The sequence below is a fragment of the Bacillus sp. BC05(2025) genome (assembly GCF_056725905.1).
Map to the genome: position 1 here is coordinate 173,015 of NZ_JBWYRA010000008.1, position 41,890 is coordinate 214,904.

The following is a 41,890-nucleotide window of genomic DNA, read 5'->3' on the forward strand; positions in this document are numbered from 1 at the left end:
GAAAACGTATTCGACTATGAAGATATTCAATTAATTCCTGCAAAATGTATTGTGAACAGCCGCTCTGAATGTGATACAACTGTCACTTTAGGTAAACATAAATTTAAATTACCTGTCGTACCTGCAAATATGCAAACGATTATTGATGAAAGAATCGCAACTTATTTAGCTGAAAACAATTATTTCTATATCATGCATCGTTTCCAACCAGAGAAACGAATCTCATTCATTAGAGATATGCAATCACGTGGTTTAATCGCTTCTATTAGCGTTGGTGTAAAAGAGGACGAATACGAATTCGTACAGCAATTAGCTACTGAACAACTTACACCTGAATACATCACGATTGATATTGCACATGGACATTCTAATGCTGTGATCAACATGATTCAACATATTAAAAAGCATTTACCAGAAAGCTTCGTTATCGCTGGAAACGTTGGAACTCCAGAAGCGGTAAGAGAATTAGAAAACGCTGGTGCTGACGCAACAAAAGTTGGTATTGGACCTGGTAAAGTTTGTATTACTAAAATTAAAACAGGCTTTGGAACTGGCGGTTGGCAACTAGCTGCACTTCGCTGGTGTGCAAAAGCTGCAAGTAAGCCAATTATCGCTGACGGTGGTATTCGTACACACGGTGACGTAGCTAAATCTATTCGATTTGGGGCGACTATGGTTATGATCGGTTCTCTATTCGCTGGTCATGAAGAGTCTCCAGGGGAAACAATCGAAAAAGAAGGCAAACTTTATAAAGAGTATTTTGGTTCAGCTTCTGAATTCCAAAAAGGCGAGAAGAAAAACGTTGAAGGTAAGAAAATGTTCGTTGAGCATAAAGGTTCTTTAGAAGACACTTTAATCGAAATGGAACAAGATCTTCAATCTTCCATCTCTTACGCTGGCGGAACAAAATTAGACTCAATTCGTACTGTAGATTATGTAGTCGTGAAAAACTCTATTTTCAACGGTGATAAAGTATATTAATTTTTAAATGTAACTCGAAGGACAAGCAGTTTTATGCTTGTCCTTCTTTTTCATATATAGAAATGTAAAATATTTTCATTTTACTGAATTTTCTAGTATCATGTTTTTATATACTTATAATAAGGGGGATATAAAATATGAAAGATGTAATTGAGAAACGCCATATTCGCGCAGAAGTTCCTACTGAATTAACATGGGACCTCTCTGATTTATACGAATCTGATAAAGAGTGGGAAACTGCATTACGTGTATTAACAGACGATATAAAAAAACTTGATGTGTTTAAAGGGCAATTACACACTAGCCCCACTACTTTATTACATTGCCTACTTTTAGAAGAAGAGCTTCTAATGAAGTTAACAAAATTATACTCCTACGCAAATTTAAAAGAATCTACTGACCGTACAAATCCAGTTGTTCAAGCGAACTCTTCCAAAATTGCTGCTTTATGGACAAAAGTACATACTGCACTATCCTTTATCCGTAATGAAATCCTCTTATTTGACGAAGGAACGATTGAAAAATATTTAACAGAAGAAATCAAACTGGAACCTTTCCGTAACTCATTACTAGACATATTACAAAAAAGGCAGCACACGCTCTCTCCTGAAACAGAAGAAGCTCTTGCTTCACTTGGCGAAGTACATAGTTCTCCATACAAAATTTACGGTATGACTAAATTAGCCGATATGGATTTTAACTCCATACAAGATGAACAAGGAAACGAACTCCCTGTATCGTTTGCATTATTTGAAAGCAAATATGAGTTTTCTCCAAGCGCAGACATACGTAGGAAAGCATACTCATCATTTGTTTCCACCTTGAAACGATATAAGAATACAGTGGCAACAACATATGCGACTGAAGTAAAAAAACAAGTGACACTTTCTCGCTTACGCAAATTTGAATCTGTTACTCATATGCTTTTAGAACCTCAAAAAGTTCCTCTTGAAATGTATAATAATCAACTTGATATTATTTATAAAGAATTAGCGCCTCATATGCGCCGTTTTGCAGATTTAAAAAAGAAAGTATTAGGACTCGATGAAATGCTGTTCTGCGACTTACATGCACCTTTAGATCCCGAATTTAATCCGACAATTACTTACGAAGAAGCTGGAAAACTTATTCAAGACTCTTTACAAGTACTCGGGGATGAATATAGTTCCATTATCGAAAAAGGATTCAAAGAAAGATGGGTCGACCTTGCAGATAACGTAGGGAAATCAACAGGGGCATTTTGTTCAAGTCCGTATGGTTCTCATCCATACATTTTAATTACATGGCAAAATACGATGCGTGGCTGCTTCACATTAGCTCATGAATTTGGGCATGCTGGTCATTTTTATTTAGCAAATAAAAACCAACGTATTATGAATGTACGTCCATCTATGTACTTCGTTGAAGCACCATCTACAATGAATGAATTACTATTAGCCCAGCATTTATTAGCGACGAATGACGATAAGAGAATGCGCAGATGGGTAATCCTGCAACTACTTGGCACATATTATCACAACTTTGTTACTCACTTACTTGAGGGAGAATATCAAAGAAGAGTATACAGCCTAGCAGAAGAAGGAGAAGCACTTACAGCTACAGCTTTAACTGCAATAAAAACAAATGTACTTTCCACATTCTGGGGGGATTCTGTAGAAATTGACGAAGGTGCTGGCTTAACTTGGATGCGCCAACCTCATTATTATATGGGCTTATATTCTTACACGTATTCCGCAGGCCTCACTGCATCTACTGCAGTAGCTCAAATGATTAAAGAAGAAGGACAACCTGCCGTTGATCGCTGGTTAGATGTACTTCGCGCTGGTGGTACGATGAAACCACTTGAATTAATGAAACATGCCGGAGTCGATATGTCAAAACCAAACGCAATCCGCAGAGCTGTTTCTTACGTTGGTTCCTTAATCGATGAATTAGAGCGCTCTTATCAAGAATAAAGTGAAACTTTAATCAGTGGGGAGTGTCCATCCCCCACTGATTATTAGCCCTCACCAATCGGGCTTTTACGGGCAGTTGATTCCCTACCTAACTTCTTTGCTTCCGCTGAATTTTGAGGTGGGGATCTTACTGCCCGTTAATGCGGGATAAAAAATAAGCCCTCGCTTTATGAGGGCTTATTTCATGTTTACTTTCCAAATCTTTTACGGTATCCACATTTTCTACATAGCTCTTCAACTGCAACTCTTCTAGAAAAACCATCGACAATGTTTGTTGCTCTTTCGCCTTCTATAATGTTAGAAAATGAATCATTATTAATATTTCCAAGGTTAATAATCCCTTCACCATCTAAACAACAAGGAATAACCGTTCCGTTCGCTAAAATACCAGCTTGATTTCGAAGACCATGACAGAATCCTTTTCCATCATCCTCTTCTTCATGTAATGCTGGCCACTGGAATTCATAGTCTTGATTAATAAAGACACGTTCCGCAATTTTTATACCTTTTCCTGGTGTAAGCTTCTCTTCGATTTGATAAGATAAACCAAACTCATTTTCAATGATGGATAATAACTCTCTATTTTTCTGGATTTCAGCATTTGTTTTATTATCCTGCGTTAAATTCCATAATCTAAGTGAAACAATCAAATCCGATTGACTCGTTGCCTCTCTAATAAAGGAAAGTATACTTCTTACATACCCCTCTTTATCTTGTGAACCTGGGTGTCCATCAAAACTATGCAGCGAAAAATTCATTTGTCTTAAAGCAGGCTTATTTAACAATCTATGCCGTCTCTTATTAATTAACGTTCCGTTCGTTGTAATATTAACTTTAAACCCTTTTTCATGGCTTAAATCTAACAATTGATCTATTTTTGGATGCAGCAACGGCTCACCCTTCACGTGCAAATAAATGTAGTCTGTGTGTGGTTTAATTTGGTCTAACCTTTTTGCAAAATCCTCCACAGAAATGAATTGCTTCTGTCTTTCCGTCGGCGGACAAAAGCTGCACGCAAGATTACATACACTCGTAATCTCCAAGTAAAATTTCTTAAACTTCTTCACCTTTAACTCCTCACTTCTATGACTACTTATACTTTTTCCTCTTCATATTACAGCATACTTTTTTAGAAATAGAAACATACTTATTTTAGGAAATATAGAAAACGGCCACATCTGTAGCCGTTTGAATGTACTATTACTATTTATGATACGGTTCCCCGCGATTAATACGAAATGCTCTATACACTTGCTCAAGCAATACTAATCGCATTAATTGGTGTGGTAATGTCATCTTTGAAAAAGAAAGTGATTCGTTTGAACGCTTCATTACTTCTGAACTTAGTCCAAGTGATCCTCCAATTACAAAGGCAACTTTACTCTTTCCATATGTAGCAAGACGATCTAAGCTTACTGCAAATTCTTCTGATGATTTTTGTTTTCCTTCTATTGCTAACGCAATGACATGCGTATCATCAGAAATTTTATCCAGTATACGTATACCCTCTTTTTCTTTTACAATTAACATTTCTGCTTCACTTAAATTTTCTGGCGCCTTTTCATCTGGTAATTCAATTACTTCCACTTTTGCGTATGCAGATAATCGTTTTAAGTATTCTGCTATACCTTGTTTTAAATATTTTTCTTTTAATTTCCCAATTGAAATAATCGAGATATTCACACGTATTCCCCACCTTACAAACATGTTATCCACATAACTTATCCACATATCCACAAATGTTACCCACATATTGTGTGAGAATCTGTGTTCGATACAACATATGTCGCCTCATTTTGACAAAATTCACATGTTTTTTTCTCTTTTTCTGAGTTATCCACATTGTTGATAACCGGTGCAACTTCACACTCATCCACAATAATATCTAAAGCTAATTCAACATGTTCTAAACAACAAGGTAAATTCATATTCTTCACCTCACTTTTCTACAATAGAAAACAGGAGGTAGGCCCTCCTGTTTTTAATACTTTTGAATGCCTAGTTTAACCGTTGTTGTTGCTCGTTTTGTACCACGATAAAATGTAAGGGTCATTTTATCATTAATTTTTTTATCATATAGGGCCGTACGGAATCCGATAATATCCCGAACCGGTTTTCCATCTACTGCTACAATCACATCATGTTCTCGTAAACCAGCATCTGCACCTGGTGAAGGACTTTTCACATCTAAAATGCAAACTCCCTCTGTTACATTGCCCGGTAAATGCAATGTTTTTGACCAATAATAATTCGGAATCTCATTTAACGATCTAAGTTCAATTCCAACATATGGTCTTCTTACTTTTCCGTACTTCTCTAATTCATTCATAATAGGAACAGCTCTATTAACAGGAATGGCTAGTCCAATTCCTTCTACTTCTTTTGCAGCGATTTTCATTGAATTAATACCAATTAATTGACCTGCTGCGTTTACAAGCGCACCACCACTATTACCTGGGTTAATTGCTGCGTCTGTTTGCAATACTTCTACTTGCCAATCATAATGTCCATCTTGATCTAAATCCACAGGGACAATACGTTCATTAGCCGAAATAATACCTTGTGTGACAGTTCCAGAAAATTGTAGCCCGAGCGGGTTTCCAATCGCAATGACCGGTTCTCCTCTACGAACAGCATTAGAATCGCCAATTTCAATTACTTTTTTCACATGCTTTGCATCTATTTCTAGTACAGCCAAATCTGTGACTACATCCGTTCCTAATACTTTTCCTGGAACTTTCTTACCGTCACTTAAACTTACTTCAATACGATTCGCCCCAGCAACAACATGATTATTCGTTACAATGTAAGCTTGACCATCTGTCTTTTTATAAATTACGCCTGATCCTGTACCAGCTTCTGAATCTGCCTCTGAAAAATTATCTCGCTGAATATTAATAACGCCAACAACAGCTTCAGACGCACGATCAACAGCATCGACAAAGCTAATTTGTTTAATTCCTTGCGCTTGGGCCATATTACTTCCACTTGCTTCTGCTTGTGGAAACGTGCCTGCATCATTTGAAAACAAAGGAGCTCCAAATGCAAATAACGAAGCTCCTACAATTGTTCCTGCTATACTAGAAATAACAATACCTTTATGCTTCTTTTTTCTTGCACGTTTCATACGATAATTTTCTTCATCAATAAAGGACATATTTGTTCACCTATCTTCCTGAAAACAACTATATTCACCTTTATTGTTTACTAAAATGAAGAATTATACGTATTGAATTTTTGTCGGCATTTTTGGATCTGTATCGTGGATTTCAAAGGCTTCTCCCACTCCAAATCCCTTTTCCTCTAATACTTGTGATACTGACATACGTGCTAGTTCTTTCATGTTATTATCTAAACTTAAATGGGCTAAATAAATATGTTTTGTCTCATCTGTAATTACATCTGCCATCGCTAATGCAGCGTCCTCATTACAAACGTGACCCACATCACTTAAAATACGTCGCTTAATACTCCATGGATAACGCCCCATACGAAGCATTTCTACGTCATGATTACTTTCAAATACAAAAGCATTAGCTCCCTTAATAACACCTTTCATACGGTCACTCACGTATCCCGTATCTGTAATAAGGGCTAATTTTCTATTATTGTTATGAAAAGCATAGAACATCGGCTCTGCCGCATCATGAGACACCCCAAATGACTCGACCTCAATATCACCAAATGTTTTCACATCCCCAACTGAGAAAATAAACTTTTGCTCAGTCGGGATATTTCCTATTAAGTGTTCCATTGCGTTCCATGTTTTCTCATTTGCATAAATAGGCAAATCATATTTACGTGCCAATACACCTAATCCTTTAATATGATCACTATGTTCATGTGTTACAAGAATACCTGATATATCATTTATATTTAGTTCTGCCTGTTTAAATAAAGCCTCTGTTGCTTTACCACTTAAACCTGCATCGACGAGTAATTTCTTTTCATCTGTTCCTACATATAGCATATTCCCTGTACTTCCACTTGCAAGTACGCTAAAATGCAACCCCATTCTTTCTCACTCCAGTATGTTCATCAACCACTTGATTTTCCTTTTCACCTAATTCCATAACTTGTCCTTCAATTGCATTTACAAAGAAGTCCTGCTTCTGCTCCGTTTTTAAATTCCATGTTGGAGCGAGTACTTGGTTATTAGAAGTAGATGCGGTAAGGTTGGCATAACCAATTTGTGCTTCTTTTACATGTGTATTCCCATGAATTTTATTTTTTAAATATAGGTTTTCTAAAGCCGTTTGGGCAGTAATAATTTCTTGCTGTTTCGTTTTTTCACTTTCGCCCATTTCTTTTAAATCAGTTAGCATCGTTTGCGTGTACGACACAAGTTCATTTTTTTCATTTAATTCCACAACAATCATCGCCTGATCGTTATAAAAAATAGGCTTATCTTTATATTTTTGGAAGAAGTAAATTTTAGAGTCTTTCATCGCACCAAACTCATACTTTTGCCCATCCAATACATAGTTCTTCAAAAAATCACTATACTTATCTTTAGATAATGATTTTGTATTCAAAAAGGGCTCTTTTAGCTTACTTTCTATTTTGTACATATTTTGTATATGGGCTGTTTGATTTTTTAAAGACTGTACATCTTCTTCTTTAAATGCCTTGTTTTCCGCCCTAATAAATGACTCTTTTTTTGGTTCTTTAGGGAAATTACCCATCGTAATTTTGTTCGCTTTTAATTCTTGATCTATCTTTGTTTCTGCAATAAGCTCCAATTGATTACTATCTTGCTTTTGAATGAATTGAAAGATGAGAAAGAGGTCCAAAACAAAAAAGGTCACAATAAATATGGTTTTAATCCGATCCCAATCCATTTAGTCCTCCCTCACTCCACTCATATATTTTTTGTTTGCCAGCTTCATCTTCAACAAACTTTACATACCAAATTGGCTGTAGTCGAGCTACTTGCCCATCTAGTGATAATTTGTATCCAATACCAATGTCTTTAATGAATCGTTTATCTACTGCGGGATTATTTTCTAAGGATGCTATTACAACGTGACCTGATGGAAGAGTGACCTTTTGCTCTATACCTTTCGTATTTAAAGACAACAACGGTCTTTCATATTCCATTACTTCTTCTGATCCCCACACTTGTCTCAATTCAGCTAATCCATCTGTATTGAATACGGAATATCCATCTTCATGTAGACGAAATACCGTCTGTCCTTTATTCATATAGTCCAAACGATATGAATCCAAGCTCCCACTGTGACCATTTACAAAATCAAAGCTTTTTTGTAAAAGCATTAAATTATCTGTCGTTTTCTCACTTGAAACAGAAGAATTTTTATACTTTAGCATATGATGATCGTTTTCAATCTCCATAGACCTAATACCGTCTGTAAATGTTTCTTTCGATTTCTCGGTAATAGGACTTAAATAACGCGGGTCACTAAAAAGAGCATTCTTAAATGTATCAACCGCTAAATTAGATGAAATATATGTTATATTACTTAATTCTGTCGTTCCATCTGGTAAAAATAACTTTTTCATATCATTAATTTGATAGTCAAAATAAGGTTTTGCCGATACTATAAATTGATTTTGTGCATTTACAATATCTTTTAAATACAAACCACTTAATTTTGCTTCATATATTCTAGAGTTATCACCATCAGAAACAAAATTAATTTTAATTTCTTGATCCCTACTTCTAGAAGGATCAAGAATAATTCGATTAAAATATTTAGGCTTATTTATACTTTTTTCTTTCATATTAAACATAGATTTAACTGCGTCAAATGGGATGTTGGTAGGAAAAACAAGTTCAATTTTCCCTTCACCATGCACATAAGAAAGGAAATCAGCTTTAGCAATCGATATCTCTTTGAAATCATATAATTCCCCTGCTTCCAAAGGTTTATAGATTGATTCTATATCTCCCTCTCTTTTGCTCCCGTAATGATTTTTATCTTTGTGGACAATGATAGAAGTAGGGCGGACAACATCACCGATTTTAGTTTGAGTAGTTCCTTCATTACCCTGCACAAATTTTGCGTTTTGCATAGACGTGGAATCTGGCACATATGTCCATAAGTTAAAAGTAAGAAATAGGCTAATTACAACTAAGTTAATTAAAACTATTGTTTTAACATTTTCCATACTCATTCCCATTCGTCCTCTTCATCCGCTGCCATTGGCAATGTGAAATAAATCGTTGTCCCTTTTCCTTCCTCACTCTTCGCCCAAATTGAGCCACCATGTGCCTCAATCATTTCTTTCGCAATTGCTAATCCAAGTCCTGTACCACCCATTTGTCTTGAACGTGCTTTATCTACACGATAAAAACGTTCAAAGATTTTATCAACATTCTCTTTCGGAATACCCATTCCTTGGTCACTTACACTAATCTCTAATAATTCTCCGCGATCACGTAAACGATATGTTACTGTTCCACCTTCTGGTGAATACTTTAATGCATTCGAAATAATGTTATACAATACTTGCGTAATTTTATCCGTATCCATATCAATAAATCGAGATTTTTTAGAGAAAGATCGTTTGAAACTTACGTTTTGCTCTTTAGACATTTCAAAACGATCAATAATGTTATTAAAGAAGTCAGTAAAGTCGACCCATTCTTTCATTAAACGATGTTCTGTACTATCGAGTTTAGATAGTTGCAATAACGCATTTACAAGTCTAATCATTCTTTCTGTTTCTTCTTGTGTAACTGTTAAAAATTGCGGTGCAATATTCGGATCTTGCCACGCGCCGTCCGTAAGAGCCTCTAAGTAACTGCGCATCGTCGTTAATGGCGTTCTTAATTCATGGGAAACGTTTGCCACAAACTCGCGGCGTTCCCTCTCTATACGCTCTTGTTCAGTTACGTCATATAATACGGCTATTAAACCATTTGCTTTCCCTGTCTCTTTTTGAATAACAGAGAAACTAGCACGTAAAATATATGGCTCATTTCTCGTACTAAAATCTAATAAAACGGAATCAGGCTCTTCGTATAAATGATCGAGCGTAAATTCTTCCTGTATCCCTAATACTTCTAAAACAGATTGATCGAGTGCCGTTTCACGAGAAACATTTAGCATCTTTTCCGCAGGATCATTTAATAAAATAATGTCTCCTTTTCGGTCGGTAGCAATTACCCCATCTGTCATATGTGATAAAACGGATGATAATTTACGTCTTTCACTTTCCGTTGAAGAACGAGCTTGTTGTAATTTTTTTGATAAATTATTGAAAGATAATGCTAATTGTCCAATTTCATCATGGCTATGCACTTTTACTTTTCTTGAGTAGTTTCCTTTTGCCATTTCAATCGCTTGTCTTCGCATATCTGAGATTGGTCTCGTAATCGTTTGAGCTAACAAAATTCCAAGTACAGCTGTTACGAGTAATGCAATAACGGTTCCAGTCGCAAAAATTTGATTAATATCCTTCATCTGTTTATAGACATCTTCCATAGATGCAACAATGTAAATAACACCAAGTGCATCCTTGCCGTTATCATCTAGAATAGGAGTAATCATAACTTGTACACGGTGACCTGTACGACCATCCTTCTCAATTTTCACTTCTGGTTTTTTTTGTACCAATACCCGCTGAACAGCTATATCAGTTGATGTTCTATTTACCTTGTTTTGCTTTGACTCATCTGAAATAGCAAGTAACTTTCTATTCGAATCAAATACACTTACCTCTTGAATATCTTTCTTACGATCAGAGGCAAATTTTCGAATTGAAGTTTTAATCGTTTCATCTGTTGATTCTGTTTCTGCTTTTGTATGACTTTTTTTAAACTCTTGTTTCAAGTTATATGATAATAAATTCGTTTGCTGCGTTAAAGAATCTCTAAATCCTTGTACAAGACTCTTTTCTAATTCTCTAACGAAATATACCCCAATAACCTGCATAGCTATCAATATTAATAGCATATATATGAGTACAAATTTTAAATGAATAGATTGAAAAAAACCGACTTTCTTCATATACTATTCCTGCTCTGGGTCACGCAAGTAATACCCTACTCCACGTCTAGTGACTATTAATGTAGGATGACTTGGATTATCTTCAATTTTTTCACGTAAACGACGAACTGTTACATCCACTGTACGTACATCTCCAAAGTAGTCATAACCCCAAACTGTTTGCAATAAATGTTCGCGCGTCATAACTTGTCCTAAATGTTTTGCTAAATAATGTAGTAGCTCAAATTCACGATGTGTAAGTTCAATATTTTCTTCACGCTTCGTTACACTATATGCATTCGGATTGATAACAATTGGTCCAATAACCATTTCCGTATTTTCTTCTTTTTCTGCAGCACCACCTTGTTGATGGCGACGTAAATTCGCCTTCACGCGAGCAAGTAATTCCCTCGTACTAAATGGCTTTGTTACATAATCATCTGCTCCAAGCTCAAGTCCTAATACTTTATCGATTTCAGAGTCCTTCGCTGTAAGCATAATAATCGGCATTTCTGAGCTTTTACGTATTTCACGGCAAACCTCTAAGCCATCCTTACCTGGTAGCATAATATCTAATAAAACCATATCTGGCTGTTCTTCAGTCGCTTTTTCAATCGCTTCATCACCATCATGCGCCATTACAATTTCAAAACCTTCTTTTTCTAGGTTGAACTTCAAAATATCCGCAATCGGCTTTTCATCATCAACTACTAAAATTTTCTTTCCCATCATCGTCTATTTCCTCCTTATAAAGTGAAACTTTAATTGGTGGGTGTTTTCTTCATCACCCACTGATTATTAGCCCTCACCAATTGGGCTTTTACGGGCAGCCCGCTCCCCACCTAACTTCTTTGCTTTCGCTGAATTTTAAGGCGGGGGCTTACTGCCCAGTAAATAGTGGGGTAAAAATATGGTCAATATCCTTAAACACATTGATGTCTACATAGTATGTCCCTATATGACCGCATCTTTTGCTTAAGTACTTTTCCTCTATTCTCACAGACTCATGTATGATCCACATTTACACGGAATCCTATACGATCTATAGAAAAACCTCTAGCTTCAACTGCTAGAGGCTCCTCATTCTATTTTAAAATAACTACTCAATTTTGTAAAATTACACAAATAAAAAGGATATTAAGTGGGCCCACTTAATATCCTGAGAGTGGCTCGGGACGGAATCGAACCGCCGACACGAGGATTTTCAGTCCTCTGCTCTACCGACTGAGCTACCGAGCCAAAACTATATATAAAACCACTAATGGTGGTATAAACAAAAGTGGCGGTCCCGACCGGGGTCGAACCGGCGATCTCCTGCGTGACAGGCAGGCATGTTAACCACTACACCACGGGACCAAAAATGAACATAAAAAAACATGACCCGTACGGGATTCGAACCCGTGTTACCGCCGTGAAAGGGCGGTGTCTTAACCACTTGACCAACGGGCCACGAAAAATAAAATGGTGAGCCATGAAGGACTCGAACCTTCGACCCTCTGATTAAAAGTCAGATGCTCTACCAACTGAGCTAATGGCTCATACTCACCAACGTCATATTTTCGTGACGACAAGATGTATCATAACATGTTTTCTTTATCTTTTGCAATACCTTTTTTTATTTTTTTATAAAAGATGAGAAAAAACTCATGCGGACATGAGTTTTTTCTCAAAAATATCAATTAAGCTTCGTATACGTTACGAACGATATTTGTTTGGTTACGATCTGGTCCAACTGAGAACATAGATAATTGAATTCCTGTTAATTCAGAAACACGTTCTACGTATTTTCGTGCATTTTCAGGAAGCTCGTCTAATGATCTTACACCAGTAATATCTTCTGTCCAACCTGGAAGCTCTTCGTATACAGGCTCACATTTCGCTAAAATGTTTAAGTTTGCTGGAACTTCATCGATAACTTCGCCATCGCATTTGTAAGCGACACAAATTTTAAGAGTTGGAATACCAGTTAGAACGTCGATAGAGTTTAATGATAAATCTGTTAAACCACTAACACGACGTGCATGTCTTACAACAACGCTATCGAACCAACCTACGCGGCGTGGACGACCAGTTGTCGTTCCATACTCACGACCAACTTCACGAATTTGATGACCAATTTCATCATGAAGCTCAGTAGGGAATGGACCATCACCAACACGGCTTGTATATGCTTTACATACACCTACAACGCGAGTAACTTTTGCAGGGCCAACTCCAGTTCCAACTGTTACACCACCAGCAATCGGGTTAGAAGATGTAACGAATGGGTACGTACCATGGTCGATATCAAGCATAACACCTTGTGCACCTTCAAATAATACACGGTGATTGTTATCTAATGCATCATTTAATACAACAGACGTATCACACACATATTGTGCGATTTGTTGTCCATACTCGAAGTACTCTTCGAAAATTTCTTCTACACTGAAACCTTCTGTATCGTACATTTTTTCAAACAAACGATTTTTTTGTGCTAAATTGCGCTCAAGCTTCTCTTTAAATGCTTCACGGTCTAAAAGATCAGCCATACGGATACCGATACGAGCAGCTTTGTCCATATATGCAGGACCGATACCTTTTTTCGTTGTACCGATTTTGTCATCACCTTTACTTGCTTCTTCTAACTCATCTTGTTTTAAGTGATAAGGTAAAATAACGTGCGCACGGTTACTTACGCGTAAATTATCAGTACTTACACCACGATCGTGTAAGTATTTTAACTCTTCAAGTAACGCTTTCGGATCTACTACTAAGCCGTTTCCGATTACACAAATTTTTTCTTTATAGAAAATACCAGATGGAATTAAGTGTAATTTATATTTAACCCCGCCGAATACAATTGTATGTCCTGCGTTATTTCCACCTTGATATCTTGCAACTACTTCCGCATGCTCAGAAAGAAAATCAGTGATTTTACCTTTTCCTTCGTCGCCCCATTGTGTTCCTACAACTACTACTGAAGACATTATTAAAGCACCTCCGCAATTTTCAAACGATCTATTCAAACAATATAATTGTACCAAAACGGAAAAAGAAGTCAACCAAAAAACGAACATTTTTTTATAAAAAAACTTTTTCGTTCGTAAGAATTATATTTTTACATTATGAAAGCCTTATCTTTTATATAAAAAAAAAAGAAACACATCTTATTATAAGAAATGCGTTTCTTTTTTATACTATCTTTATGCCGGCGGCGCATGTCCATCTTCGAAGCGACGTTCTAAGTTAACGAACTTATTAAACTCCTTAACGAATGCAAGCTCTACTGAGCCTACTGGACCGTTACGCTGCTTCGCAATAATAATTTCAATCGTATTTTTGTTTTCCGTTTCTCGGTCATAGTAATCTTCACGATATAAGAAGGCTACAATATCAGCATCCTGCTCAATACTTCCCGATTCACGAATATCAGACATCATCGGACGTTTATCTTGACGAGATTCTACACCACGAGATAACTGCGACAAGGCAATCACGGGCACTTGCAATTCACGTGCAATCCCTTTTAGTGTACGAGAAATCTCAGATACTTCCTGCTGACGGTTCTCTCCTGATTTCCCACTTCCTTGAATAAGCTGTAAGTAGTCAATCAAGATCATACCAAGACCCTGTTCTTGTTTTAATCTACGACATTTTGCTCGAATCTCATTCACCTTAATCCCAGGCGTATCATCAATATAAATACCGGCATTAGAAAGGCTCCCCATCGCCATCGTTAATTTCGCCCAATCATCAGAAGTTAATGATCCTGTACGAAGTCTTTGTGCATCGATATTCCCTTCTGCACAAAGCATACGCATAACTAACTGATCGGCACCCATCTCTAGACTAAAAATCGCTACATTTTCATCCGTTTTCGTCGCTACGTTTTGTGCGATATTTAATGAAAATGCCGTTTTCCCTACCGATGGACGTGCTGCTACGATGATTAAATCATTTCGTTGGAACCCTGCCGTCATCTTATCTAATTCAGTAAATCCAGTTGGTATCCCGGTAACTTCACCTTTTTGGTTATGCAAAAGTTCGATTTTATCGTAGGCATCTACAAGAACGTCTTTAATATTTTGGAATGCCTTAGCATTCGTTTGATGTGATACTTCTAATATTTTTTTCTCAGCCTCATTTAATAGGCCATCCACATCATCTTCTCTCTCATATCCATCAGACACAATATGAGTCGCTGTTCGAATTAAACGACGTAACAGCGCTTTTTCAGCGATGATTCGTGCATAATACTCTACGTTAGCAGCAGTTGGAACAACTTCTGCTAATTCTGCTAAGTAAGAAACACCACCAACTTCTTCAAGTAACCCTTGATCAGCCATCGCTGACGTCATCATTACTAGGTCGATCGGCTCCCCCTTATCAGATAAACCAAGCATGACTTCGAAAATCTTTTGGTGTTTCGTTCGATAAAATGAGTCAGGTACCAATAGTTCCGATGCTGACGTTAATGCATCCTGATCAATCAATATAGCACCTAAGACTGCCTGCTCAGCTTCTATATTATGCGGAGGGGTACGATCAGTCATTACATCACTCATACGCAATCCTCCTTGCTTAACTTAGTTTTATTGTTCACTAACATGAACTTTTACTGTTGCTGTTACTTGCGGATGCAATTTCACAGTAACATTTGTATAGCCTAATGCACGAATTGCATCATCCATTTCAAATTTACGCTTATCAAGTTTAATTTTGTGTGATTTTTGCATTGCATCTACGATTTGTTTACTTGTGATTGAACCGAATAGACGGCCACCTTCTCCAGATTTAGCCTTTAATTCTACAGTTAGTTTCTCTAACGTTTCTTTTAATTGTTTTGCATTTTCAAGCTCTGCTGCTGCATCTTTTTCTTCTTTGCGCTTTTGAGCTTCTAAAGTTTTCATACTGCTATTTGTCGCTTCAGCAGCTAATCCTTGTTTTAGTAAGAAGTTATTTGCATAACCATCTGGTACGTTTTTTACTTCTCCTTTTTTCCCTTTACCTTTTACGTCTTTTAGAAAAATTACTTTCATGATTGTGTGCCTCCCTGTAAATAGTCATCAATAACAAATCGAAGCTTCTCCTCAGCTTCATCTACTGTAACATTTTTCATTTGTGTGGCTGCATTCGTTAAATGCCCACCACCACCTAAGTTTTCCATAATTAGCTGCACATTCACTTCACCTAAAGACCTGCCGCTAATTCCAATGAAATTCTCGCCACGTTTTGCAATAACAAACGATGCAGTAATTCCTGTCATTGTTAATAATGTGTCCGCTGATTGTGCAATAAGCACTTGATCGTAGTAATCATCACTATCAACTTTTGCAATCGCAATTCCATTTGTATAAATGTACGCATTTTCAATAGCTTTTGCAACCCGTAAATACTGATCCATATCTTCTTTTAAAAGCTCTTGTACAAGTACGGTATCTGCACCATGAGAACGTAAATAAGAAGCGGCATCAAACGTACGAGCGCCCGTACGGAATGTAAAGCTTTTCGTATCAACAATAATACCTGCTAACAATGCCGTGGCTTCTAGCATTGTCATTTTTAAATTTTTCGGTTGGTATTCAAGTAATTCTGTAACAAGCTCTGCCGTGGAAGAAGCGTAAGGCTCCATGTAAACAAGCAATGGATCTTCAATAAAATCTTCTCCTCGGCGATGATGGTCAATAACAACTACATTTTCAATCTTGCGTAACAGCTTTTCTTCCATCACCATTGAAGGTTTATGCGTATCAACAACAACAAGTAATGAATCATCATTTGCAAATTCCATCGCTTGTTCTGGTGTAATAAAGTGAGACCATAACTCTTCGTTTTGTTTCACTTTATCCATTAAACGCTTAATTCCCTTATCAGAATCATTTTCATCTAGCACAATATATCCTTTGCGCTCATTTAATTGCGCTACCTTTAAAATACCAATCGCAGCGCCAATTGCGTCCATATCAGGAGCCCTATGCCCCATTATAATGACGTTACTACTTTCTAATACTAAATCTTTTAATGCGTGCGAAATAACTCTAGCACGTACACGAGTACGTTTTTCTACCGGATTTGTCTTACCACCATAAAACTTAACTTTACCTGTTGCTTGCTTAATAGCTACTTGATCTCCACCGCGGCCAAGCGCAAGGTCTAAGCCGGACTGAGCCATTGCCCCAAGCTCTGATAAAGGTAAATCACCTGAACCAACACCTACACTTAAGGTGAGTGGTATATTCCTTTTAGATGTTTCTTCACGCACTTGATCTAAAATGCTAAATTTCCCTTTCTCCATCTGTGCTAAAATACTTTCATTTAACACAACGAAGAATCTTTCTGAAGATGCACGTTTTAAATATGCACCATACTTAACGGCCCATTCATTTAGTCTTGATGTTACAAGACTTGTTATATTCGTACGTAATTGATCATCTAATCCTTGTGTAACTTCATCATAATTATCTAAATAAATGACAGCCAAAACAGTACGTTGATCCTCGTACATCTTTTCAATCTCTGTTTGTTCCGTTACATCAAAGAAATAAATTAACTTTTCTTCTTTCCTTACAAAGACACGAAACTTTCGATTATTTAAAGAGACTATATCATCGGAAGTTTCTCCCTTAATAAAAAGAAGTAACGTTTCTGATACATCATAAAGGTGCCATCCAGCTAATGCATGCTGCCCGAGACACGAAGATAAATAAGGATTCGCCCAATCAATCCCATAATCCTTATTGTATAACAAAATACCAATCGGCATCTGGTTAAATGCTTCATTACTCACTTTCTTTACCCTTGTAATCATATCTGTCGTATGTTTCTCGAAATTCTTTTGAAAGGTTAGTTCAAATCGTACAACAAGAAAAAGGACGATACAAAAAATAAAGAAGGAGACTATCCCCATTATTAAATGAAAATAACAGAGGATTGAAATGAGCACAAACACAAAAAATGCCAATACGTAAACAGGATATAAAAACCACTGTTTCTTATAAAATTCAGGCATGTATACAACTCCTATAAAGTAAAACTAACTCACCTTCCAGTTAGTAATACAGATTAAAATAGTATAAGGAATATTATTTTATCCTCCTATTTTAGAACGCAATGAAATCCCTAAATCAATTATACCTAAGATTGTCACAAGAGGAAACAGCATCGGGATAAACATGCAAGCGATAAAACTAATAATAGGGACCCCTTTCGTAAAACCTTTACTATGCGCTAGAAAAGCGATAAATGTCAGACCTTGCAGTACTAGTAGTAACGCAAATATGACATATAGGTTAGAAAATACCATATGTAAATATGATGTCGGTTCTACTTTTATAAAAGTTGATAGCAAAATAAATATAACGTAATACCAAACAATACTCTTTGGTAATTGGATATCTTTAAACTTAGGCCAATGTATAACGTCATGTTTTAACTTTCTTAAAACACTACCGGATATCATCACTGTAATCCAAGAACAACATACCGATACCATGACAAGTAAACTTGGGAATAACGTTTGTAACACATCATTAAATTGCGCTAACAAATCTTTTTGCTCTTTACTAATAGGCATGCCCGCAGCAGTAACTACCTTTTCGCTTTGCGCCATACTTTCATTAAACATATTTTGCATTTGCTTCATTAAATCTATGTTAAAAAACTTTATACTCACAACATAAATGAGCATAATACCAATTAAGTAAGCAAGCGTCCCCGCCATCAAAATTTCTACTGGCTTCTTTTGTTTTTTATACATATGTCCTAAAACGATACCTATTAATCCAAACATAGTTGTCTGTACTAGGTTCATCGGTTGACTAACAATAACAGTGATAAAAAGCGCTGCCGTAAAAATTACAAAAGCATTAGATATTTTATATCTTATCGTTACCAATATAAATGGCAACGGCAACGCAAACGTTACAACTGTGCCTAAAATTGGAACATACATAGATATAAGCAATAACATTGCATATATCGCTAACAACGCTGCACCCTCAGTAATAAATTTTGTATTCCTCATCATCTAACCTCTCTTTCAAAAAAGAAAAGCATAGCAAAATGCACAGTAGAGTCCGACTCTACTGTGCATTTCATACGCTATTATTCACCAACATATGGTAAAAGTGCCATTTGACGAGCACGTTTAATTGCAACTGTAAGTTTGCGTTGGTATTTTGCGCTTGTTCCTGTTACACGACGAGGTAAAATTTTACCACGCTCAGAAACGAAACGTTTTAATAAATCAACATCTTTATAATCGATGCGAGTGATGCCGTTAGCTGTGAAGAAACACACCTTACGACGTTTCGCACGTCCACCTTTGCGTCCTGCCATGTCTATTTCCCTCCATTCTTTGTTAAAACTAACAAATTTACTGTATTAGAACGGTAAATCGTCGTCAGAAATGTCGATCGGTTGACCTACATTTGAAAATGGATCGTCATTCTTTGTAAATCCAGAGTTTCCTTGGTTACCTTGGTTGCCCGAATTACTAGATTGACCAAATGGGTTAGAGCTTTGGTTACCGAAACCAGCTCCTGATGGTTGCTGATTAAATGAACCACGTTGCTCCCCACCGCCATTACGCGGCTCTAAAAATTGTACGCTTTCCGCAAGAACTTCTGTTACATATACACGTTTACCATCTTGTCCCTCGTAATTACGAGTTTGAAGACGCCCATCTACGCCTGCTAAGCTACCTTTTTTCAAATAATTTGCTACGTTTTCTGCTTGTTTACGCCATATTACACAATTAATAAAGTCAGCTTCACGCTCACCTTGTTGATTCGCAAATGCGCGATTCACAGCTAACGTAAAAGTAGCTACTGCAACACCATTGGGCGTGTAACGTAAGTCAGGGTCCTTAGTTAAACGACCAACGAGGATAACACGATTCATCAATCGAACCACTCTCCCTTATATATCAATTATTTTTCTTCTTCTTTAACAACGATATGACGAAGGATGTCTTCGTTGATCTTAGCTAAACGGTCGAATTCGTTAATCGCTTCTGCGTTAGATTTCACGTTTAAGATCATGTAGAAACCTTCACGTAAGTCGTTGATTTCGTAAGCTAAACGACGCTTACCCCACTCTTTCGTGTTAATGATTTCTGCACCATTGTTTGTTAAAACACCTGCAAAACGTTCAACTAAAGCTTTTTGAGCTTCTTCTTCAACGCCAGGACGAATGATGTACATAATTTCGTACTTTCTCATTACACTTTCACCTCCTTTTGGTCTAAACGGCCCATAATGGGCAAGGAGCAATTAATTTATAGTAATTACTCACGAGTTTAGATTATATCATAGTAAGTTAGATGAATCAACTCACCCATACATAAAAAACTTGGCAAACACATAATATATTTGCCAAGTTCATATCTTTATTTTTCCTAGGAAATATTAAATTAAACGTTGAAACGGAAATGCATAACGTCTCCGTCTTTTACGATATACTCTTTTCCTTCTAAACGAACCTTACCAGCTTCTTTTGCAGCTGTCATAGAACCGTTTGCCATTAAGTCTTCGTAAGATACTGTTTCCGCACGAATAAATCCACGCTCGAAGTCTGTGTGAATTACACCAGCGCATTGTGGTGCTTTCATACCTTGTTTGAACGTCCATGCACGTACTTCTTGCACACCAGCTGTGAAGTACGTAGCAAGTCCTAATAAATCATATGCAGCACGAATTAATTGATCTAAACCAGATTCTTCAATACCTAGTTCTTCAAGGAATACTTTTTTCTCTTCCTCGTCTAGCTCGGCGATTTCTGATTCAATTTTTGCACATACAACGATTACTTGAGAGTTTTCATTCGCAGCAAATTCTTTTACCATTTGTACATATTTGTTTTCAGAAGGATCGATTACATCGTCCTCGCTTACGTTTGCTACATATAACATTTCTTTCGTTGTCAGTAAATGAAGGCCTTTAACAATCTTCATTTGCTCTTCTGTAAATTCAACAGTACGAGCCGGTTTTCCCTCTTCAAAAGCCTCTTTTAAACGAACTAAAATTTCATGCTCATATACTGCTTCTTTATCTTTTTGTCTTGCTAATTTCGCAACACGTTCGATACGTTTATCAACAGATTCTAAATCTGCTAAGATTAGCTCTAAGTTGATTGTTTCAATATCATCGATTGGATCTACTTTCCCTGAAACGTGCGTAATATTTTCGTCTTCAAAACAACGAACAACTTGGCAAATTGCATCTACTTGGCGAATGTGAGATAAGAATTTATTTCCTAAACCTTCACCTTTACTAGCACCTTTTACGATACCCGCAATATCAGTAAACTCAAATACAGTCGGAACAGTTTTTTTCGGTTCTACTAATTCCGTTAATTTATTTAAACGCTCATCTGGTACTTCTACAATTCCTACGTTTGGATCAATTGTACAGAATGGATAGTTTGCAGATTCTGCTCCTGCTTGTGTAATTGCATTAAATAAAGTGGACTTCCCTACGTTAGGTAATCCAACAATCCCAGCCGTTAATCCCATATTTTTCACTCCTATGTCTCAATCTTTCATCATTATAGATAGTAACGAAAAAAATGACAAGTTTCCTCCAAACGAAAAAAAGTAACAGCTACCTACCGCAACTGTTACGTTCTCTCTATTCTTCGTGCTTCACAAGTATTTTTTTTACCTTACGATCGAACTCTCTTCGAGGAATCATTACTGAATGGTCACATCCCTCGCACTTAATGCGGATATCCATTCCCATACGAATAATCTTCCAACGATTCTCACCACATGGGTGGGCTTTCTTCATTTCCACAACATCATACAAGTTATACTGCTTTTGCTCCATTCTCCAAACCCCTCTCCATACTAAATTGCTTTTCCACTCACTAATTCTTCACGATTATATAAAACCATACGTGGATATGGAATTTCAATACCATGTAGATCTAGACGATTTTTAATTTCTTTACGAAGTGCCCTTGCAATAACTGCATGTTGCATTGGCTCTACTTCAGCAATAACACGTAGTATAACTTCTGAAGCAGCTAATGTTTGTACACCTAACAACTGAGGCGTTGTTACCATTTGTTCATACTTTGCAGGTAATTCCTCTAATAACTCTTCAATGACTTGCTCTGCTTTTGCAATGTCCGCCTCATATGAAATAGATACATCCACAAACGCTACACTATTACTTACCGAGAAGTTCGTAACTTGAATAATACTTCCGTTTGGTAAAGTATGAATTTCACCTGTCCAACTTTTCACTTTCGTTGTACGAAGTCCAATTTCTAAAACGACACCTTCGAATTGGCCAATTTTTACATAGTCACCTACTGAAAATTGATCTTCTAGCAAGATAAATAATCCTGTAATAACATCTTTCACTAAACTTTGAGCACCAAATCCGACTGCTAAACCAATTACCCCAGCACCGGCTAATAAACCTGATGCATTAATATTAAACACACCTAAAATCGCAATTAACATAATGAACATAACAACGTATGCCACAATATTTTCAAGTAACTTCGCTACTGTAACTGTACGACGTTCTGAAATTTGAATTGGAGAACGACTTCCCATACGAAACGCATTTCGTACAACCGCTCTTGCAATTCGCACTACAATTGCACCAATTGTTAAAATGATACATATTTTTAATGACGCAATTCCAATATGAGCCCAACGATCAGCATCTAATAAATACTGTTTCGTAGCATTAAACCACTTCGTTAATAAATCCATGTACCTCTACCTCTCCAGCCAAAATTTCTTTTTAATTATCCTTCTTATTGTATCAGAAGTCTCCTAATTGCTGAAAAAATTTTATGACTTTAATTCTATTTATTAACTTCCATGCAGGTATAAAATGGAACAAATATATATATACTAGTACTATTATTTCCGTCTTCATTTAAGTTTCACATCACATATGCACTTATAGTTTTCCATTTCACTCAACATATAACATATTTTGAAAATTTATTAAAAGGATGGGTGCTTCATGAATATTGGAAGTTTTCGCTTACCTTTTTTCGAAAAAGAAACTCAAAACGTTATGCACCAAGATTTAGAAGCCTCCGAGACAATTAGTAACTTCTTACTTTCCCATATCCCTATTAAAAACCATATACCAATTATTCTCGTTTGTATCGGAACAGATCGTTCTACAGGCGATGCACTCGGGCCATTAGTCGGTACGAAACTAGAACAAGTAGGAATTACAAACTTCCAAGTGTTCGGCACACTAGATGAACCAGTACATGCGCTAAATTTAGAAGAAAAAATTCAGAATATACAGAAAGATAACCCTACTTCATTTATAATTGCGGTTGATGCTTGTTTAGGAAAATCTCAAAATATCGGTTCCATCACTACCGGAATGGGGCCTAGTAAACCCGGAGCTGCGATGAATAAGAAATTACCAGCAGTTGGTGACTTACATATTCATGGCATCGTAAATCTGAACGGTTTTATGGAGTTTTTCGTCCTGCAAAATACAAGATTAAGCTTAGTCATGAGAATGGCTGATGTAATTGCACAAAGCATAAAAGAAACAGACCAAAAATTGTCTGTATTAAAAAAAGCAAACCATCTATAAATAATAAGATGGTTTGCTCTTTAGTTTTGTTGCGCTAATAATTCTAAAATACGATTTAAATCTTCTTTATTGAAAAATTCAATTTCGATTTTACCTTTTTCTTTTTTTGTTTCTTTAATTTTTACCTCTGTGCCAAACTTTTCTCTTAAGAACGTTTCGCGTTCTACGAAAAATATGTTTCTCTCTTTTTTTACTTGTTTTGTTTCACGTGAAACGCGTTGATTAATCTCCTGAACAATTTTCTCTAATTGACGAACATTTAATCCTTCTTTTTCAATTCGTTTCAGTAAAGATTTCAACTGTTCTTCATCTTTTATCGTAAGTAAAGTTCTCCCATGAGCCATTGAAAGTTGACCGTTTGCAATCATATCTTGCACAAAAGAAGGGAGGCTTAATAATCGCGTATAGTTTGCAATGTAAGGTCTGCTCTTACCAAGACGTTTTGCTAATTGTTCTTGCGTTACATTTAGCTCATTCATTAACATTTGGTATGCCATTGCTTCTTCCATTGGATTTAAATCTTCTCGTTGTAAGTTTTCAAGCAATGCAAACTCCATCATTTGCTGCTCATTTAATTGTCTTACAACGGCAGGCACCTTTTCGAGCCCAGCTTCTTTAGCAGCACGATACCTTCTTTCACCTGCGACAATTTCATATCCTTTAATACTCTTTCTAGCAATTAACGGTTGTAATATGCCATGCTCTTTAATAGAAGCCGATAATTCTTGAATCGCCTCTTTATTAAAGTGTTTACGTGGTTGATATGGATTCGGTCTTAATTCAGTTATCGCAATCTCCTGAATTGTCTCTTCTTCTTTCACATCTAAATCAGGAAAAAACACATTGATTCCTCTTCCTAATCCTTTAGCCACCTGCAATCACTTCCTCTGCTAAATCTATATATACTTCTGCCCCTCTTGATTTAGCGTCATACTGCATAATTGGTTTCCCATGACTTGGTGCTTCACTCAAACGAACATTACGAGGGATAATCGAACGGTATACTTTGTCTCTAAAATATTTTTTCACTTCATCTATAACTTGAATCCCTAAATTTGTACGGGCATCCAACATTGTTAGCAATACACCTTGGATTGCTAGATTTTTATTTAAGTGCTTTTGCACAAGTCGAACTGTATTTAATAGCTGACTTAACCCTTCTAATGCGTAATATTCGCATTGAACAGGAATAATAACAGAATCTGCTGCTGTTAATGCATTAATCGTTAATAACCCTAAGGATGGGGGACAATCGATAATAATATAATCGTATTCATCACGAACTGGCTGTAATGCCCTTTGCAAACGTACTTCCCGGGAAATAGTCGGTACCAATTCAATTTCAGCACCTGCTAATTGAATTGTAGCGGGTAGAACATCTAAGTTTTCAGTTGCGGTTTTCCGTATAACCCCTTGAACATCTGCATCTTCCACAAGAACGTTGTAAATACATTGATCTAATTCGGATTTTTCTATTCCCACACCAGTCGTTGCATTTCCTTGAGCATCAATATCTACAAGAAGGACCTTTTTACCTACTTGTGCCAATCCAGCCCCTAAATTAACAGATGTTGTTGTTTTCCCAACGCCACCTTTTTGATTGGCAATAGCAATGATTTTTCCCATGATGTCACCTACTTTCAACCTTTCTATCTTATTCTAGTAACAATTACGTTTATTGTAACATGAAATAAAAGTTTTTCTTTTACGTCCTTATTAAACTTCAAAATTTATTTGTAAACTCCTTCTTCCTCTAACAAGAAAATATAGTAAAAGAGACCTATCCAATAGGATCAGGTCTCTAACACGCCATTATTATTTTTTCTTCGGGATTTGAATTGTAATTTGATAGTATTCATCAAATTCTTCTTCCTCAGAATTAACATTCAAACCACTGTCAGCAACCATTTGTAATGATTGCCTAATTGTATTCATGGCAATTCTTGTATCTCGACTTACTGCTTTTTGCTTTGCCTTACGCTTCGGTTTTGCTTCCTCTAGTAACTTTGCAATTCGTTCCTCTGTTTGCTTTACATTCAGTTGTTTCTCCACAATTTCCTGTAAAACCTTCAGTTGCAATTCCTCATTCTTTAAAGGAATGAGCGCTCGGGCATGGCGTTCTGTAATGCTTTTTTCTAATAACGCACTTTTTATTTCTTCAGGCAACTTTAACAATCGCAACTTATTTGCGATTGTGGATTGTCCTTTTCCAAGTCGTTGTGCCAATGCTTCTTGTGTTAAATTATGTAACTCAATTAGCTTTTGATATGCCACAGCTTCCTCGATTGCTGTTAGTTCCTCACGTTGCAAGTTTTCAATTAAAGCTACAGATGCTGTTTCTGTATCATTTAAGTTCTTTATAATTGCAGGAACCTTTTCCCAACCTAACTTTGTTGCCGCACGGAAACGTCTTTCTCCAGCAATAATTTCATACTTATCATCCTCATATTGCCTCACAACAATTGGCTGAATAAGTCCGTGTGTACGAATCGTTAATGCTAGTTCCTCAATACGCGCATCATCAAAAACTGTTCGTGGTTGATAACGGTTAGGGGTAATATTTACTATCGGAATTTCTTGTATTTCTTCATATACCTTTTTATCTATTTCTTCATGGCTTTCGTCTTGTAATTCGAATTCGCTCTCTTTATCTCCAAAGCCAAATAAACGAGAAAACGTATTTTTCATACATATTCCACCACCTTTTAGGCCTATTGACTATTCTCCATAAAATGTTTCCTATGAAACATTTACGTTTTCATTTATATAATTTAATCTTACGTCTAATAAGATTTATTTTTCAATAGGTAATTTATTGGGTGTTCCCGGTTTGCGTGGATATTTCTTTGGTGTCTTGCGTTTTTTCTCGATTAATAAAATATTACGTTCACTTTCTTCAAACGGTAATTGGAACGTAGACATTTCTTTTAAATCCCCGCCTAGCACCTCTAAAGCATACTTGCCATTTTCAATTTCTTCGTTTGCTGCGGCACCTTTCATTGCAATAAATGTTCCCCCAACTTTTACAAGTGGTAAACATAGCTCGCTTAATACTGAAAGACGTGCAACTGCACGTGCCATTACAATATCATACGATTCACGTACACCTTCTTTTTTACCAAATGTTTCAGCACGATCGTGACAAAATGCAACATCGCTTAATTCCAACTTTTGGGCTAAATGATTTAAGAAATTAATACGTTTTTGCAATGAGTCTACAATTGTAACCTTTAAGTGCGGGAAACAGATTTTTAAAGGAATACTTGGGAATCCAGCTCCTGCACCAACATCACAAATTGAGAATGGTTTTGAAAAATCATAGTAAAAAGCAGCTGTAATGGAATCAAAAAAGTGTTTTAAATATACTTCCTCTTTCTCCGTAATAGCCGTTAAATTCATCTTTTCATTCCACTCTACTAATGTTTCGAAGTAGATTTCGAACTGCTCTAACTGTCTAGAAGAGAGGGGGATACCCTTCTCTTCTAGCATAGATTGAAATTGTTCTATGTTCATCTAACAATATCTCCTTACTATTTATTGGTTCGATACTCGCGCAATTTTTCCTTGTTCGATATACACAAGTAAAATGGAAATATCCGCTGGGTTTACACCAGAAATACGTGAAGCTTGCCCCATTGATAGTGGACGAACATCTTTCAATTTCTGTCTAGCTTCAGAGGCAAGACTTGAAATTGCATCATAATCAATATCCACAGGGATTTTTTTGTTTTCCATTTTCTTCATACGCTCTACTTGTTGTAAAGATTTTTCAATATATCCTTCGTACTTAATCTGAATTTCAACTTGTTCTGTAACTTCATCACTTAATTCTACTTCACTTGGTACTAAAAGATGAATATGCTCATATGTCATCTCCGGACGACGTAATAAGTCACTTGCACGTATACCATCTTTTAATTCACTTCCACCAATGCTGCGAATTAATTCTTGAACTTCAGGACGTGGTTTAATAATAATGCTGCTTAAACGTTCCTTTTCTTGTTCAATTTGTAATTTTTTATTTGTAAATCGCTCATAGCGATCTTCCTTAATTAATCCAATTTCATGACCAATTTCAGTTAAACGAAGATCTGCATTATCGTGGCGTAATAATAGGCGATATTCTGCACGAGATGTTAGTAAACGATACGGTTCATTCGTTCCTTTCGTTACAAGATCATCAATTAAAACACCGATATAAGCATCTTCACGACCTAAAATAACCTCTTTTTTACCTAAAGAACGACATGCTGCATTAATTCCGGCCATAAGCCCTTGTCCTGCCGCCTCTTCGTAACCAGAAGTTCCGTTAATTTGTCCTGCTGTATATAAGTTTTTAATTTTTTTCGTTTCAAGTGTTGGCCATAGTTGCGTTGGCACAATTGCATCATATTCAATTGCATAACCTGTGCGCATCATTTCAACATTTTCTAGACCAGGGATTGTTCTAAGCATATCACGCTGTACGTCTTCTGGTAAGCTTGTAGACAAACCTTGTACGTATACTTCTTGTGTATTACGTCCTTCTGGCTCTAAGAAAATTTGATGACGTGGTTTATCATTAAACCTTACTACCTTATCTTCAATTGACGGACAATATCTAGGCCCCGTTCCCTTAATCATACCAGAATACATAGCTGAGCGATGTAAGTTTTCGTCTATTAAACGATGTGTTTCCGTACTTGTATACGTTAACCAACATGGAATTTGATCCATAATAAATTTTGTCGTTTCAAAAGAGAAAGATCTTGGTTTATCATCACCTGGCTGAATTTCTGTTTTACTATAATCAATCGTATTACTATTTACACGCGGAGGTGTACCTGTTTTAAATCTAACAAGATCAAATCCAAGCTCCTCTAAATGTTCCGATAAAGTAATCGATGGTTGTTGATTATTCGGACCGCTCGAATATTTTAACTCTCCCATAATAATCTCGCCGCGTAAAAACGTACCAGTCGTAATTACAACTGTTTTTGCCGTATATTCAGCGCCAGCTTGCGTAATTACCCCTTTACATTCGCCATCTTCAACGATTAAACGCTCTACCATTCCTTGAAACAACGTTAAGTTTGGTGTTTCTTCAATTGTTTTCTTTAATTCATGCTGGTAAGAGAATTTATCTGCTTGCGCTCGAAGTGCGCGTACAGCTGGTCCTTTACCCGTATTTAACATACGCATTTGAATATGCGTTTTATCAATGTTACGTCCCATTTCTCCGCCTAATGCATCAATTTCACGAACAACAATCCCTTTTGCTGGTCCACCAACAGAAGGGTTACATGGCATAAACGCTACCATATCTAAATTAATCGTTAACATTAATGTTTTAGAGCCCATTCGTGCTGCCGCAAGACCAGCTTCACATCCTGCATGACCTGCACCGATTACTATGACATCGTATGAACCGGCATTGTATCCCATTGTTTATTCCTCCTAATAATCTCTATCTTTCTGAAACATCACTATATTATTTTCCTAAACAAAATTGAGAGAACAACTGGTCAATTAGGCTTTCATGAACGGTATCACCAGTAATTTCACCAAGTATTTCCCACGTTCTTGTTAAATCAATTTGCACCATATCAATTGGAACACCATTTTCTATCGCCTCAATTGCATCTCCAATTGTTTTTCCTGCTTGTGTTAATAATCCAATATGTCTCGCATTAGAAACATATGTTACATCTGCAGAATCAATTGTTCCTTCAAAGAATAAATCAGCTATTGCTTTTTCAAGCTCATCTATCCCTTGTTCTTCGATTAGCGACGTTGTGATAATACGATTTCCCGCTGCCAATTCTGTAACACGTTCCATATCAATTGCTTGCGATAAATCTGTCTTATTTACAATAACAATGAAGTCTTTTCCTTGTACCGCTCTGAATAGATCTTCATCCTCATTCGTTAAAGCTTCGCTATAATTAACGACAACTAACACTAAATCAGCTTGGCCCATCATTTCTTTTGAACGCTCTACACCAATTCGTTCAACAACATCTTCTGTTTCACGAATTCCAGCCGTATCTATAAGTTTAAGTGGTACACCACGCACATTAACGTACTCTTCAATAACATCACGAGTTGTTCCTGCAATATCAGTTACAATTGCCTTTTTCTCTTGAACGAGACTATTTAATAGCGATGATTTTCCAACGTTAGGTCTACCAATAATTGCAGTAGCAATTCCTTCACGTAAAATCTTTCCTTGCTTCGATGTTTCTAATATTTTTGCAATTTCAGCACGAACATGTGTAGCTTTCTCAATTAAAATATTATGCGTCATTTCTTCCACATCATCATATTCCGGGTAATCTATATTTACCTCAACATGAGCTAACGTTTCTAATATGTCTTGACGCAGACGGCCGATTAATTTAGATAATCGTCCTTCCATTTGATTAATTGCTACGTTCATTGCACGATCTGTTTTTGCACGAATTAAATCCATAACAGCTTCTGCTTGTGATAAATCAATACGGCCATTTAAAAAAGCACGTTTTGTAAATTCACCAGGTTCCGCTAATCGTACTCCTTGCGCTAAAATAAGCTGCAATACTTTATTTACCGAAACAAGTCCACCGTGACAGTTAATTTCTACTATATTTTCACGTGTAAAAGTCCTTGGTGCACGCATAATAGATACCATAACTTCTTCAATAACCTGATTTGTATCTAAATCAACGATATGACCATAATGAATTGTGTGAGAAGGAACCTCTGTTAAGTCCTTCCCTTTAAAAATACGATTAACTTTTTCAACCGCATCATCCCCACTTACTCGAACAATGGCAATTGCACCCTCTCCAAGCGCTGTGGAAATCGCAGCAATTGTATCAAATTCCATGTCCTTTCACCTCACTTGCTTATTTATCTCTATTTCAACATGATTATTTTCTTCACTAAATTATTAGAATACCATAACGAACCTATCTACAAAAGAATAATAACTCATTTTATTATGTCCTCATGTAAAAAACACTAAACTTATTCACAGTGGATAAGTTTAGTGTTTTTTAGTTATCCACATCTATTTTCCCCTCAAAAAAACCGGCACTCAATCGAGTAACCGGTCACTTGGAAGATATTACAACATGTCGATGTGGTTCTTTTCCCTCAGAAGTTGTAATGATATTTTGATGATTAGATAATGCTTGGTGGATAATCTTTCGTTCAAAAGATGGCATAGGCTCCAACACAACCCTTTTTTTCGTATTCACTACTTGTTTTGCTAATCGATAAGAAAGTGCTTCTAATGTAGCTTTTCTCTTACTACGATAATTTTCAGCGTCTAGTGTGATACCAATATACTGCTTCGTATTACGATTCGCCACAAGTTTTGTTAAATACTGTAAAGAATTCAAGGTGTTTCCTCTTTTACCAATCAAAACACCTACGTTTTTACCGGAAATTGTAAATTCGACTTCTCGTCCTTTTACAATTTTACTAATCTCAGCTTCCACACCCATATCGTGAATAACATTTTTTAAATATTCTTCACATTCCTGAATGGGGTCTTTCTTCAATACAACTTCTACTACTGCAGGTCGGTTCCCAAATAAACCTAAGAATCCTCTCTTACCCTCATCGATAATATTTATATCTACTCGGTCTTTTGAAGCATTTAATTGCCTTAAAGCATCCTCTACTGCCAGCTCAACTGTTTGACCCTTAGCAGTGATTACATTCACTTGCCTGATCCCCCAGCCTTACTCGCCTTAATTTCTGGTCCTTTGATAAAATACATTTGAGCGATACCAAAGATATTACCAACAACCCAGTAAAGTGATAATGCTGCTGGGAAATTAATTGCAAAGATTAAAATCATGATCGGCATAAGCCAAATCATCATTGCCATTTGTGGGTTTTGGCCAGCAGTTCCTGCCATTGCAAGCTTTTGCTGAATAAATGTCGTAATTGCTGCAACAATCGGTAAGATATAGTACGGATCTGCATGTCCTAAATCAAACCATAAGAAACTGTGCTGCTTAATTTCAGCCGTTCTCATAATCGCATGATAAAAAGCGAATAAAATTGGCATTTGAATGAAGATTGGTAAACATCCTGCTAATGGATTTACACCATTTTTTTGATATAACTGCATCATTTCTTGTTGTAGTTTTTGCTGTGTTGCTTGATCTTTAGAACTATATTTCTCTTTTAACTTCACCATTTCTGGTTGTAACGCTTGCATAGCTTTCGTACTCTTCGTTTGTTTAATCATTAATGGTAATAATGCAAAACGAATAATAAGAGTTGTAACAACAATCGCTAAACCGTAATTACTACCAAATAAGTTGGCAAAATACGTAATTAACTGAGAAAGCGGGTATACGAAGTATTCATTCCAAATTCCAGTGCTTTTTGGTGTAATTGGCTGATTTACTTCACTACAGCCAGCAGTAATCGCCATTAATGCAACAACCATGGCTAGTAAACCTAATTTCTTTTTCAAAGCCTACTCCTCCTTGTATCGGTATGTATATAGTGTAATTCATTTCCTTACGCTACTTTTTTATTCTTTTCATACCAGAGCGTTTAAAGACATGAATTAAGCTTTTCTTTACTTCTTCATATGTCATCTCTGCACAAGGCTTCCTTGCTATTATAACAAAATCTTTTCCAGAATCTATCTCATCTTTTAATTCTGTGATCGACTGGCGAATCATACGTTTAATTCGGTTACGAACTACTGCATTTCCTATTTTCTTGCTGACAGATAGGCCAATACGAAAGTATGGCTGTTCTGCTTTATCTAGTTGATACACAACAAATTGACGATTCGCATTCGATTTTCCTTTTTGAAAAACCGTCTGGAATTCATCATTCTTTTTTATACGATGTTTTTTCTTCATATCAATTGACACTCCTGTAGTTCATCAGCGGAAATTCACTATTATTAGAAAAAAAGACCACTGAACGATCAGTGGTCTACGCAGATAATACTTTTCTTCCTTTACGACGACGAGCTGCTAGCACTTTACGTCCGTTCGCTGTGCTCATACGGCTGCGGAAACCATGTACTTTGCTGCGCTTACGTTTATTTGGTTGGTAAGTTCTTTTCATTATATGACACCTCCCTGAGGAATATCTGTTAAAGACAGTCTTATAAATTATAGTTAATCAACTAGGAAAATGTCAATGGTTCTAGAAATTTTCATCAAATATTCATTTTGAACCTATTCACATACTTTTTCACAGACCCTATATTTCCTTGTGGATAAATGTTTTTTCTTGTTTTTTATATCCACAAACTCTTTTCGTACTTTTACACAGTATATCGTGTTGTGGACAAGTTTATTCCACAAGGTATTGATTTTGTGGATAACTTTCTTAATTTCATTGCTATAGCTACTTTTTTTTGATATTATAGTTGTGTTTTCACTTTGAATAAGTTTTCCACATCTTTATTTTATCCACAATTTGTGTATAACATGTGGACAGTTTTAATCACATGTGGGTAAATCGTTATCCACATTTACTTTTTTTTGTCGAAAACCCTATCTCATATACAAACGACGTTTTTAGGTTTTAAAATACGTTTCGTATAAATATACATTTTATATTTATTTAGGTTGTACATTTGTTGCGCAACCTTATTCTTTTACCAACTTAGTAAAGGAGGGACACCTTTGGAAAACATCTCTGATTTATGGAACAGTGCCTTAAAAGAACTAGAAAAAAAGGTCAGTAAACCAAGTTATGAAACGTGGTTGAAATCAACAACCGCACATAATTTAAAGAAAGACGTATTAACAATTACGGCTCCAAATGAATTCGCCCGTGATTGGTTAGAATCTCATTATTCAGAGCTAATTTCGGAAACACTTTATGATTTAACAGGGGCAAAATTAGCCATTCGCTTTATTATTCCCCAAAGTCAAGCTGAAGAGGAGATTGATCTTCCTCCTTCTAAACCAAATTCAGCACAAGATGATTCCAATCATTTACCACAGAGTATGCTAAACCCAAAATATACGTTTGATACATTTGTTATTGGCTCTGGTAACCGTTTTGCTCATGCTGCTTCATTAGCCGTAGCCGAAGCACCAGCTAAAGCATATAATCCCCTCTTTATTTATGGGGGAGTTGGACTTGGAAAGACCCATTTAATGCATGCAATTGGTCATTATGTAATTGAACATAACCCAAATGCAAAAGTTGTATATTTATCATCAGAAAAATTCACAAATGAATTCATTAATTCTATTCGTGATAATAAAGCGGTCGATTTCCGTAATAAATACCGTAATGTAGATGTTTTATTGATAGATGATATTCAATTTTTAGCAGGAAAAGAACAAACTCAAGAAGAGTTTTTCCATACATTCAATGCATTACACGAAGAAAGTAAACAAATTGTAATTTCCAGTGATCGGCCACCAAAAGAAATTCCAACTTTAGAAGATCGTCTTCGTTCTCGCTTTGAATGGGGGCTCATTACGGATATTACGCCGCCAGATTTAGAAACACGAATCGCAATTTTACGTAAAAAAGCAAAGGCTGAAGGACTTGATATACCAAATGAAGTCATGCTTTATATTGCAAATCAAATTGATTCAAACATTCGTGAACTAGAAGGCGCACTCATCCGAGTTGTAGCTTATTCATCTTTAATTAACAAAGATATTAATGCTGATTTAGCAGCTGAGGCACTTAAAGATATTATTCCAAATTCTAAACCAAAAATTATCTCCATTTATGATATTCAAAAAGCTGTCGGGGATGTTTATCAAGTAAAATTGGAAGATTTCAAGGCGAAAAAGCGTACAAAATCTGTTGCCTTTCCTCGCCAAATTGCCATGTATTTATCACGTGAACTGACAGACTCATCCTTACCTAAAATAGGTGAAGAATTCGGTGGACGTGATCATACAACCGTTATCCATGCTCATGAAAAAATTTCTAAATTGCTTAAAACGGATACACAATTACAAAAACAAGTTGAAGAAATTAACGATATTTTAAAGTAGTAGCTGAATAGTGTGAATAACTTCCCTTGTTTTACGCACAGTCTATCCACATGTAGATAGACTGTTTTTACATCCTTTAACGGGGTTATCCACATATCCACAAGCCCTATTACTATTACTACTATTTTTTATCTTTATTAATTAAATAAAATCTTATACTTACCGGAGGTTTTTCTTTATGCGTTTTACAATACAAAAAGACTATCTTGTAAGAAGTGTACAAGATGTAATGAAGGCTGTTTCTTCTCGTACAACAATTCCGATTCTTACAGGAATTAAAGTTGTCGCTACAGAGGAAGGCGTTACATTAACAGGAAGCGATGCTGATATTTCTATTGAATCTTTTATTCCAGTTGAAGAAGATGGAAAAGAAATTGTAGAAGTAACACAATCAGGAAGTATTGTTTTACAAGCAAAGTATTTTAGTGAAATTGTAAAAAAATTACCTAAAGAAACTGTAGAAATTTCTGTAGAAAATCATTTGATGACAAAAATAACTTCTGGAAAATCAGAGTTTAATTTAAATGGTTTAGATTCTGCGGAATATCCATTGTTACCACAAATTGAAGAACATCATGTTTTTAAAGTTCCAACAGATTTACTAAAACATATGATCAGACAAACTGTATTTGCAGTTTCTACTTCTGAAACAAGACCAATCTTGACAGGTGTAAACTGGAAAGTATATAACAGCGAACTAACTTGCATTGCTACAGATAGTCACAGGCTAGCTCTTCGAAAAGCAAAAATCGAGGGTATTGGAGATGAATTCCAGGCGAATGTTGTTATTCCAGGTAAAAGCTTAAATGAATTAAGCAAAATTCTAGATGAGTCTGAAGAAATGGTAGATATCGTTATTACGGAGTATCAAGTATTATTCCGTACAAAACATTTATTATTCTTCTCAAGATTGTTAGAAGGAAATTATCCTGATACAACTCGTTTAATTCCAGCAGAGAGTAAAACAGATATTTTTGTAAATACAAAAGAATTTTTACAAGCAATTGATCGTGCATCCCTTTTAGCGAGAGATGGTCGTAATAATGTTGTAAAATTATCAACTTTAGAACAAGAAATGTTAGAAATTTCCTCGAATTCACCGGAAATCGGAAAAGTAGTAGAAGAAGTTCAATGTGAAAAAGTAGATGGGGAAGAGTTAAAAATATCTTTTAGTGCAAAATATATGATGGATGCACTAAAAGCCTTAGATAGTACTGAAATTAAAATTAGCTTTACTGGAGCAATGCGACCGTTCTTAATTCGTACAGTAAATGATGAGTCCATTATTCAATTAATTTTACCGGTTCGTACTTACTAAGTAAGAAATAAGGGTTGCTAGTTTTCAGATACTAGTAGCCCTTATTTGATTTTTGGGTATTACTTTCCTAATGTTAGTTTATTTAGTACAATGAAAGAATGAACACTTTCAGAAAGTGAGCGATTTTATGAAACGTATTAAAATTTCAACAGAGTATATTACACTAGGGCAATTTTTAAAGTTAGCCGATGTAATTGATACAGGTGGCGCTGTAAAATGGTTTTTACAAGAATATGAAGTGTACGTGAATCAAGAACTTGAAAATAGAAGAGGTCGCAAACTATATGCGAACGATATTATTGAAATTCCAGGAAGCGGAAGTTTCCAAGTTCAGTCATAAAGGGGGAGCCCTTTGTTTATTTCAGAAATACAATTAAAAAACTATCGCAATTATGAAAAGTTAGAGCTTTCCTTTGAAGATAAAGTAAATGTAATTATCGGCGAAAATGCGCAAGGGAAAACGAATTTGATGGAAGCTATTTATGTTTTAGCGATGGCGAAATCTCATAGAACCTCTAATGATCGTGAACTTATCCGTTGGGATGAAGATTTCGGTCAAATTAAAGGGAAATTACAAAAGAGAAATAGTTCTTTGTCTTTGGAATTAAATATCTCGAAAAAAGGTAAAAAGGCAAAATTAAATCAACTTGAACAACAAAAATTGAGTCAATATATTGGCGTGATGAATGTTGTCATGTTTGCCCCAGAAGATTTAAATCTTGTAAAAGGAAGCCCTCAAGTAAGAAGACGCTTTTTAGATATGGAATTAGGCCAAATAGCTCCGGTCTATTTGTATGAATTGAGTCAATATCAAAAGGTGCTCACACAACGAAATCACTTGCTGAAAAAGATGCAAGGGAATAGTAAGAATGAGGAAACGATGTTGGATGTATTTACACTTCAACTTATTGAGCATGGTACAAAAATATTGCAAAAGCGCTTTGAATTTTTGCATTTACTACAAGAATGGGCAGCTCCAATTCATCGTGGTATAAGCCGCGGATTAGAAGAATTAGAAATTGTCTATAAACCAAGTGTAGATGTATCAGAATCAATGGATTTGTCGAAAATAAAAGAAGTATACTATGAAAGTTTTCAATCTGTGAAACAACGTGAAATTTTCCGTGGTACGACTTTAATTGGTCCTCATCGTGATGATTTACAATTCTTCGTTAATAGTAAAAATGTTCAAGTCTTTGGTTCGCAAGGACAACAACGAACGACCGCACTGTCCCTAAAATTAGCTGAAATTGAATTGATTTACTCAGAAGTTAAGGAATATCCAATTCTTCTATTGGATGACGTATTATCAGAATTAGATGATTATCGTCAATCGCATCTGTTAAATACAATTCAAGGAAAAGTGCAAACATTTGTGACAACGACGAGTGTCGACGGAATTGAACACGAAACATTAAAAGAAGCGAAAACAATTCATGTAACGAACGGCACGGTAGATTGTGAAATAGATAGGGCATAATCCCTGTTTAAATGGAAAAGTAGGTGATCTTTGTGTCAATGGAACAAAAGCAAATGCAAGAAAATTCATATGATGAAAGTCAGATACAGGTACTTGAAGGACTAGAAGCAGTTCGAAAACGCCCTGGTATGTATATTGGATCTACAAGTGGAAAAGGACTTCACCATCTTGTATGGGAAATCGTCGATAATAGTATTGATGAAGCACTTGCAGGGTACTGCGATGAAATTAACGTTAGTATCGAAGAAGATAATAGTATTCGTGTAACGGATAACGGACGTGGTATTCCAGTTGGTATACAAGAAAAAATGGGACGTCCTGCTGTAGAAGTTATTATGACCGTTCTTCATGCTGGTGGTAAGTTTGGCGGTGGTGGTTATAAAGTTTCTGGTGGTTTGCATGGTGTCGGGGCATCTGTAGTAAATGCTCTATCAACAGAATTAGAGGTATTTGTACATCGTGAAGGTAAAATCCATTACCAAAAATACGAAAGAGGTATTCCTGTTGCAGATTTAAAGGTCATTGGTGACACAGATCAAACAGGAACGATAACTCGATTTAAACCAGATCCAGAAATTTTTCAGGAAACAACAGTATACGAATTTGATACACTAGCAAGTCGTATGCGTGAATTAGCATTTTTAAATCGTAATATTAAACTGACGATTGAAGATAAACGTGAACATAAGCAAAAGAAAGAATTCCATTATGAAGGTGGAATTAAATCATATGTTGAGCATTTAAACCGCTCAAAACAACCAATCCATGAAGAACCTGTATATGTAGAAGGATCAAAAGATGGTATTCAAGTTGAGGTTTCCTTACAGTATAACGAAGGATATACAAATAATATTTACTCATTTACGAACAACATTCATACGTATGAAGGTGGAACACATGAAGTAGGTTTTAAAACAGCTTTAACTCGTGTTATTAACGATTACGGTCGTAAAAATAGTATTTTGAAAGATGCAGACAGTAACCTAACTGGCGAGGATGTTCGTGAAGGTTTAACTGCAATCGTATCAATTAAACATCCAAATCCACAATTCGAAGGACAAACGAAGACGAAACTTGGGAATAGTGAAGCGAGAACGATTACAGAGTCTGTATTTTCAGAGGCATTTGAAAAGTTCTTACTAGAAAACCCAAACGTTGCACGAAAAATTGTGGAAAAAGGTACGATGGCAGCACGTGCACGTGTTGCAGCGAAAAAAGCACGTGAATTAACACGCCGTAAGAGTGCCTTAGAAGTTTCAAGTTTACCTGGTAAATTAGCGGATTGCTCTTCAAAAGATCCAGCAATTAGCGAAATCTATATTGTAGAGGGTGATTCTGCCGGCGGATCAGCAAAGCAAGGTCGTGACCGTCACTTCCAGGCGATTTTACCACTAAAGGGTAAAATTATTAACGTTGAAAAAGCAAGATTAGATAAAATTTTATCTAACGATGAAGTACGTACAATTATTACTGCAATTGGTACAAACATTGGTGGAGATTTTGATATTGAGAAAGCTCGTTATCATAAAGTTATTATTATGACGGATGCCGACGTAGATGGTGCGCATATTCGTACCCTATTATTAACGTTCTTCTATCGTTATATGCGCCAAATTATTGAGTATGGTTATATCTATATTGCACAGCCACCATTGTTTAAAGTACAACAAGGTAAAAAAATTCAATATGCTTATAATGAGAAAGAGCTTGAAAAGATTTTAGCTGAATTACCAGCGCAACCTAAACCTGGAATCCAACGTTACAAAGGTCTAGGAGAAATGAATCCAACTCAGCTTTGGGAGACAACAATGGACCCAGAAGTGCGTTCATTACTTCAAGTTTCCCTTCAAGATGCAATTGAAGCAGATGAAACATTTGAAATTTTAATGGGGGATAAAGTAGAGCCACGTCGTAACTTTATCCAAGAAAATGCAAAATACGTGAAAAACCTTGATATTTAAATGAGTAATGACAGGAATCTGAGTATTCCTGTCTTCTACATATAAATCAATGTATGTGTAACGGAAATGTAAGAGGAGGTGCTCGTTGATGTCAGACAATCAACAACAAGCACGAATTCGAGAAATTAATATTAGCCATGAAATGCGTACCTCATTTTTAGATTACGCAATGAGTGTTATCGTATCTCGTGCATTACCAGATGTTCGTGATGGATTAAAACCTGTGCATCGTAGGGTTTTATATGCGATGAATGATTTAGGAATTACGGCCGATAAAGCGTATAAGAAATCAGCACGTATTGTTGGTGAAGTAATTGGTAAGTATCACCCGCACGGTGATTCAGCTGTTTATGAAACGATGGTACGTATGGCCCAAGATTTCAGTCAACGTTATATGCTTGTTGATGGGCATGGTAACTTTGGATCTGTCGATGGAGATTCAGCCGCAGCAATGCGTTATACAGAAGCAAAAATGTCTAAAATATCTATGGAATTAATACGTGATATTTCAAAAAATACAATTGATTATCAAGATAACTATGATGGTTCTGAAAGAGAACCGATTGTATTACCAGCACGTTTTCCTAACTTACTAGTAAATGGTACGACAGGTATTGCGGTTGGTATGGCAACAAATATTCCGCCACATCAACTTGGCGAAGTAATTGATGGCGTATTGGCATTAAGTCATAATCCTGATATTACTATTGCAGAATTAATGGAGTTCATTCCAGGTCCAGATTTCCCAACGGCAGGTTTAATTTTAGGAAGAAGTGGTATTCGTAGAGCTTATGAAACAGGACGCGGATCTATCATACTTCGTGCTAAAGTTGAAATTGAAGAGAAGTCAAATGGTAAACAATCTATTATCGTAACGGAACTACCTTATCAAGTGAATAAGGCGCGATTAATTGAAAAAATTGCAGAATTAGTTCGCGATAAGAAAATAGAAGGTATTACAGATTTACGCGATGAATCAGATCGAAATGGTATGCGTATTGTTATGGAAGTACGTCGTGATGCCAATGCCAATGTACTATTAAATAATTTATATAAACATACAGCACTTCAAACAAGTTTCGGTATTAACATGCTGTCTCTTGTAAATGGGGAGCCACAGGTACTGAACTTAAAACAAAATTTATATCATTACTTGGAACATCAAAAGGTAGTAATTCGTAGACGTACTGCTTATGAACTAGAAAAAGCAGAAGCGCGTGCTCATATCTTAGAAGGGTTACGAATTGCTTTAGACCACCTTGATGAAGTTATTACATTAATTCGTAGTTCGAAAACAGCGGAAATTGCAAAGCAAGGTTTAATGGAACGTTTCGGCTTAAGTGAAAAACAAGCACAAGCTATTTTAGATATGCGTCTGCAACGCTTAACAGGATTAGAACGCGAAAAAATCGAACAAGAATATCAAGAATTAATGAAGTTAATTGCAGAATTAAAAGCAATCTTAGCGGATGAAGAAAAGGTTCTTGAGATTATTCGTGAAGAATTAACGGAAGTAAAAGAGCGCTTCAATGATAAGAGACGTACAGAAATTACAATTGGTGGTATGGAGTCTATTGAAGATGAAGACTTAATTCCAGAACAAAATATCGCTATTACATTAACTCATAATGGTTATATTAAGAGGTTGCCAGCTTCTACGTACAAAACGCAGAACCGTGGTGGACGTGGTGTACAGGGAATGGGAACAAATGATGATGATTTTGTAGAGCATTTATTAACTACTTCTACGCATGATCATATTTTATTCTTCACTAATAAGGGTAAAGTATACCGTACGAAAGGATATGAAATCCCAGAGTATAGCCGTACAGCAAAAGGTATACCTATTATTAACCTATTAGGTGTAGATAAGGGCGAATGGATTAATGCTATTATTCCGATTCGTGAATTTGGCGACGATGAATTCTTATTCTTCACAACAAAACAAGGTATCTCTAAGAGAACGCCACTTTCATCGTTTGCAAATATACGTACAAATGGTTTAATTGCAATTTCTCTTCGTGAAGAGGATGAAGTAATATCTGTACGTTTAACATCTGGTGATAAGGATATTATTGTAGGAACAAGCAATGGTATGTTAATTCGCTTTAACGAGCAAGATGTGCGTTCTATGGGACGTAATGCGGCTGGTGTAAAAGCAATTACATTAGGTGACGAAGATCAAGTTGTAGGTATGGAAATTGTTGAAGAGGATGTAAATGTTTTAATCGTAACTAAGAATGGTTATGGAAAACGTACACCAATTGATGAATACCGTCTACAAAGTCGTGGTGGTAAGGGTCTGAAGACTTGTAACATTACAGATAAAAACGGTAAATTAGTAGCTGTTAAATCTGTAACAGGTGAAGAAGATATCATGTTAATTACAGCTGCAGGTGTTATTATTCGTATGCCAGTTGATCAAATCTCTCAAATGGGACGTAATACACAAGGTGTTCGTCTAATTCGATTAGAGGATGAGCAAGAGGTAGCGACAGTAGCAAAAGCACAAAAAGATGATGAGGAAGAAACGAGCGAAGAGGTTTCTTCGGAAGAATAAGAGGGGGCTATCTCCCCTCTTTATTTTTTTATAATAATACTTGCATAGGAGAGAGAAAGTCTATATAATAGGCAGAGTCAGCAAATGAGAGATACAAGTTATCGAAAAAAACTTGTTGACGAAAATAATATACTATGATAT

Annotated in this window: 39 protein-coding genes and 4 tRNA genes (1 of these 43 only partly in view); 9 read left to right on the plus strand and 34 right to left on the minus strand. The window is 36.1% G+C overall.

All coding sequences use genetic code 11. From position 1 onward, the window contains the following. Positions 1–981: the 3' portion of a GMP reductase gene (gene guaC, locus ACZ76X_RS22145; protein WP_306186248.1), read on the plus strand. Its footprint begins 3 nt before the window's first position; 981 of the gene's 984 nt are visible here — the last part of the coding sequence; the start codon falls outside the window, past its left edge; its stop codon occupies positions 979–981. Between the two features lie 137 nt (positions 982–1,118). Then, the gene (pepF, locus tag ACZ76X_RS22150) at positions 1,119–2,936 is read left to right on the plus strand and encodes an oligoendopeptidase F (RefSeq protein ID WP_479851703.1); all 1,818 of its coding nucleotides are present in this window, start codon (positions 1,119–1,121) and stop codon (positions 2,934–2,936) included. Between the two features lie 188 nt (positions 2,937–3,124). On the opposite strand, the gene ACZ76X_RS22155 is transcribed toward pepF, so the two are convergent. From ACZ76X_RS22155 to ACZ76X_RS22270, 24 genes are all read right to left on the minus strand, one after another. Next, positions 3,125–4,003, minus strand: a complete 879-nt coding sequence (locus tag ACZ76X_RS22155; protein ID WP_342716534.1) for a radical SAM/SPASM domain-containing protein — start codon at positions 4,001–4,003, stop codon at positions 3,125–3,127. A 136-nt stretch (positions 4,004–4,139) separates the two neighbouring features. Continuing rightward, positions 4,140–4,619 carry a 23S rRNA (pseudouridine(1915)-N(3))-methyltransferase RlmH gene (gene rlmH / locus ACZ76X_RS22160; RefSeq protein WP_001027003.1) on the minus strand — a complete coding sequence of 160 codons (480 nt, stop codon included), beginning with the start codon at positions 4,617–4,619 and terminating at the stop codon, positions 4,140–4,142. A gap of 59 nt (positions 4,620–4,678) precedes the next feature. Then, the gene (locus ACZ76X_RS22165; RefSeq protein WP_001052827.1) at positions 4,679–4,864 is read right to left on the minus strand and encodes a CxxH/CxxC protein; all 186 of its coding nucleotides are present in this window, start codon (positions 4,862–4,864) and stop codon (positions 4,679–4,681) included. Positions 4,865–4,917: 53 nt separating this feature from the next. Continuing rightward, entirely contained in the window at positions 4,918–6,093 is a 1,176-nt protein-coding gene (locus ACZ76X_RS22170) for a S1C family serine protease (protein ID WP_479851704.1), read from the minus strand. A 63-nt stretch (positions 6,094–6,156) separates the two neighbouring features. Next, the gene (locus tag ACZ76X_RS22175; RefSeq protein ID WP_098668539.1) at positions 6,157–6,951 is read right to left on the minus strand and encodes an MBL fold metallo-hydrolase; all 795 of its coding nucleotides are present in this window, start codon (positions 6,949–6,951) and stop codon (positions 6,157–6,159) included. Continuing rightward, positions 6,935–7,777 (minus strand): two-component system regulatory protein YycI, encoded by an 843-nt coding sequence (locus ACZ76X_RS22180; protein WP_342716543.1) that lies wholly within the window; start codon positions 7,775–7,777, stop codon positions 6,935–6,937. The genes ACZ76X_RS22175 and ACZ76X_RS22180 overlap by 17 nt, the downstream gene beginning before the upstream one ends. Continuing rightward, complete coding sequence (locus ACZ76X_RS22185; RefSeq protein WP_098668537.1) at positions 7,758–9,074, minus strand: YycH family regulatory protein; 1,317 nt, start codon at positions 9,072–9,074, stop codon at positions 7,758–7,760. Before ACZ76X_RS22185 ends, ACZ76X_RS22180 begins: the two co-directional genes overlap by 20 nt. After that, positions 9,071–10,912: a cell wall metabolism sensor histidine kinase WalK gene (gene walK, locus ACZ76X_RS22190; RefSeq protein ID WP_479851705.1), complete on the minus strand. Its 1,842-nt coding sequence runs from the start codon at positions 10,910–10,912 to the stop codon at positions 9,071–9,073. The genes ACZ76X_RS22185 and walK overlap by 4 nt, the downstream gene beginning before the upstream one ends. A gap of 3 nt (positions 10,913–10,915) precedes the next feature. Then, positions 10,916–11,623, minus strand: coding sequence for a cell wall metabolism DNA-binding response regulator WalR (gene walR / locus ACZ76X_RS22195; RefSeq protein WP_000971872.1), 708 nt, complete (start codon positions 11,621–11,623; stop codon positions 10,916–10,918). Positions 11,624–12,057: 434 nt separating this feature from the next. Next, a tRNA-Phe gene (locus ACZ76X_RS22200) sits at positions 12,058–12,130 on the minus strand. A 41-nt stretch (positions 12,131–12,171) separates the two neighbouring features. Next, positions 12,172–12,247, minus strand: a tRNA-Asp gene (locus ACZ76X_RS22205). 21 nt (positions 12,248–12,268) lie between these two features. Beyond that, positions 12,269–12,340: transfer RNA gene (locus ACZ76X_RS22210), tRNA-Glu, on the minus strand. Positions 12,341–12,353: 13 nt separating this feature from the next. Then, positions 12,354–12,429: transfer RNA gene (locus ACZ76X_RS22215), tRNA-Lys, on the minus strand. Positions 12,430–12,570: 141 nt separating this feature from the next. Continuing rightward, positions 12,571–13,860 (minus strand): adenylosuccinate synthase, encoded by a 1,290-nt coding sequence (locus ACZ76X_RS22220; protein ID WP_001977509.1) that lies wholly within the window; start codon positions 13,858–13,860, stop codon positions 12,571–12,573. A gap of 216 nt (positions 13,861–14,076) precedes the next feature. Then, positions 14,077–15,438, minus strand: a complete 1,362-nt coding sequence (gene dnaB, locus ACZ76X_RS22225) for a replicative DNA helicase (RefSeq protein ID WP_479851706.1) — start codon at positions 15,436–15,438, stop codon at positions 14,077–14,079. A 27-nt stretch (positions 15,439–15,465) separates the two neighbouring features. Further along, positions 15,466–15,912 carry a 50S ribosomal protein L9 gene (rplI, locus tag ACZ76X_RS22230; protein WP_000864230.1) on the minus strand — a complete coding sequence of 149 codons (447 nt, stop codon included), beginning with the start codon at positions 15,910–15,912 and terminating at the stop codon, positions 15,466–15,468. After that, on the minus strand, positions 15,909–17,882 hold the full coding sequence (locus ACZ76X_RS22235) for a DHH family phosphoesterase (protein WP_479851707.1): 1,974 nt from the start codon (positions 17,880–17,882) through the stop codon (positions 15,909–15,911). Before ACZ76X_RS22235 ends, rplI begins: the two co-directional genes overlap by 4 nt. A 78-nt stretch (positions 17,883–17,960) precedes the next feature. Beyond that, complete coding sequence (locus ACZ76X_RS22240; RefSeq protein ID WP_479851708.1) at positions 17,961–18,896, minus strand: YybS family protein; 936 nt, start codon at positions 18,894–18,896, stop codon at positions 17,961–17,963. A gap of 80 nt (positions 18,897–18,976) precedes the next feature. Next, a complete protein-coding gene (rpsR, locus tag ACZ76X_RS22245; protein ID WP_000918873.1) occupies positions 18,977–19,210 on the minus strand; it encodes a 30S ribosomal protein S18 in 234 nt (77 codons plus the stop codon). A 45-nt stretch (positions 19,211–19,255) separates the two neighbouring features. Further along, positions 19,256–19,777 (minus strand): single-stranded DNA-binding protein, encoded by a 522-nt coding sequence (gene ssb, locus ACZ76X_RS22250; RefSeq protein ID WP_000981967.1) that lies wholly within the window; start codon positions 19,775–19,777, stop codon positions 19,256–19,258. A 26-nt stretch (positions 19,778–19,803) separates the two neighbouring features. Continuing rightward, positions 19,804–20,094, minus strand: coding sequence for a 30S ribosomal protein S6 (gene rpsF, locus ACZ76X_RS22255; protein ID WP_001233778.1), 291 nt, complete (start codon positions 20,092–20,094; stop codon positions 19,804–19,806). Between the two features lie 191 nt (positions 20,095–20,285). Next, positions 20,286–21,386, minus strand: a complete 1,101-nt coding sequence (ychF, locus tag ACZ76X_RS22260; RefSeq protein ID WP_044791694.1) for a redox-regulated ATPase YchF — start codon at positions 21,384–21,386, stop codon at positions 20,286–20,288. A gap of 115 nt (positions 21,387–21,501) precedes the next feature. Beyond that, entirely contained in the window at positions 21,502–21,699 is a 198-nt protein-coding gene (locus tag ACZ76X_RS22265; protein ID WP_000436051.1) for a DUF951 domain-containing protein, read from the minus strand. A 20-nt stretch (positions 21,700–21,719) separates the two neighbouring features. After that, positions 21,720–22,601, minus strand: a complete 882-nt coding sequence (locus ACZ76X_RS22270; RefSeq protein ID WP_098668534.1) for a mechanosensitive ion channel family protein — start codon at positions 22,599–22,601, stop codon at positions 21,720–21,722. Between the two features lie 259 nt (positions 22,602–22,860). Here ACZ76X_RS22270 and yyaC point away from each other — a divergent pair, with 259 nt between their 5' ends. After that, a complete protein-coding gene (gene yyaC, locus ACZ76X_RS22275) occupies positions 22,861–23,457 on the plus strand; it encodes a spore protease YyaC (RefSeq protein WP_479851709.1) in 597 nt (198 codons plus the stop codon). Between the two features lie 20 nt (positions 23,458–23,477). On the opposite strand, the gene spo0J is transcribed toward yyaC, so the two are convergent. The 10 genes from spo0J to rpmH form a co-directional block, all read right to left on the minus strand. Further along, the gene (gene spo0J, locus ACZ76X_RS22280) at positions 23,478–24,329 is read right to left on the minus strand and encodes a stage 0 sporulation protein Spo0J (RefSeq protein WP_342716553.1); all 852 of its coding nucleotides are present in this window, start codon (positions 24,327–24,329) and stop codon (positions 23,478–23,480) included. After that, the gene (gene soj / locus ACZ76X_RS22285; RefSeq protein WP_000516117.1) at positions 24,322–25,083 is read right to left on the minus strand and encodes a sporulation initiation inhibitor protein Soj; all 762 of its coding nucleotides are present in this window, start codon (positions 25,081–25,083) and stop codon (positions 24,322–24,324) included. The genes spo0J and soj overlap by 8 nt, the downstream gene beginning before the upstream one ends. A gap of 189 nt (positions 25,084–25,272) precedes the next feature. Continuing rightward, positions 25,273–26,145 (minus strand): nucleoid occlusion protein, encoded by an 873-nt coding sequence (noc, locus tag ACZ76X_RS22290; RefSeq protein WP_000799027.1) that lies wholly within the window; start codon positions 26,143–26,145, stop codon positions 25,273–25,275. Positions 26,146–26,250: 105 nt separating this feature from the next. Continuing rightward, positions 26,251–26,970: a 16S rRNA (guanine(527)-N(7))-methyltransferase RsmG gene (rsmG, locus tag ACZ76X_RS22295; RefSeq protein ID WP_073519038.1), complete on the minus strand. Its 720-nt coding sequence runs from the start codon at positions 26,968–26,970 to the stop codon at positions 26,251–26,253. Positions 26,971–26,991: 21 nt separating this feature from the next. After that, a complete protein-coding gene (gene mnmG, locus ACZ76X_RS22300; RefSeq protein WP_000541043.1) occupies positions 26,992–28,881 on the minus strand; it encodes a tRNA uridine-5-carboxymethylaminomethyl(34) synthesis enzyme MnmG in 1,890 nt (629 codons plus the stop codon). A 46-nt stretch (positions 28,882–28,927) separates the two neighbouring features. Beyond that, on the minus strand, positions 28,928–30,304 hold the full coding sequence (gene mnmE / locus ACZ76X_RS22305; protein WP_098668531.1) for a tRNA uridine-5-carboxymethylaminomethyl(34) synthesis GTPase MnmE: 1,377 nt from the start codon (positions 30,302–30,304) through the stop codon (positions 28,928–28,930). A gap of 226 nt (positions 30,305–30,530) precedes the next feature. After that, positions 30,531–31,148, minus strand: a complete 618-nt coding sequence (jag, locus tag ACZ76X_RS22310; RefSeq protein WP_479851710.1) for an RNA-binding cell elongation regulator Jag/EloR — start codon at positions 31,146–31,148, stop codon at positions 30,531–30,533. After that, a complete protein-coding gene (spoIIIJ, locus tag ACZ76X_RS22315) occupies positions 31,145–31,912 on the minus strand; it encodes a YidC family membrane integrase SpoIIIJ (protein ID WP_098668529.1) in 768 nt (255 codons plus the stop codon). Before spoIIIJ ends, jag begins: the two co-directional genes overlap by 4 nt. 52 nt (positions 31,913–31,964) lie before the next feature. Next, entirely contained in the window at positions 31,965–32,312 is a 348-nt protein-coding gene (gene rnpA, locus ACZ76X_RS22320) for a ribonuclease P protein component (protein WP_000726626.1), read from the minus strand. 76 nt (positions 32,313–32,388) lie between these two features. Beyond that, the gene (gene rpmH, locus ACZ76X_RS22325) at positions 32,389–32,523 is read right to left on the minus strand and encodes a 50S ribosomal protein L34 (protein ID WP_000831901.1); all 135 of its coding nucleotides are present in this window, start codon (positions 32,521–32,523) and stop codon (positions 32,389–32,391) included. Positions 32,524–33,089: 566 nt separating this feature from the next. Between rpmH and dnaA the strand changes: the two genes are divergently transcribed. The 6 genes from dnaA (at position 33,090) to gyrA (ending at position 41,749) form a co-directional block, all read left to right on the plus strand. After that, positions 33,090–34,430, plus strand: coding sequence for a chromosomal replication initiator protein DnaA (gene dnaA / locus ACZ76X_RS22330; protein WP_000428025.1), 1,341 nt, complete (start codon positions 33,090–33,092; stop codon positions 34,428–34,430). Between the two features lie 178 nt (positions 34,431–34,608). After that, positions 34,609–35,748 (plus strand): DNA polymerase III subunit beta, encoded by a 1,140-nt coding sequence (gene dnaN, locus ACZ76X_RS22335; protein ID WP_098668527.1) that lies wholly within the window; start codon positions 34,609–34,611, stop codon positions 35,746–35,748. 127 nt (positions 35,749–35,875) lie between these two features. Next, positions 35,876–36,088: a S4 domain-containing protein YaaA gene (gene yaaA, locus ACZ76X_RS22340; protein ID WP_000821367.1), complete on the plus strand. Its 213-nt coding sequence runs from the start codon at positions 35,876–35,878 to the stop codon at positions 36,086–36,088. A gap of 12 nt (positions 36,089–36,100) precedes the next feature. Beyond that, a complete protein-coding gene (gene recF / locus ACZ76X_RS22345; RefSeq protein ID WP_000470750.1) occupies positions 36,101–37,228 on the plus strand; it encodes a DNA replication/repair protein RecF in 1,128 nt (375 codons plus the stop codon). A 38-nt stretch (positions 37,229–37,266) separates the two neighbouring features. Then, on the plus strand, positions 37,267–39,189 hold the full coding sequence (gene gyrB, locus ACZ76X_RS22350; RefSeq protein WP_098668526.1) for a DNA topoisomerase (ATP-hydrolyzing) subunit B: 1,923 nt from the start codon (positions 37,267–37,269) through the stop codon (positions 39,187–39,189). Positions 39,190–39,277: 88 nt separating this feature from the next. Further along, positions 39,278–41,749 (plus strand): DNA gyrase subunit A, encoded by a 2,472-nt coding sequence (gene gyrA / locus ACZ76X_RS22355; protein ID WP_098668525.1) that lies wholly within the window; start codon positions 39,278–39,280, stop codon positions 41,747–41,749. Positions 41,750–41,890: the final 141 nt, after the last annotated feature.

Bases quoted from the DNA above. Each gene is read 5' to 3' on its own strand.
- ACZ76X_RS22235 (WP_479851707.1), bottom strand. From the start codon at position 17,882: ATGCCTGAATTTTATAAGAAACAGTGGTTTTTATATCCTGTTTACGTA.
- walR (WP_000971872.1), bottom strand. From the start codon at position 11,623: ATGATGGGAAAGAAAATTTTAGTAGTTGATGATGAAAAGCCGATTGCG.
- rplI (WP_000864230.1), bottom strand. From the start codon at position 15,912: ATGAAAGTAATTTTTCTAAAAGACGTAAAAGGTAAAGGGAAAAAAGGA.
- soj (WP_000516117.1), bottom strand. From the start codon at position 25,083: ATGGGAAAAATCATTGCTATTGCCAATCAAAAAGGTGGCGTTGGGAAA.
- dnaN (WP_098668527.1), top strand. From the start codon at position 34,609: ATGCGTTTTACAATACAAAAAGACTATCTTGTAAGAAGTGTACAAGAT.
- ACZ76X_RS22165 (WP_001052827.1), bottom strand. From the start codon at position 4,864: ATGAATTTACCTTGTTGTTTAGAACATGTTGAATTAGCTTTAGATATT.
- rpmH (WP_000831901.1), bottom strand. From the start codon at position 32,523: ATGAAAAGAACTTACCAACCAAATAAACGTAAGCGCAGCAAAGTACAT.
- ACZ76X_RS22185 (WP_098668537.1), bottom strand. From the start codon at position 9,074: ATGAGTATGGAAAATGTTAAAACAATAGTTTTAATTAACTTAGTTGTA.
- pepF (WP_479851703.1), top strand. From the start codon at position 1,119: ATGAAAGATGTAATTGAGAAACGCCATATTCGCGCAGAAGTTCCTACT.
- ACZ76X_RS22175 (WP_098668539.1), bottom strand. From the start codon at position 6,951: ATGGGGTTGCATTTTAGCGTACTTGCAAGTGGAAGTACAGGGAATATG.
- mnmG (WP_000541043.1), bottom strand. From the start codon at position 28,881: ATGGGATACAATGCCGGTTCATACGATGTCATAGTAATCGGTGCAGGT.
- yaaA (WP_000821367.1), top strand. From the start codon at position 35,876: ATGAAACGTATTAAAATTTCAACAGAGTATATTACACTAGGGCAATTT.
- rnpA (WP_000726626.1), bottom strand. From the start codon at position 32,312: ATGAAGAAAAAACATCGTATAAAAAAGAATGATGAATTCCAGACGGTT.
- yyaC (WP_479851709.1), top strand. From the start codon at position 22,861: ATGAATATTGGAAGTTTTCGCTTACCTTTTTTCGAAAAAGAAACTCAA.
- ACZ76X_RS22220 (WP_001977509.1), bottom strand. From the start codon at position 13,860: ATGTCTTCAGTAGTAGTTGTAGGAACACAATGGGGCGACGAAGGAAAA.
- gyrA (WP_098668525.1), top strand. From the start codon at position 39,278: ATGTCAGACAATCAACAACAAGCACGAATTCGAGAAATTAATATTAGC.
- ACZ76X_RS22240 (WP_479851708.1), bottom strand. From the start codon at position 18,896: ATGAGGAATACAAAATTTATTACTGAGGGTGCAGCGTTGTTAGCGATA.
- walK (WP_479851705.1), bottom strand. From the start codon at position 10,912: ATGAAGAAAGTCGGTTTTTTTCAATCTATTCATTTAAAATTTGTACTC.
- ACZ76X_RS22270 (WP_098668534.1), bottom strand. From the start codon at position 22,601: ATGGATTTATTAACGAAGTGGTTTAATGCTACGAAACAGTATTTATTA.
- rpsR (WP_000918873.1), bottom strand. From the start codon at position 19,210: ATGGCAGGACGCAAAGGTGGACGTGCGAAACGTCGTAAGGTGTGTTTC.
- ACZ76X_RS22265 (WP_000436051.1), bottom strand. From the start codon at position 21,699: ATGGAGCAAAAGCAGTATAACTTGTATGATGTTGTGGAAATGAAGAAA.
- gyrB (WP_098668526.1), top strand. From the start codon at position 37,267: ATGGAACAAAAGCAAATGCAAGAAAATTCATATGATGAAAGTCAGATA.
- ACZ76X_RS22170 (WP_479851704.1), bottom strand. From the start codon at position 6,093: ATGTCCTTTATTGATGAAGAAAATTATCGTATGAAACGTGCAAGAAAA.
- noc (WP_000799027.1), bottom strand. From the start codon at position 26,145: ATGAAAAATACGTTTTCTCGTTTATTTGGCTTTGGAGATAAAGAGAGC.
- ACZ76X_RS22180 (WP_342716543.1), bottom strand. From the start codon at position 7,777: ATGGATTGGGATCGGATTAAAACCATATTTATTGTGACCTTTTTTGTT.
- rpsF (WP_001233778.1), bottom strand. From the start codon at position 20,094: ATGAGAAAGTACGAAATTATGTACATCATTCGTCCTGGCGTTGAAGAA.
- rsmG (WP_073519038.1), bottom strand. From the start codon at position 26,970: ATGAACATAGAACAATTTCAATCTATGCTAGAAGAGAAGGGTATCCCC.
- mnmE (WP_098668531.1), bottom strand. From the start codon at position 30,304: ATGGAATTTGATACAATTGCTGCGATTTCCACAGCGCTTGGAGAGGGT.
- ychF (WP_044791694.1), bottom strand. From the start codon at position 21,386: ATGGGATTAACGGCTGGGATTGTTGGATTACCTAACGTAGGGAAGTCC.
- dnaB (WP_479851706.1), bottom strand. From the start codon at position 15,438: ATGAGTGATGTAATGACTGATCGTACCCCTCCGCATAATATAGAAGCT.